Genomic DNA, 56,298 nt, shown 5'->3' on the forward strand with positions numbered 1-56,298 from the left:
GTTCCCCCAGGCACCGCGGCTGAGCCTGACGCGCGAAGGGGACATGACCCGCCTGAGCCTGGACGACGCCGCGCTGTGGGACCCGGACCACTTCCTCAGCGAGAGCCTGCTGGTGATCTGGCATCGCCTCGGCAGTTGGTTGATCGGCCAGCGCATCCGCCTCGAACAGGCCTGTTTCAGCTACCCGAAACCCGAGCACGGCAACGAATACGACCTGCTGTTCCCCTGCCCCCTGGTGTTTTCCCGCGACTGCAGCAGCCTGCTGTTCCACAGCCGCTACCTGAGCATGCCGCTGCTGCAGGACGAACGAACCCTCAAGCACTTCCTTGAACGCTCCCCCGCCGACCTGCTGGCCCGCCCGGACGACGGCGACAGCCTGAGCAGCCAGCTGCGCCGCCTGCTCAGCCGCGACAGCAACCATTGGCCGGACCTGGAAAGCATCGCCCAGCACCTGCACATCAGCCCGCAGACCCTGCGCCGGCACTTGCGCGAAGAAGGCACGAGCTTTCAGGAGTTGAAGGATCAGTTGCGGCGCGATATCGCCATCTACCATCTGCGTCGGGCCGACCTGTCGTTGCAACAGATCGCCGAGCAGACCGGCTTTTCCGAGCCATCGGCCTTTCACCGCGCGTTCAAGAAGTGGACCGGGCTGACCCCGGGCGCCTACCGCGCCCAGGAAACCTGAGCGCCCTGATCAAATTACCGGGAAGTGAATACGGAACGCCGCCCCGCCCAGGGTGGAATCGCCAAGGGTCAGTTGCGCGCCGTAGCTGTCGATGATGTCCTTGACCACCGCCAGGCCGATCCCCTGCCCCGGATGCTGGCGATCCAGCCGTTCGCCGCGCTGGAGAATCCGCGCCCGCTGGTCCGGCGGCACGCCCGGCCCGTCGTCCTCGACACACAACTGCGCGCCGTGGAGGTCTTGGCGGACACTGATGCGCACCTCGCTCAGGCACAGGCGGTAGGCGTTCTCCAGCAAGTTGCCCAGCAATTCGAGCAAGGCTCCATGCTCGATCGGCACATAGCAGCGCTCCGGCAAGTCGAACGAGACCCGCACCTGTTTGTCGCGATAGACCTTGTCCAGGGTGTCGCACAGGCTTTTCAGCACCGGACGCAAACGCACCTGGTGGCGCACCAGGCCGCTCTTGCGCAGGCTGGCGCGCTGCAGCTGGTAGCTGATCTGCTGGCTCATGCGTTCGATCTGGGTCTGCAACACCCAGGCCTGTTCGCGGTCCTGGGGGCGCAGGGCCATGTCTTCACTGACCCCTTGCAACACCGTCAGCGGGGTCTTCAGGCTGTGGGCCAGGTCATCCAGGGAATCGCGATAACGGCTGCGTTGCTCGCGCTCGCTGTGCAGCAGGCGGTTCAACGAGCCGGTCAGGCGCAACAGTTCGCGTGGATGTTCTTCGCTGAGGCTTTGCCGGGTGCCGCTCTCGATTTCGTCCAGCTCCTGGCTCAGCCGGCGCAATGCCTGCAGGCCCCAGGTCAGGCCGAGCCAGAGCAGCGCCAGGAGCACCAGCAACGCGGCGCCGAACCCGAGGTAGAGGTTTTCCCGCACCCCTTCCAGGGTCAGCTGGTACTCACGCACCGGCTGCAAGGCGACGATGCTGAACGCCGCGCTTTTACCGCCCAGCAGCTTGACCTCGACGTCGTAGACGAAAAACTCCTGGCCGTTGACCTCGCGGATACGCGCGAACTCGTTGCCGCGCCCGTCATACCGTGGCTTGTAGTTGATGTTCTCTTCCTGGGTCGCCTTGGAGCGCCAGACCAGCCGCCCCTCCCGGTCGTAGATGTAGCCCAGGAGACGGCTGTCGGTCAGGTTGAAGCGCTCGTCCGGCAGTTGCGCCGGCATTTGCAGGTGATTGTTCTCGACCCGGGCCGCCGAGATCAGCGTGGTCACGTCGGAAGCCAGGCGCTGCTCGATGGAGTCCTGCAGCGCCAGGCTGAACGCGCCTTGCATGGCCGGCAACAACGCCAGCATGAACAGCACCGCCAGCGTCGTGGCCGCCAGCATCAGGCGCAGGCGTAACGATCGGATCATCGGCAGCGCTCGTTGAACAGGTAACCCAGGCCACGCACGGTATCGATGGGTTTGAAGCCCGACGGCCCTTCCAGCTTGCGCCGCAGGCGGCCGACCAGCACTTCGATCACGTTCGGATCGCGCTCGTCATCGTCCGGGTACAGCTGCTCCATCAGCCGATCCTTGGCCACCACCTGCTGATGGTGGCGCATGAGGTACTCGAGAATCCGGTACTCGTAGGCGGTCAGCGCCAGCGGTTGCTCGTCGAGCGAGGCCTGCTTGCGATTCAGGTCGAGCAGCAGCGGGCCGGCGATGATGGTCGACTGGGTGAAACCGCTGGAGCGGCGCAGCAGCGCATTCAAGCGTGCGTCCAGTTCCTCGAACTGGAAGGGCTTGACCACATAGTCGTCGGCGCCGGCGGCCAGCCCTTCGACCTTGTCCTGCCAGTTGCCGCGTGCCGTCAGGATCAGGATCGGAAACGCCTTGCCCCGCGAGCGCAGCTGGCGGATCAAGTCCAGCCCGCCCATGCCCGGCAGGCCCAGGTCGATCACCGCCAGATCATGGTTGAACTGCTCGGTCTGATACAGCGCCTCCTCGGCATTGGCCACGGACTCGACCACATGGCCGCTGTCCGTGAGGCGGGTTTGCAAGTGATGGCGCAGCAGCGCCTCATCTTCAACGACGAGCAGTTTCATGCAGCTCTCCCAGGCAAAATTCGACATCTCCAAGGGCGCTCAGGCGCCCTGATCGTATATATGGCAACGCCGGATCTTGCCTTGGCAGATCCGGCGCGGTCAGAACCAGGACAATATTTTAGAAAGCGTAGTTGGCCGACAGATACGTCTGGGCACTGCTGGTCAGGCTCAGCGAACCCTGCTTGCTGCCACTGCGCTCGCTCATCTCGGTGCTGGCATTGCTGCGCAGGTAACGGTAACCCAGTTCGACCGAGGTGTTCTGTGAAACCTGCTGCAGGACACCGGCCTGCACGCCCACGGCATAGCCGATATCGCTGTCGCGGCTGAAGCCCGGGGAATCCTGGGTCAGCTTGGTCAGGCCCGCGGTACCGCCGCCGAACAGCTTGGTGCTGCTGGTCACCGGCAGGAACACATCGTAGCTGCCGAGCAGGTTTTCCTGGCGCAGTTTAATGCCATTGTGCGAGCCGGAGACATTGTCGTAGGTGGCGTAGTAGCGGTGCTGGTCATTCTGCTGACCCAGGCGCACGCCCCAGGTGTTGTCCTTGCCGATCACACCGTCGGCGTTCGGGTTGTTCAGGTTGCTGTTGAGCAGGCTCGACTTCTTGACCTTGTCGCTGGTCTGGCCATAGGTAAGGCTGGCGAAGTTGCTGTCGGCGGCCTGGACGACAGCGCTGGCGCCGAGAACAGTGAAGGCCAGGATCATCTTCTTGAAAGTAGTCATGGGGTGTTTCCTCATTCGCTATGTGTTTTTGGGTACGGGAGCCAGACTACCGACCCCGCCCTGAACTCCCCCTGAACACACTCTGAACCTCGGCTGAATCAAATCGACTAGGCTGTCTGGCAGTCTTTTAAAAGGAGAACGGACCATGCGCGCGCTTTTCGCTTGCTTGTTGTTGGCTTTCTGCGGCTTGAGCCAGGCAGCCATCAAGACCCAGGAAATCCCCTACCAGAGCCCCGACGGTACCCGGCTCATCGGCTACTACGCCTATGACGACAGCTTGCAAGGGCCACGTCCCGGCGTCGTGGTGGTGCATGAATGGTGGGGCCTGAACGACTACGCCAAACGCCGGGCCCGGGATCTTGCGGCCTTGGGCTACAGCGCCCTGTCCATCGATATGTACGGCGACGGCAAGAACACCGAACACCCGAAAGACGCCATGGCCTTCATGCAGGCCGCCTCGAAAGACAGTGCCGCCGCCAGCGCGCGCTTCAAGGCCGGGCTCGACCTGCTGAAGAAACAACCGCAGACCGACCCGGCCAAGCTGGCCGCGATCGGCTACTGCTTCGGCGGCAAGGTGGTGCTGGACGCAGCGCGCCAGGGCCTGCCCCTGCTCGGCGTGGTGAGTTTCCATGGCGCCCTGGTCACCAGCACCCCGGCCACTCCTGGCAGCGTCAAGGCGAAAATCCTGGTGGAGCACGGCGCCCTCGACAGCATGGTCACCGCCGATAACGTCAGCGCCTTCAAGGCAGAAATGGACAAGGCCGGCGCCGACTACCAGTTCGTCAACCTCGAAGGCGCCAAGCACAGCTTCAGCAATCCGGATGCCGACCGCATGAGCCATGGCGAACATGGCGGGCTGGACATCGGCTACAGCAAGGCCGCCGATGAACGCTCATGGGCGGATATGCAGGCATTCTTCAAGAAGCTGTTCGGCTGACCCCGCGTCGACCGCCCCGAGGTCTCAACTCCCGGGGCGGCGGCATCGAGGCCGGCGCCTGCCAGGCTACCCTCCAGCCTTACAACCCGGCAAAATGCCTGGCATGAATCTCATCCCCACCCTCCCCGCCTGCTGCACCCCACTCGACGACCAGTGGCCGCTGCCCGACGCCCTGCCGGACGTCGTCCTGCTCGGCACGCATTTCGATGCCTCGCGCCTGGCCAGCGATGACTTCCAACTCAGCGCCATCGAGCCGCCCGCGAGCATTCAACGTTCGGTGGCGAAACGGCAGGCCGAGTTTCTCGCCGGTCGCTTCTGCGCCCGCGCCGCCCTGCAACGCCTGGACGGCCTGGACTGCATTCCGCCCATAGGCGAGGACCGGGCGCCGGTCTGGCCGACGCACATCAGCGGCTCGATCACCCACAGCACCGGGCGTGCCGCGGCGATTGTCGCGCGCAAGGAGCATTGGCGGGGGCTGGGCATGGACCTGGAAAACCTGCTCAACAGCGAACGGGCGGAACGCCTGGCGGGGGAAATCCTCATCCCGGCCGAAATGCAGCGCATGGCCGCCGCCCCGCGGGAACAACTGGCGCTCTGGGTCACCCTGACCTTTTCGGTGAAGGAAAGCCTGTTCAAGGCGCTGTACCCGATCGTCCGGCAACGCTTCTATTTCGAACACGCCGAAGTGCTGGAGTGGACGGCCAGCGGCCAGGTCCGCCTGCGCCTGCTGACGGACCTGTCCAGCGAATGGCGCAATGGCAGTGAACTGGATGCGCAATTCGCCCTGCAGGACGGGCAACTGCTGAGCCTGGTCAGCATCCGGGCTTGATGCCCGGACGAACCTGAGCGCAAGCCTTCAACCTTTATCCTGATGCCGTGGCCAGCTCAGGCTGAAGCAGGCACCGCCGAGGGTCTTGCTCCTGCTGATCAACGCCCGGCCGTCGTGCCAGTGAATGATCCGCCGCACGATCGACAACCCCAGGCCGTGCCCACCCGAAGCGCGGGTACGGCTGTCATCCAGGCGCAGGAACGGGGTGAAGATCCGCTCCCAGGCGCTTTCCGGAACCCCCGGGCCATCGTCCTCGACATCGACCCGGCAACGCATCTGCCCCACCTGGTAACTGACCAGCACCTGCGACTCGGCGTGGCGCATGGCGTTGCTCACCAGGTTCTGCAACGCCCGATGCAGGTAGCGCGGCTCAGCCTCGACCCAGGCGCCATCGCAATCCGCCGCGGACAGGCACGAACCACGCTGTACCTTGACCTGCGCGCGCAACGGCGCCAGCTCGCTGATCACCTGGTTGATCAGCGCGTCCAGGTCGATGCGCTGGAAGTTCAGCGCCGGCGAACCCTGTTCCAGCCGCGCATAGGTGAGCATTTCGTCCACCAGCCGGTCGAGGTCCTGGATATCGTTGTCCATGCCCTCCATGTATTTGTCCCGGGCCTGCGGGGTGGTCGCCGAGCCGATCATCTCCAGGCCAAAACGCAGGCGCGCCACTGGCGTGCGCAACTCATGGGACACCGCGCGCACCAGCTCGCGCTGGATTGCCAGCAAGCGCTGCAAATGCTCGGCCATGCCATTGAAGGCCGCCGCCAACCGGCCCACGGAATCGGCGCCACCGGCCGGCACCCGGGCTTCCAGGCTGCCCTTGGCAATGCGCGTGGCCGCCGACTCAAGGCCACGCAAGCGCCGCTCCAGCTGGCGCACTAATAAATAGACGATCAGACCGATCAGGCTCAGACCCAGCACCGCGATCAACACCAGCCATTGCGGCGGGTAGGGATTCATCTGGTACAGCGGGCCGATTTCCAGCACCCAGGGCGTGCCCACCATCCCTGCGAACACACGGATCGAATCACCGCCCTTGCCCAGCGCCATCACCGTATCGCCCTCGGCAACCCGGCGACGCTGGTCCTCGTCCATGTCCGCGTCGTCCTGGGTGACCAGGTGCATGTCGAAGCCAAAGCCTTTGTTCTTTTTCAGTGCCGCCAGGCGTTCTGGCTGCTCGGCCACCGGAAAGCGCACCAACTCGTCGGCCAGCAGATAGATAGTCGCCCGCGCCAACTGTTCGCTGATCTGCTGCACCTCGCCGGTCAGCAGCAGTTGTTCCGACTCGCTGACCAGGCGATAGACCCGCGCCGCATAAGGCCCGGTCTGCTCCACCAGGGCCTGGCCGCGCAAAACGCGGTTGCGCTGCCCGAGGTCGAGACCGGTCTGGGTGAAGGTCTGCAGGGTCAGCGGGATGCCCAACAGGCGCTCCCACACTGCCAGGGCGCGGCGGCGCTCGATTTCGCTCATGGGTTGCAGGTTGTCGGCCATCAGCGAGAACGTGCCGTGGGCCAGGCGCTCGCGGTATTGCTCGCTACGCACCTGGTTGAGCAGGTGCAGCGCCAGTACGCCCAACAGCGCCACCAGAATCAGCGCGGCGCACATGCCGCCGTAGATGCGCAGGAATATGGAGTTCACGGCGACAGGTCGGCAGCGGCTTCGGGGACGAATAGATAACCCTTGCTGCGGATGGTCTTGATCAACCGCGGGTGTTCCGGGTCGTCGCCGATTTTCGGGCGGATCCGCGAAATGCGCACATCGATGGAGCGGTCCTGGCCGTCATAGCCGATGCCGCGCAGGGCGGTGAAGATTTCCTCGCGGGACAGAATGCGCCCGGCGTTGGCCACCAGCAGCCAGAGCAGGTCGAACTCGGCGCTGGTCAACTCGATCCCGGCATCGTGCAGCCAGGCCTCGCGCAAGGCGCTGTCCACCACCAGCGGACCGAATTGCAGGCGCCGGGATTTCTCCGGCGCGCTGCTTTCCACCGGTTCGCTACGCCGCAGCAGGGCCTGGATCCTGGCCAGCAACAGGCGCGGACGGACCGGCTTGCACACGTAATCGTCGGCACCGGTGTCCAGCCCCAGTATCTGGTCCATGTCGTCGGTGCGCGCGGTCAGCATCAGGATTGGCCCGTCGTAGCGATCGCGGACCTTGCGGCAAATGCTCAGGCCATCCTCGCCGGGCAGCATCAGGTCGAGGATCACCAGGTCGGGTTGTTCGGCAATGATCCGCGCCGCGGCCAGGGCGCCATTGCCTTCGATGGCGACACGCAATCCATTGCTCTGCAGATATTCACAGGTCAACTCGGCCAGTCGCTGATCGTCCTCGACGATCAATATCTGCCACGCTTCTTGCTCCACGGTGACCTCTGCTTGCCAGATACGGGCTCCGGAAGAATCCGCCCGTCTTTTTGTAATGTGAGATGGATAAAACAATGTCTGCAAGGCCCGATTGTAGCAACGGCAAAGGCCGTGAACACAAGGCGCTGAATGCGCTCGGTAAAGGCGTTTTTTTGTGATAGGGTTCGCGCCCGCAAAAATCCGCCCCGGGCAGTTTTGCAGGGCAAAAAACAGTGACAAACGGTAGGATCCAGCCCTGCTGCGGCCTGCGTGAGGTTTACCTGCTTCATACACAATTTACGCACAACCTTATCCACAGGCTGTACGTTGCAATCGCCCCCAAAAACGCATTATCTTGTAGCTCGGCCGCAAAAAAACCCTACATCTAGGGTTTCAGGCCAAAAACCAAACACAAATCAGACAAGAAACTCAAGCGCTTTTCTTGCACTCGTTTGGTGGAACCAATCGGATTTTCAGAAGCCAAACCGCGCGTGCGGATGGCTGCGGTTTTCCAGCCCACGGCGAGGAAAACGGTACGGGTGTTGCAGTACACGACTGTCACCCACCAGGAATACGGTTACGAGCCACTGGCTCGCGACCTATGACTTCGGCATGGAAGCGGCGCCAACAGCCCCCTTCCTGAACTGTCCCGAAGTCGTTATGCCCGGCGTGCGCCGGTTGTAGTGCTTCAGGACGGAACGGTGGGCACCCAAAGGGTGCCCAAACAAACATAGAGAACGTGGAGACACCCATGCAAACCGACACAACTCGCGAGAACCCGCAGGCCAAAGCGCCGCAGGCTGCCGATTCCAACCTGGATCTGTCTGCCACCGCGCCTGGCCAACTGCGAGTGATCAAGCGTAACGGCACTGTCGTTCCTTACACCGATGACAAAATCACCGTCGCCATCACCAAAGCGTTTCTCGCAGTTGAAGGCGGCACCGCTGCCGCTTCGTCGCGAATCCACGACACCGTCGCTCGCCTGACCGAGCAGGTCACCGCCACCTTCAAGCGTCGCATGCCTTCGGGCGGCACCATCCATATCGAAGAGATCCAGGACCAGGTCGAACTGGCCCTGATGCGCGCCGGCGAGCAGAAAGTTGCCCGCGACTACGTGATCTACCGTGACTCGCGCGCCAAAGAGCGCGCCACCCGCACCCCAGGCGAAGAGCCGGTGCAGGCTCACCCATCGATCCGCATCACCCGCGCCGACGGCAGCTTCGCGCCTCTGGACATGGGCCGCCTGAACACCATCGTCACCGAAGCCTGCGAAGGCCTGGAAGAAGTCGACGGCGACCTGATCCAGCGCGAAACCCTGAAGAACCTCTACGACGGCGTAGCACTCAAGGACGTCAACACCGCCCTGGTGATGACCGCGCGCACCCTGGTAGAGCGCGAGCCGAACTACTCGTTCGTGACCGCCCGACTGCTGATGGACACCCTGCGCGCCGAAGGCCTGAGCTTCCTGGAAGTGGCCGAGAGCGCCACTCACCACGAAATGGCCGACCTGTACGCCAAGGCACTGCCGGCCTACGTCGCCAAAGGTATCGAGTTCGAACTGCTGAACCCTGTGCTGGCCGACTTCGACCTGGAGAAACTCGGCAAGGCGATCAACCACGAGCGCGACCAGCAGTTCACCTACCTGGGCCTGCAGACCCTGTACGACCGTTACTTCATCCACAAGGACGGCGTGCGTTTCGAACTGCCGCAGATCTTCTTCATGCGCGTGGCCATGGGCCTGGCGATCGAAGAAAAACAACGCGAAGACCGTGCCATCGAGTTCTACAACCTGTTGTCGTCCTTCGACTACATGGCTTCGACTCCGACCCTGTTCAACGCCGGTACCCTGCGTCCACAGCTGTCGAGCTGCTACCTGACCACCGTGCCGGACGATCTGTCGGGCATCTACGGCGCCATCCACGACAACGCCATGCTGTCGAAATTCGCCGGCGGCCTGGGCAACGACTGGACTCCAGTGCGTGCGCTGGGCTCCTACATCAAGGGCACCAACGGCAAGTCCCAGGGCGTCGTGCCGTTCCTGAAAGTGGTGAACGACACCGCGGTAGCCGTGAACCAGGGTGGCAAGCGCAAAGGCGCTGTGTGTGCCTACCTGGAAACCTGGCACATGGACATCGAAGAGTTCATCGAGCTGCGCAAGAACACCGGTGACGATCGTCGTCGTACCCACGACATGAACACCGCCAACTGGATCCCTGACCTGTTCATGAAGCGCGTCTTCGACGACGGCAAGTGGACCCTGTTCTCGCCATCGGAAGTGCCGGACCTGCACGACCTGACCGGCAAGGCCTTCGAAGAGCGCTACGAGTACTACGAAGCCCTGTGCGAATACGGCAAGATCAAGCTGTTCAAGACCATCCAGGCCAAAGACCTGTGGCGCAAGATGCTGTCCATGCTGTTCGAAACCGGCCACCCTTGGCTGACCTTCAAGGACCCGTGCAACCTGCGCAGCCCGCAGCAGCACGTGGGCGTGGTCCACAGCTCGAACCTGTGCACCGAGATCACCTTGAACACCAACAAGGACGAGATCGCCGTTTGCAACCTGGGCTCGATCAACCTGCCGAACCACATCGTCGATGGCAAGCTGGACACCGCCAAGCTGCAACGCACCGTGAACACTGCTGTGCGCATGCTCGATAACGTGATCGACATCAACTACTACTCGGTACCGCAGGCGAAGAACTCCAACTTCAAGCACCGTCCGGTCGGCCTGGGGATCATGGGCTTCCAGGACGCGCTGTACCTGCAGCACATCCCTTACGGTTCCGATGCCGCTGTCGACTTCGCCGACAAGTCCATGGAAGCGGTGAGCTTCTACGCGATCCAGGCTTCCTGCGACCTGGCCGACGAGCGTGGCGCCTACGAGACGTTCCAGGGTTCGCTGTGGTCCAAAGGCATCCTGCCGCTGGATTCGCAACAGATCCTGATCGAGTCCCGTGGCCAGAAGTACATCGATGTCGACCTGAACGAAACCCTGGACTGGGCACCGGTGCGCGCCCGTGTACAGAAAGGTATTCGTAACTCCAACATCATGGCCATCGCGCCGACCGCGACCATCGCCAACATCACCGGCGTGTCGCAGTCGATCGAACCGACCTACCAGAACCTGTATGTGAAATCGAACCTGTCGGGCGAATTCACCGTGATCAACCCGTACCTGGTTCGCGACCTCAAGGCTCGTGGCTTGTGGGACTCGGTCATGATCAACGACCTGAAGTACTACGACGGTTCCGTGCAGCAGATCGAGCGCATCCCGCAAGAACTCAAGGAGCTCTACGCGACTGCCTTCGAAGTGGAAACCAAGTGGATTGTCGACGCCGCTAGCCGCCGCCAGAAGTGGATCGACCAGGCTCAGTCGCTGAACCTGTACATCGCCGGCGCTTCGGGCAAGAAGCTCGACGTGACCTACCGCATGGCCTGGTACCGCGGCCTGAAAACCACTTACTACCTCCGTGCCCTGGCCGCGACCAGCACCGAGAAGTCGACCATCAACACCGGCAAGCTGAACGCTGTTTCCAGCGGCGGCAACCACGGTGACGACTCGGTCCTGGCGGCTCCAGCCGGTCCAGCTCCAGTGCCGAAGGCTTGCGCCATCGACGAGCCGGATTGCGAAGCTTGCCAATAAGCTGAGCCGATAGGCGCCTCCCGGCGCTTATCCGAACCCCCGACAGGCCCTGCCTGCCGGGGGTTTTCTTTGGCCTGGGGAAAAGCCGCCCTCTCCATCCTCCGCAGCCGCTACCGGCTGCCCCTACCTGAGTGTCATGACTTATCGCGAGCAAGCTTCGCTCCTACAGAAGCAGATTGCGGTGGATGAATCTTGCGGGCACAAAAAAGCCCCTGCGGTGAGGGGCTTTTTTGAGCGCTGTCAGCCAGCCATTATCAGGTCATCTGAATAATGGTCTGCATGATGGTGCTCTGGGTGGAGATGGTCTTGGCGTTCGCCTGGTAGTTGCTCTGGGCCTTGATCAGGTCCACCAGCTCGTTGGTCAGGTTGACGTTCGACTCTTCCAGGGAGTTGGACACGATCGAACCCAGGGTGCCGGTTTGTGGAGCATCGTAGCCCGGTACGCCCGAGGCGTAGGTCTCTCTCCAGCTGGTGCCGCCGACTGGCTGCAAACCTTGTTCGTTGGTGAAGCTGGCCAGGGAGATCTGCCCGATGGCCTTGTTCTGGCTGTTGCTGAAGTTGGCGAACAGGGTACCGGTGCCGTCGATGGTCAGGTTGGTGATCTGGCCAGTGGCGTAGCCGTCCTGCACCGGCAGCGAACGCGCGGTATCGGCGTTGAACTGAGTGGTGCTGGTCATGGAGATGGTCACGCCGCCGGCATTGGCGCTGGCACCGTTGGCCGCCCACACACCATTGGTCACGGTACCTGGCACCCAGCCCGCCAGGGTCAGGTTGTTACCCGGATTAGGCGTGGTGGCAGGCGGCGTGATGACCGAAACCAGTTTGCCGGCGGAGTCGAAATTCATGGTCGATGCGACTGGAGCCGTAGCGCCGGTGGTGGTCGGAGCGGAGCCATCGAGGTTACGACCATCGACCAGGGTGTAGGTCTTCCAGGTGTTGGCACCGGTTTTCACCATGTACTGGTCCAGCTTGTGCTCGTTGCCCTGGCTGTCATAGATCGGTGTGCTGAACTGCTTGGTGTAGGTTTCCACCTTGGTCGGATCGAAGGCAAAACCTGTCACGCTCTGGTCGATGACCGGCGCGGTGGAGTTCAGGTTGATGGTCGAGGACACCGAGCCGGTGGCCTTCGGCGACAGGTTCGAGGTGTCGATGCGCAGGTCGGTCAGCACGCCGTTGACGATCTTGCCATTGGCATCGACCGCATAACCTTGCAGGCGGGCAGTGCCATCGGTGTTGGTGATGTAGCCGTCCTTGTCGGTCTTGAAGGTACCGGCGCGGGTGTAGGTCAGCGAGCCGTTGTCGCTCAGCACGAAGAACCCCGAACCCTGGATCCCCATGTCCAGTACGTTGCCGGTGTTGTTCACGTCGCCCTGGCCGAACTGCTGGGAAACGTTGGCCAGACGCACACCGTTGCCCACGGTCTTGCTGCCGGTGCCCAGCTTGGTGGCCGAGTAGACGTCAGCGAACTCGGCACGGGACGATTTGAAGCCGGTGGTTGCCACGTTGGCGATGTTGTTGCCGGTCACGTCCAGTTGCTTGTTGGCAGCATAGAGACCGCTAAGGCCGATATTAAAAGACATATTCCACTCCTTGTGCCGCGTTAGTCGGCTCTAGATACCAATGGTTTGAACTTTGGAGAGCGCCACGGGGCTGCTCAGTCCCGCGAGGTTCAACATCAGCTCACCGCCGGTCTGGCTGATGGTGACGCTGTTGACCGTCGCCGGCAGGTAGGTGACCAGGTCGGTCGCCTTGCCATCGATCTTTGTGCTGGCCTTGAAGGTGTAATTGCCCGGATCGGCCTTGGTGCCGTCGGTCTTGGTGCCGTCCCAGACAAAACTGGTACTGCCGGCCTTCTGGCTGCCCAGGTCGAGGGTCTTGACCGTCTTGCCATCCTTGTCGGTGATGGTCACGGTGACGCCACTGACTCCGGTAGGCACTGTCACCGAACCGGTCATGCTCTTGGTGGTGTCGACCTGGGTGGTACCGGTCTGGACGATCACCGAACGCCCCACCAGGGACGAAGCCTGCAGGGCCTGGGACGACTTATAGTTGCCAGTGATGGAGTTCACCGAGGTATTGAGGGTGGTGATCCCTTCCAGGGTGGAGAACTGCGCCAACTGGGCAACGAACTCGCTGTTGTCCTGTGGGTCCAGCGGGTTCTGGTTTTTCAGCTGGGTCACCAGTAGCTTCAGGAACGCATCCTTGCCCAGCTCATTTTTCCCCTTGACGCTATTGGTGGCCGCGGCCAGGCCGTCATTGCTGGTGGTCGGGGTTTTCTTCGAGGAGTTCGCAAGGATCTCCTTGAGCGTCAGGCTACTGGTGGTATCGGTAACACTCATCTGAGTCGCCCCTTATCACTGACCGAGGGTCAGGACCTTCTGCATCATGGTTTTGGCGGTGTTCATCATTTCCGCGTTGGTCTGGAACGAGCGGCTGGCGGAAATCATGTCGGCCATTTCTTCCACCACGTTGACGTTGGGGTAGTAGACATACCCCTTGGCGTCGGCGGCCGGATGGTTAGGCTCGTAACGCGCCTCTAGGTTGCTCTGGTCCTCGACCACACCCAGCACCTGAACGCCCTGACCGGCCGCGTCCTGGTTCTGGAACAGCGACTCGCTGCCGCCGCTTTGCGCGCCCTGGAACATGGTGGCGAACACCGGGTGGCGCGCACGGTAGGTCTGGTCGATGCTCGAGGAGACTGTCTCGGCGTTGGCGATGTTACTGGCGACGGTGTTCAAGCGAGTGGTCTGGGCACTCATGCCACTACCGGCAATATTGAAAACACTGGCGAGGGACATGGATTACTCTCCGCGCAGGGCTGACACCAGCCCTTTGAATTTGCTGTTGAGCAGCGTGAAGCTGGCCTGGAAGTTCACCGAGTTCTCGGCGTAGTTCGACTGTTCCAGTTGGGCATCCACGGTGTTCTGGTCGATCGACGGCTGCATCGGTGTGCGGTACAGCAGCGATTCGTCGCCGCTGCCCAGGCCTTCGGCTTCGATGTGCCGGCTGTTGGTCATGTTCAGGGCAAAGGTGCCGTTCTTGGCTTTCTCGTTCTGCTCGGCGAGCACGGCAGAGAAGTCCAGATCCCGAGCCTTGTAGTTCGGGGTGTCGGCGTTGGCGATGTTGTTGGCCAGCACCTCGGCACGCTTGGCGCGAAAGCCAAGAGCCTGCTCATGAATGCCGAGCGCTTTATCGAAGCTGATGCTCATGTCGGGAAACCTTCGACCAGATTTTTCGTAAACGGGATATAGCAAGCCGCGTGCCAAGTGCTCAAAGCCCGTAAATCAAGGCTTTGCCGGCAGCGGCAAAGCGGCAATGCCAGAAAAGCGGCAAGGCATTTCCGCGAAACGTCAGCAAAGCGGCAATGCAGCGGTTGCCGCCTCTCCTGCGCTGGCAAAATCGCAGGCACAAAAAAAGAGGCCCGAAGGCCTCTCTTTTCAACAACGACAATCTTACTTCGCCTGGTAGATGATCCCAGGGCTGCACTGGACCATCTGGTAATGGTCGGGCAATCCATTGAGCGCCTCGGAAGCCCCGAGAAACAGGTAACCACCCGGCTTCAGGGTGCTGTGAATGCGCATCAGGATGTCCTTCTTCACCTCGGCGGAGAAGTAGATCAGCACATTGCGGCAGAACACGACGTCGAATTTGCCCAGGCTGGCATAGCTGTCCAGCAGGTTGAACGAGCGGAACTCGACCCGGCTCTTGATCGGCGCCTTGACCACCCAGCGCCCCGGCCCCTTGGGGTCGAAATAGCGCTGCAGGCGGTCGGCCGACAAACCGCGACCGATCGCCAGGCTGTCGTACTCGCCGGTCTTGCAGTTGTTCAGCATGGTCCCGGACAGGTCGGTGGCAACGATCTGCACCCCCATCTTCAGTTGCCCCATGTTGGTCTTCTCGAACTCGTCGATCGACATGGACAACGAATAGGGTTCCTGCCCCGAGGAACAGGCCGCCGACCAGATGCGCAAGCGCTGGTTGGGGCTGGCCTTGATCGCCTCCGGCAAGACCTTGTTCTTCAACACCTCGAATGGATAGGTATCGCGAAACCACAGGGTTTCGTTGGTGGTCATGGCGTCGACCACCATCTCTCGCAAACCGCTGCGCGGCTGGGACTGAATGCGCTGAACCAGCTCCCCGAGGGACTTGATGCCTTGCTGTTCCATCAGTTTGTTGAGACGGCTCGACACCAGATATTGCTTGTTCTCACCCAGCAAGATCCCACAGGCTTTTTCCAGGAACACCCGGAACTGTTCGAAATCCAAATTACCCGTAGACAATGATGCCGCCTCTTAAATCGTGTGACCGCCAGGGATGGATATCCCTAGCTGTTATCTGCTGCTTTGATCCGGTCGACAACCCGGGATGCCAGGTCATCAGGACGAAACTTGGCAAGGAAGTCATCGGCACCGACCTTCTTCACCATCGCCTGATTGAATACACCTGACAACGAAGTATGCAGGATGATGTGCAGCTTTTGCATGCGTGGATCGTTGCGTATTTCGGCCGTGAGGGTGTAGCCGTCCATCTCCGGCATCTCGATGTCGGAGATCATCATCAGAAACTCTTCTTCAGGTTTCTTGCCCTCGTCGACCAGCTTGCGCAGGTAATCCAGCGCCTGTCGACCGTCGTTCAAGGCCACCACCTCGACCCCCACGGTCTGCAGGCAACGCGTGACCTGCTTGCGCGCCACCGACGAGTCATCGACCGTCAGCACCCGCAGTGAAACAGCCTTGTGCTGAGTCTCGACATCCACCACGCCTACCGAAATGGTCTCGGGCGTCGGCGCGACCTCGGCCAGCACCTTCTCGACGTCGATGATTTCCACCAACTGATTGTCGACCCGCGTCACCGCCGTCAGGTAGTGATCGCGCCCCGTCCCCTTGGGTGGCGGATGGATCTCCTCCCAGTTCATGTTGACGATGCGCTCGACCGACCGCACCAGAAACCCCTGGGTCTTGGTGTTGTACTCAGTGATGATGACAAAGGGGTTGCTCAGATCCTGCAACCCGCCTGAACCGGTGGCCATCGCCAGGTCCAGGATCGGAATGGTCGCCCCTCGAATATTCGCGACACCGCACACCACAGGACTGGATTTGGGCATCAACGTCAGTTTGGGGCATTGCAGCACCTCCCGAACCTTGAACACGTTGATCCCGTAGAGCTGCTGCCCGTCGAGACGGAACAACAACAGCTCAAGGCGATTCTGCCCTACCAGTTGCGTGCGCTGGTTCACCGAATCCATTACACCAGCCATGCCCAGACTCCCCAAAGCTTAAGATCCGACGCGCTCATCGCTAAACGGCACGGCGCTTGCTTTTTAACTGTTATGAACGCCAAAACGACATTTTCCCGACGCCTGACATCAAACTACCGCAGATTGCTGTACGGGCTGTCGGCTTTGTTTTTTTTGAACCCTGGCCATCCTGCCGTTGCTGACTCGGTAACCCTGCCTGATCTACTTATCGGCGTCACTCAGGGGTTTCTTGAATTCACCGTAGAAGACTATCTGGAAACCAGTCAAACGCCTGGGCGCTACGAGATCCAGGTCAATCAACTCGACCCGCGGCTGCGCATGCCGCACTGCGACAAGGAATTGACAGCGACCCTGGAAAGCCCGGCACAACCGCTGGGACGCGTGACCGTTCGCGTCCGTTGCGACGGCGCCTCGCCCTGGACCGTATTCGTGCCCGCCCAGGTCAAGCTGTTCCGCGAGGTGGTGACCACCACCCGGCCACTCAAGCGCGCCGGCATCATCAGCCCCGAAGACGTGATGCTGCGCGAGCGCGATATCGGCCAGATCAACCAGGGCTATCTGACTTCAGTGGACCAGGCCATTGGGCAGAAGCTTGTCAGACCAATGGTCGCCGACCAACTCGTCACCCTGGTTCACCTGGAACAGGCGGAAGTGGTGCGCAAGGGCGATCAGGTAGTGATCTCTGCCCGTAGCGGCACGCTGAATGTGAAAATGCCCGGCGAAGCCTTGTCCAATGGCGGCATGAGCGAGCAGATCCGGGTCAAGAACCTCAATTCACAACGGGTCATCAAAGCGCGGATCACCGCGCCGGGACAGGTGGAAGTCGCCATGTAGACGACTGGCGCTGTGCACTGTTGCCCCCTAAACTGTGGCCCATGCAGGGCAACAGCGGCGCGTGCGGGCTTATCGATATTTGAGCCTAAAGTTTTCCGGCGTATTGCCGAAAACAAGTCAAGCGTCCAAATACCCAGAGGTTTTTTTACCATGGTCATCGATTTCAGCCGTTTAAACAGCTCTCCCTCACTCACCGGCAGCACGCGCACCAGCGCCAGCAAGGAAACCGGCGACGCCGACAAATCCGCGCCGCTGAACGCTCCGGCCGAACAGGCCAACACCAGCGGGGAGTCGGTACACCTCAGTAATGAGGCTCAACAGTTGCAGAAGATCACTGACAAGCTGCGCGACCAGCCTGCCGTCGACAACGCCCGCGTGGCCGAGTTGAAGCAAGCGATTGCCGATGGCAGCTATAAAGTCGACAGCAACCGTGTAGCCAGCAAACTGCTTAATTTCGAAGCCCAGCGCTAGCCAATAAGGCCTGCGCCAGTTTTTTGGACGCTTAAAACCCAAGGCCATACATGCACGACACTAATTTGCTGCAACTGATCACTGACGACTTTGCTCCAGCTCAACAATTGCTGGAATTGCTGCGCACCGAATCCCTAGCCCTGCACGGTCGCGACATGCCGCTGCTGGAAGAGATTCTCGCGCAGAAGCAAGCCCTGATCATTTTGCTCGAGCAGCATGGCCGCAAACGCAGCGAACTCCTCGCCAGCCTGAACCTTCCTGCCAGCCGCGCCGGCCTGGAACAGTTGGCCAGCCACTCCTCGATCGGCGACCAGTTACTGGCCCAGAGTGACGTGCTGACCCAGATGCTTGCCGATTGCCAGGCGGCGAACGAACTCAACGGTCGCTCGATCCAGGTTCAACAGGCCACCACCGCCAATCAATTGAAAATCCTCACCGGTGGCGAGCCTCCAGCCCTCTATGATGCCCGTGGCTCAACCGCCAAGCTGGCCAAGCCTCGCCCGCTTAGCCAGGCTTGACCCCAGAGATGAGCGCGCCCTATCAAGTCGCGGAACATGCTGGCAAAATGCCGGCTCTTGCGTGTAGTCGTATTTTGTCTGGAGATTGATGAACCGTGTTCAATGCCGTAAACGCAGAAGATGCGCCGCAGCCACCCAAGGTGCTGACCACCCCCTTGGAAATCAACTCCACGCTGCGCTTGCTGCAAGACAGCCATGACCCGCTGATCATCACTTTCCACGAACGCAGCCAGCGCTTTCAAAGCTATCTGGTCGAGATCGATCGTGACAGCAACATGATTGCCCTGGACGAAATGATCCCCCGCGATGGCGAACGCTTCATGCTCGCCGGCGAACCGTTTCGCGTCGAAGGCTTTCACGAAGGCGTGCGCATCGCCTGGGAAAGCAATGGCATCCCGACTATCGACGAATCCAATGGTGGGCGATGCTACCGCGGCACCCTGCCAGACGAAGTGGTCTATCACCAGCGCCGCAATGCCTTTCGCGCAGCCCTGAAGCTGGCCCAACTGGTCAACATCGAACTGGGCGGCGAAAAACTCAAGGCGCCGATCGCCGGCAAGCTGCTGGATATCTCCGCCACCGGCTGCAAGCTGCGCTTCGAGGGCGACATCTCCGGCCGCCTGCAACTGGGCCAGGTCTACGAGCGTTTTATCGCCGCCCTGCCCTTCGGCAGCATGACTGCGCCAGTGGAACTGCGTTACCTGCACCACGAAGAGAAGATCGACACGACTTTCGCCGGCGTGCGCTTTCACAACATGAGCGGCCTGGTTCAACGCCAGGTCGAGCGCTTCGTCTATCAGTTGCAACGCGAAGCCCGGCGCTTCGACAAAGACGACCTCTGAGATTCGAGCGTCGATAAAAAACGGGCAGTCCCTTGCGGGGCTACCCGTTTTGCGTTTCTAGGGCCTGGCCCCACTGAACTGGTCCGGCCCTGGTTCATCCGGCTTCACTACCGGCTCCTCAGCCTCAACCTCATCCGTGGCCGGCGTCTCGACCGGAGGCTCGGCTTCCGGCGCGCTGGTCTGTTGCATCTGATCTTGCACCACTTGCTCATCGACCCGCGGATCGAGCGCGGCCACCAATGGCGAACTGGACATGCTGTCCGGCATCGCCACGTGATGCAGCGGCGCATCATCGACCTGATGCAGGTTGGTCACGGCTTTCGGCCGGATACGCCAGACCAGTACCAGGGCAAAGAAACTGAAGAACGCATAGAGCATCTGGCTACCGAACAATTTCATCAGCACCCCCGCCACCAAAGGCCCGACACTGGCCCCGACGCCATAGGTCACCAGCAGCATCGCGGTCAGCGAGACCCGCCGATCGCCTTCGACATGGTCGTTGGAGAACGCCACCGCCAGCGGGTACAGACAGAACTGCACCAGCGAACAGAGGAACCCCAGGGCGAACAGCACCTCCAGTGGCACCTGGGGCAAAATCGCCAACGGCAAGGCCACGACCGCCAGGAAGCAGGCAAAGCAGCGAATCAGCAGGGCCCGGTCATAACGGTCGGACAGCCATCCCAATGGCCACTGCACCACCAGCCCGGCAAAAATGCAGCTCCCCATGAACAGGCCGACCTGCTCGGTACTCAAGCCCTGCTGGGAGGCATACAGCGGTGCCAGACCATAGAACGAACCGACAATCAGCCCCGACCCGAGCACCGTACTCAGCGACTGCGGAACGCGCTTGATAAAGAAGCGCGGTTCCATGGGCGCCGGATGCAAAGGCGCAGGGTGAATACGCCGGGTCATGGCCACCGGCACCAGGCACAGGGCAAAACACAGGGCCACCAGCATCAGCAACTCAAGCCCGAGGGCCGGGTGCATGACCAGAATCAACTGCCCCAGGACCAGCCCCAGATACGAGGCGATCATATAGCCGCTGAACACCAGCCCGCGCTGCTTGGCATCGGCCTGCTCGTTGAGCCAGCTTTCGATGACCATGTACTGGCACATCATGCCCAGGCCGACGATCATCCGCAGCACCAGCCAGGCCGGCAACCAGTCCACCAGGCCATGCCCCAGCACCGCTGCGCCGACGATCCCGGCACAGGTGGCGTAGGCACGGATATGGCCGACCCGGGCAATCAGGCGGTGGCCGATTTTCCCGCCCAGCACCAGGCCGAAATAGTTGGCCGCCATCAAGGCCCCCACCCATAACCCGTCGACATGATCGGCGGCCAGGCGCAACGCCAGGTAGGTACTGAGTAAGCCCGAGCCGATCAACATCATCAGCGAGGCGAAATAAAGCGCTCGAAAGGATTTCCAGATTTGGCGCATCGGCGTTCCGAGCGGCTCCTTGAATTGAGTGTCGGGCCATCTGGACGATAGCCCGACTGCGATGGTTCGGTTAAGCCTGGGCCGCTAAGACGCGCCGCTCCCAGGGAGTTATTTCATCAAAGAAACTGGTCAACTCCATGGTCTTCGAAGCGACGTAACCTTCGACGAACTCATTGCCGAACAATTCCTTGGCCAACTGGCTACGCTTCAGACGCTCAAGAGCGGCATGCAAGGTACAAGGCAGAGATAAACTGTCCGGCACGGCAAACTCACCCTGAATCGCCGGCGTCGGTTCCAGCTCGTTTTCGATACCGTGCAAACCTGCCGCCAGGCTCGCGGCGATCGCCAGATACGGGTTGGCATCGGCGCCCGGCAAGCGATTCTCGACCCGCCGCGCCACCGGCGAACTGGCCGGAATGCGCAGACCTGCCGCCCGATTGTCATGGGACCAGCAGGCATTGTTCGGCGAAGCGTAAGGATGGCACAGGCGCTGGTAGGAATTGACGTTCGGTGCGAACAGCGCAGTGAAATCCGCCATCCCCGCCTGCAGCCCGCCAATAAAGTGGCGGAACATCGCGGTCGGTTCTCCGGCCTCATCACTGAACACGTTACGGCCGCTGGCCAACTCCACCAGGCTCTGGTGAATATGCATCGAACTGCCCGGCGTGTGCGCCAGCGGCTTGGCCATGCACACCACGGTCAGGCCATGCTTGAGCGCCACTTCCTTGAGCAGGTGCTTGAACAGGAATGTCTGGTCGGCCAGCAACAGCGGATCGCCGTGCAGCAGATTGATCTCGAACTGGCTGACGCCCATTTCATGCATGAAGGTATCGCGCGGCAAGCCCAATGCCGCCATGCAGGCATAGACCTCACTGAAGAACGGCCGCAAACCGTTGTTGGAACTGACGCTGAACGCCGAATGCCCATCCTCGCGACGACCGTCCAGGCCAAGGGGCGGCTGGAAGGGTTGGGTCGGATCGGTATTGGGTGCAAACACGAAGAATTCCAGCTCGGTCGCCACCACCGGCGCCAGGCCGCGAGCGGCGTACCGCGCGATGACCTCTTTGAGCTGGCCCCGGGTGGAAAGACGCGAGCTTTCACCACTCAACTCGTCCGCATCGCAAATCGCCAGCGCACGTGGCTGCGAACTCCAGGGCAGGCGATGAATCTGTTGCGGATCGGCAGTGAGCGCCAGGTCGCCGTCGTCACTGCCGTAAAAACGCGCGGGTGGATAGCCGCCCATGATGCATTGCAACAGTACCCCACGGGCCATCTGCAGACGCCGCCCTTCGAGGAAACCCTCGGCGGTCATCACCTTGCCCCGTGGCACGCCGTTCAGATCCGGAGTGACACATTCAATCTCGTCAATGCCCGTCAATCGCTGAGCGAGTGAACTGCGGCCATCGGTTGTCATGACTCAATCCTTGTTGTTGTACGAGCCGAGAACGGCGACCCGTACAAAATAGGCTCCGGCTGTTCGGAATATCAAGCAGGGACACTCGAAATACCCGGATAGACAACCATCATCCGGCATGCCTTCGCAAGGAGCGCTCTCAAGGAACTTGTCACAAAACACAAGCCAGCTTGCCGAGCTGATGATTTATCGGCCTGCCACGCCCGCCCTATGATTTTTTCGCCCCCCGCCAACTCGCTGGGCCGGGCTCGGCTGGTGGAGCATGCGCAAGGCCCCTGCTGACCAGCCCGGTCGCCGCGCCGTCCATCGACCCCCATTGACAGCGCTTACCCAGGGAGCAGCCACATGCCACTCCCATTCGCCACAGGAGCTCCCCCATGCCCAATGATTTTCCCCAACCCGTGGACGCAGCGCTGGTGCCACGCTTCGCCGGGATTCCGAGCTTCATGCGCCTGCCGGTCTTTGATGACCCGGCCCAGGTGCAGATCGCCCTGGTCGGAGTGCCCTGGGACGGCGGCACCACCAACCGCGCCGGCGCCAGGCATGGCCCGCGAGAAGTGCGCAACCTCTCCAGCCTGATGCGCAAGGTGCACCATGTCAGCCGTATCGCCCCCTATGACCTGGTGCGCATCGGCGATCTCGGCGACGCTCCCGTCAACCCCATCGACCTGCTGGACTCGCTGTCGCGCATAGAAGCCTTTTTCCGCGACTTGCACGAAGCCGGTGCCGTGCCGCTGGCCGTTGGCGGCGACCACCTGGTGACCTTGCCGATCTTTCGCGCCCTGGCCCGCCAGCGGCCAATCGGCATGGTGCATTTCGACGCTCACTCCGATACCAACGACCGCTATTTCGGCAACAATCCCTACACTCACGGCACACCGTTTCGTCGTGCCGTGGAGGAAGGCCTGCTGGACCCGCGACGCACCGTGCAGATCGGTATCCGTGGCTCGGTCTATTCGGCCGATGACGAGGCCTTCGCTGCCGAGACCGGCATCCGCGTGATCCATATGGAAGAGTTTGCCGAGATCGGCGTCGCCGCCACCCTGGCCGAGGTCCGACGCGTGGTCGGTGACGGCCCGACCTATGTCAGCTTCGATGTCGACGTGCTGGATCCGGCCTTCGCCCCCGGCACCGGGACCCCGGAAATCGGCGGCATGACCACCCTGGAGGCCCAGCAGTTGATCCGTGGCCTGCGCGGCCTGAACCTGATCGGAGCCGATGTGGTGGAAGTGTCGCCGCCCTTCGACGTCGGCGGCGCCACGGCGCTGGTGGGGGCGACCATGATGTTCGAGCTGATGTGCCTGCTGGCCGAGTCCATCGCCTCTCGCCGCTGACTCGCAGATCCGCACCGGTGTAGGCTTTGCCCATCCCCTTGCCGCGCCTGATGGAGGCCAATGTGCTGGGCAGCCTATCCGATATCGACCTGCGCATGCTGCGGGTCTTTTGCACCATAGTCGACGCCGGCGGTTTCACCGCGGCCCAGGCCAGGCTCAATACCAGCCTGTCGCGCCTGAGCGTGGTGGTACGCGATCTCGAGGAGCGCCTGGGCTGCTCGCTGTGCCGACGCGGTAGCAGTGGCTTCCAATTGACCGAGGAAGGCCTGGAACTGTTCGATGCTGCGCAGTTGCTGTTTCGCGACATCGAGCGCTTTCGGCAGCAGGCCAACCAACTTGGCGGGCCGGCACGCGACCATCTGCAGATCGGCAATGTCGACAGCATGCTCAGCCTGTCCTATGCGCCATTGCCCCTGGCCATCAACCTGTTCCGCCAGCGCCTGCCGGAAGTCCGCCTGGGCCTGCATATACTGCGTCCCGACGAGCTTGAACAGGCCGTGCTCGACGAGCGCCTGCACCTGGCCATCGGAGCCTTCCACCACCAGCTCTCCGGGCTGCGCTACCAGCCGCTGTTCGAGGAGGAACAAAATCTCTATTGCGCTGCTGGGCACCCGCTGTTTCAACGCAGCGACACCGACCTGACCCTGGAAGAAATATGCAACACACCCTATGTCGGCCGTGGCTACATGGCTGAGAACCAACGCCCCCATGGCCTGTATTTTTTGCAGAGCGCCACCGTCTACACCATGGAAGCGATTGCCACCCTGGTGTTTTCCGACAGCTATCTGGGTTACCTGCCCAGCCACTATGCCGCCAACTGGGTGGCCAGGGGCCAAATGCGCGCCCTGTTACCGCAGCGCCTGGCCTATCGTTCGACCTTTCACTGCATCACCCGCCAGGGCCAGGAGCCGAAAGCCGCCCTGACCTGCTTTCTACAGGCCCTGGAACAAGCGCAACAGCAGCTGGCTCAGGGCAGGTAGAGACTGAACACACCGCCGCCCAAAGGCCCGCCGTTGCGAATCTCGGTACGTCCGCAGACACCGTTGCGCTGATGCAGCGCGGCAATGCGCCCGGCGAAGTACAACCCCAGGCCGGTGCTGCCGCTGCTGTGATTGATGCCTTGCACGTAGTCGGCCTGGTTATCGATCATCGACTGCGGATAACCCTCGCCATCGTCATTGATGGTCAGCACCGTCTGCCCGCCTTCATCGTGCACGCTGACCAGCAACGCATGGCGCGCATAACGAATGGCGTTGTTGATGCAGTTGTCCAGCACCGAGGCGATCAATTCCCGATCGAAGAACCCCAGGGGGGTCAAGGGATCGACCTCATAGGTTGCGGCAATGCCACGACTGACAAATACATCCTGATGGCTGACCAGTTGCGCCTCGATGAAGTCATCCAGTTCGTGGTAACCCGGCTGCACCGGCAACTGGTTGACCCCCAGTTTGTAGAGCCCCAGCAGTTGCACCAGCATGCCGTTGAGATGGGCAAACTCGAACTCCATCACGCCCTGCTCCGGCGTGCCCTGGTGCGCCTGCGGCAGTGCCGCCAGCCACTGGGCATGGGCCTGCATGAGCAGGGTCAGGGAGTTCTTCATGTCGTGCACGGTAGAGGCGATCACCGTGGAAAAGTCGAGAGCCTGTTCGTGGGTATTCATTCGCCAAACGCCTTGCTTCGCAGCTTCTGATAACGCGGATAACGCGCGTCGGTATCGGGCATCAGGCCGACCATTTTCAGGCAGGTCCGGCACTCATCCAGCAGTGCCGTGTCCTGGGTGATGTCGGTGCCGTGCAATAGCGACTGCGCCATGTTCAGGGCAATACTGATGTTCTTCGGTTGCATGGCCAGGGCCCGACGGAACAGATCCCGGGCCTCGCCCAACGCGCCGGCCTTGTAGCTGCGCACGCCTTGACGGTTCATGTCCGCCGCGGCGTTAGCGGAGTTGAGGATCGCCGGGTCATCGGTGAGCTTGGCGATGCCTTCCATCACCTTCGGATCGTCACCGTAGATTTCCGCGCAGTTCTTCAGCATCGATGCGCCGGCATCGGCCTGTCCCAGCATCTGCAGTTGCTTGGCTACCAGCAACGCCGCTTCCGGGCTCATGAACTGCTCCATTCCGTCCAGACGCAGCATCGCCTGCTCGGTGAGTTTTTCCGCCGTTTCAGCATCGTTGAGCAACAAGCTGGTGGCCTTCATCAGGCGCGCGCGAATCTGCAGCCCCGGATCGCTGGGATTTTCCTTGGCCACCGCACTCAGGGTGCTGTTGATTTCCAGGCGCGTGCGGGTATCCAGGCCCCTCTCGCTGCCCTTGCTGATCAACGCATGGGCCAGGCCAAGGTTGCTTTCCGGATCCTTGAAACGCGATTGCGCACCTTGCGACACCGCCTGGCGATACGCCTTGGATGCGGTCTCGAAGTCTTCGTTGGTCATCGCCAGCTTGCCCAGCAGCGCTTGCCGGCGCACGGCCAGCGGCGACAGGCGCACCGCCTCCTCCAGCACACTCTGGGCGCGCTTGGAATCACCCTCGGCGAGCAGCACATCGGCCATGCCATCGTAGAGCGCCGGCATCATCGGAAAGGCCTTCAAGGCCTTTTCATAGACGGCCTTGGCCTGGGTCACATGGCCACGCTTGAACAGCAGACGTCCCAGGCCGACATAGGCCCACGGCAACGGGCGATCCGCCAGGATGCTCTCGTACAACCGCTCCAGCGCCTCGTTCTGATTCATGTCACGCAGGGCATCGGCCCGGTAGCGCAGGCACAACGGCGAATAACGCGGATCCTGCTTGCACAGGGCGATGCAGGCATTGAGCACCTCGAGCGGCTTGCCGCGATCGAGCGCTTGCAGGATCGGCTTGAGCAACGACTTGCGCTGCTGCAGCCGCTCCAGTCGCTGAGCCAGGCTGGAGCGATTGAAAGGCTTGGTCAGATAGGCGTCCGGCTCGTGCTCGAGGGCGCTGAGCACCATCGACTGGCTGGTCTCGGCGGTGACCATGAGAAACACGCTTTCATGGCTGATCAGCTTGTCGGTCATCAGGTCTTCGAGCACCTGCTGACCATTCTTCTTGCCGTCGCCCAGGTGGTAATCCTGCAGGATGAAGTCATAACGCTTTTGCGCGCACATGCGCAGCGCCTGCTCGCCTGTATCGGCAGTGTCTACGTCCTTGACGCCCAGCTCACGCAGCATGGACCGGACAGAACTGCGGAAATCCGAGAAATCATCGACGATCAAAAAGCTTTTTTGGTGGTACGCCAGCATCGAAGATTCCAGACCCGTAAAAAAGATGAAGCCCGCGGCAACAGCAGGACACGCTCAAGGTCGTCCCCCTTGTTGCCCGCGGACAATGATAATGGCCACAGGCCATCAATGCATTCTACATCAACCTACAATGGCGCCCGCCCGCTCTCGCCGGACACTCGGTCCATGGCCCCGCCATTTGACCTGCAACAACATCCATGGAGTTATCGGCCGATTCCGGCGTTCCCTTATAGATAGTTGCCAAAAGCATTCGATATCCTTGCTCGCGCCGCCCGCCAGCTCCGGTTGCGGCAACTCCATCGGGAATATCAGCCGCACGGCATCAACTTTAAGCCAGCCACGCCGATACCTTGCAGACAGACAGCAACAGTCAAAACGAGCGCAACATGCAAACCTGTATCCAAAACCTCATCGACCAGGGCGCCCATATCTTCGGCGAGATCCTGGACGCTGACCGCACGCAGGCGCTGTACCGCGAAATGATCGCCGCACGGGCCTTCGGGGCCGGGCTGTTCATGGACGAGGCTGAATACCTGGCCCAGGAAAACCACCTCAACGCCAACCCGAACAAGACCTTCAACTTCCTCAATGGCTTCGAGTCGCAGTTGCAGTTCATCGAGCAGGACCCGCGCCTCACTGCGGTCCTCGATGAAGTGCTCGGCGCCGACTATGAGGTGGTGATCAAGAAAGCGGTGTGCGGCGTACCGGACTCATGGCTGCCGGACTGGGTGCGGGAAAAGATCCGCGATGTGAATGTGGCGAACCTGGGGCCCTATATCAAAAAACCCTTTCGCGACATCACCTACTTTCGCGGGATCGACTTCCATCAGGACATCATCGATTGGCCCCAGGGCCGAGTGGAACTCGACCCCTCGACCTTTCTGACCCTGTACGTGTACCTGCACGACGTCACCGAAAACGACTCGCCCCTGCACCTGATGCCCGGCACTCACCGCTTTGGCGCCACGCTGTTCCCGCATCGACTGGAACATCAGGCGCACGACCAGTGGACCTACGCCGATGATCATGGGCAGCAGATGACCTGCCAGGATTACCGGCTGACCGGCGGGCCGGGTTACGTCGGGCTCTGGCATAACTGCACCTTGCATGGCACACGGCCGGTGGCCAACGAGTCGGAGCAGTTCCGTCTGTCGCTGCGTTATCTGCTGGGCAAGTCCCGAGGCAATACCGGCAAGACCGCGATCGACACCATCAACGGTGCGATCCAGGGTGAGTTGCAACCGGTAAGGACCCGACGCGACCTGAACGCCAAGGGTATCGCCCAGATCAAGGGCAACATCATCAATAACAATGGCTAGCGTCACCGCTTGCAGCGAACGGGCGAACCGCTCGGGTGACGATTTACCAGCGGCTGCACCAGTAAGACGAGGTCAATGTGTCAACAGGGTTTGGACAGAAAGCGCGGGTGCTGATATTCGGCACCGGTGCCGGCGGCATCAATTTCTACAAGTACAACCGCCGCCGCTACCGGGTGATCGGCTTCGTCGATAACAACCAGCAGAAGCAGGGCCAGCATCTGTTCGGCAAGTTGATCCACGCCCCTCAGCAACTGAGCGCGCTGGTTTTCGACAAGATCATCATCGCCAGCGATTACTACAGTGAGATCTACCCGCAGCTCACCGACAAGCTGGCGATCGATGAACAACGGATCGAAGTGTTCCATGGCGCACAGATCAGCTCGCAACTCTCATGGTTCCAGCGCATTGGCAAACGCCTGGAGCAACGGGGCTATGAACGCATGTGCAAGCAGCCGGGACTGATCAGCGACCTGCTGTATCGCCTGCTTTTTCGACGCCAGGATACCCGGCGCCTGGCCTTGCGCTGGCTGGATGAAAGCGCCGAGCACAAGGTCCATGTGTTTCGCCCGAGCCAACCAGGAAGCAGCCAGCCGCCACGGTTCGTCCATCAATCGACACTGGCGATCACCCTAGAATTACCCGAGGTCGCCCTCTATCACTTTCGCCAGGGGCAGGTCTGTTCGGTGTCCCGTTCGGTGATACTGCCAAATGGGCAATTGGTGCTGGAGCGAGTGCCCACGGCAAAGTCCTCGCAGGCCGACTATAGTGCTGCGCACCTGCTCTACCACGGCCAGCGCCTGGCCCTGGTCAGGACCGGCAAACCCATCGAGATGGAAAAAGGCCTGCTGATCAGCGGCTGTAACGAGCAGAACTATTACCACTGGACGGTAGAAGTCTTGTCTCAACTGCAATTCGCGGCCGAACTGCCGCCGCAATATGCGGACTATCCACTGCTGATCTCCAAGAGCAGCCAGAACATTCCCTCGATCAAGGCCCTGATCGAGGCGATTGGCGTTGACCGCCCGCTGGTACTCCTGGACAACATCACCAGCTATCAAGTGGCCGACCTGCTGCTGATCAGCGCGCCCAACAACATGATCCCGAACTTCAAAGGCGTGGCACAGAACAGTGCCAGCAGCGGCTTCGTACGCCCGGAATCGATCAACTTCCTGCGGGAAAAAGCCCTGCGCCTGGCCCATGGCATCCCCACAGGCGAACTCCCCAAGCGAGTATTCCTGGCCCGCAAAGGTTTTCTCCGGCACTACAACCAGGCCGAGATCCTCAAGCTGCTGGAACCCTATGGGTTTACCTGCGTGTACATGGAGGAACAGGACATCAGCCATCAGGTGGCGATCATGGCCAATGCCGAAGTCATAGTCGGCCCCACCGGCGCGGCCTGGACCAATCTGATTTTCGCCTCGAAAAACGCCCGCGCGCTGTGCTGGATGGCCGAGGAGTATGGGCAACTGTCGTGTTTTTCCAACCTGGCGGCGATCGTCGGCGTGGAAATGGACTACATCGCTTACCGGGTGGGCTCGACCGACTCCCGAGAACTGTATTACCGAAATTATCGGGTCGACGCCAAGCGCGTTGAAAACTGGCTGCAACAGCATTTGTCGAAACGGCTCGAAGGGGAGACGCGATGAAGATTCACATTCTGCCGCTGCAGACCCACGGTGATGATCGTGGGTCGCTGATCGCCCTGGAAGAAGGGAAAAACATCCCCTTCCCGGTGAAGCGGGTGTACTACATGTTCAATACCGGTGAAGGGGTTCGCCGCGGCTACCACGCCCATAAGACCCTCAAGCAGGTAGCCATCGCCGTACGCGGCTCGTGCCGTTTCCTGCTGGACGACGGTCGGGAAAAAATCGACATCACCCTGGACAATCCTTGCCAGGGCCTGCTGATCGAATCCTTTATCTGGCGTGAAATGTATGACTTCTCTCCAGACTGTGTGCTGATGGTCCTGGCCGATCAACTCTATGAAGAAGGCGACTATGTTCGAGACTATGCCCAGTTCATGGACATGGTCGGACAATGACTCAAATGATGAATATTCCGTTTCTGGATTTGAAAGGCATCAATCACGAATATGCCGATCAGCTCAAAGCCGCTTGCAGCCGTGTGATCGACTCCGGTTGGTACCTGATGGGGCGTGAGCTTGAGCAATTCGAGGCCGCGTTCGCCGATTACTGCGGCAGCCGGCATGCCATCGGCGTCGCTAACGGCCTGGATGCCCTGACCCTGATCCTGCGCGCCTGGAAAGAGCAAGGCCGGCTGCAGGCTGGTGATGAAGTGATAGTGCAGAGCAACACCTTTATCGCCACCATCTCGGCCATTCTGGAAAACGATCTGGCGCCGATCCTGGTGGATGTGGACCCGACTACCCACAATCTGGAAGTCGAGGCCGTCGAACGGGCCATCTCGGAAAAAACCCGAGTGATCCTGCCGGTGCATCTTTATGGGCAGCTGTCGCCCATGCCGCAGATCATGGCGCTGGCCCACAAGCATGGCCTGCTGGTGCTCGAAGATGCCGCCCAGGCCCATGGCGCCGAGCTGGCCGGGCGCAAGGCCGGCAACTGGGGCGATGCCGCGGCTTTCAGCTTCTATCCCGGGAAGAACCTCGGAGCCCTGGGCGACGGCGGCGCCATCACTACCAACGACGCCGAACTGGCAACCCTGGTCCGGGCGCTGGGCAACTACGGTTCGCGAGTCAAGTACCAGCACGATCATCAGGGGGTGAACAGCCGCCTCGATGAAATCCAGGCCGCGATGCTCGGAGTGAAGCTGGCGCACCTGGACAGCGATACTGCCCGTCGACGCAGCATCGCCCGCTACTACGGCGAACACATCCGGCACCCGGGAATCACCCTGCCCTCGGTGACGACTGCGAGCGCCCATGTCTGGCACCTGTATGTCATTACCTGCCCATGGCGCGATCAGCTGAAGGCGCATCTGGCCGAGCGTGGCATCCAATGCCTGGTTCACTACCCACTGGCGATCACCGAGCAGCGGGCCTACAGCGATCTGGCCAGGACCTCCCTGGCATCCCGGGCGCCGCTGCATGACTCGATCCTGTCATTGCCGATCTACCCGACATTGAGCCAGGAACAACAGCAATATATTGTCACCGCTATCAACCTGTTCACCGCCCACTGATGCGCCTGTTGCGAAGTGCCTAGAAAGCACCTCGTAACTGAGCGAACTGCTCGTCAGTCACATAGTCGGCGAGTGCCCGACCGCAATGGTCGGCAGCCTCCAGCCTCGCGCCCTTGCGCAGCAACAACTGAAAGGTTTTACGACAACGCCCGGTGAGGTAGGCATCCTTGGCATACATCAAGGGCGTCGTGCCTTTGTTGTTGGGCCGCTCCGGGTCGGCACCTTGCTGCAACAGCCAGTCAACCACCTCATAGGCACCCGCATAACTGGCGACGATCAGCGGCGTCCAGCCTTGTGGGTTGGCATCGTTGTAACCGGCAATATTGGCCTGCAGTGCCACCACCGCCTCCAGATCGCCTCGTTCACAAGCCTTGAGCATCTCCGGCAGCCGATCAAAATTCAGCCGGACGTCATAATCGATGGTGCAGAGCTCGACATAATCGTCAGTTGTGCTGATCAGGGTCCCGGCCTTGAATTGCGAACGCCCGGGCAGAATCGTCGCCGAGACCACCGGTTTTCCATCCCAGCGCAAGAATTGATATTCACGAAAGGCGAACGCCCTGATCTTGTTGCGTAACGCCCAGGCCGTCGACAGCGGATCGATCTTCAACGCCCCATAGCCGATGGCGTCCTTTGAAAAGTAGCTGGATCCCACTGCACCCTGTGGCTGCGCTCTGACGCGGAAATACCTGTTGCGCGACGATGTCCCCGGTGTCGATACCCCGGTCAATGAAATGCAGGGTCACACCCGCCTCGGCCCTGGACTCCAGCAACGGCCAGACCGAGGTAAACATACCCTTGTATTCGGGCAGCCTCGGGAAATGAATGCGATGGACGCGACTTCATAAGCCGCCTCCAGGCTGATCTCACGCACGCCATACTTTCTGCGCGGCCGCCCGCAACGAACGTTGCCAACCATCGACGCCCGTATCGTTACGGTTGCAGACCACGGCAATTTCGTCGGGCGAAAATTGTCGCAGAGCCCGCTCCAGGCCAAATACCGAAATATTTTTTTCCAGCAATGACAATCATGGGTGACTCCACAGCATCGAGAACTGCGTGTACCAAACGTAGCGTTACCAGGAAATAAAGACGAAAACCATGTTTGGCCTGAAAGCCCGGAAATAGATGGTGTCCCAGGGCAGGTTCGAACTGCCAACCTTCCCCTTAGGAGGGGGATGCTCTATCCAATTGAGCTACTGGGACAAATTGACCACCGCGTGTACTGCCGCGGCGCAAAGGACGGCGTGCATGTTAACGGTCAGCCCTGCTTTTGTCATGTTGTGAGTAGGGCTTTTTAACCGGTGACGGCCTCTGACCATCAGGCAACTTGCCAGAGCCGCCGTGCAAATTGCATCACTGCAAAAAGCCATCATTGCAGAATGCAATCCACTGTCTTACAAAAACCCTAATAAATCATTGTTTTGAAAGGGTTTATTAGAGGTTAGACTCTTGGCATGAGCGCTGCTTTCTCTCCATGAAAGAACAGTGGAGATCAAGCCCATGAACAGCGCCCTTCTTCTATCGAATGCCATTGCCATCGCCGTACTGGTGGTCTTCCACTTTCAGCCTGATGGCCGCGTGGATCAGAGTACCACCCCGTACAGGGCCCATTACGTGCAACACCAGGCCCCGCAATTGGCTGTGATGAGCAGCGCATCGGAGAATCCTGGCATGGCACAGGTCGCCGACGCCCCAGAAGCCGTTGTTCTACCTGCCAACCCAAGACCCGAAAGCTGGGTATTTTGAAAATCACCCATCAGGAGCCTGTTAATGTCCCGACTTGCCAAAGGCCTTCTCATCCTGGCAATACTCAGTGCCGCACTGGATTGCTTCACCACTGAAAATACTCTGGGTGATGCGCCCTTGGTTGCCTGTGGTGTTTTTTCCGGCCTGTTCCTGCTGGCGCTGGCGCTGGGACGTAAGATCAAGTTCGACCCTGTACTGCGCTGATCCCCTGCGATCTCAATAACTTCAGGAAACGCTCAAGCGTCACGGACAGCTCGCTCGAGTTGTCCAGAAAAAACACGGACTCTCCCAGCACGGGCCCGCCCTCAGCGGAAAAAAGAGCGCTTCTCTTGAGCCTCGCCTCGATCTGCGCCGCACTTTCGCGACCGCGGTTCATCAATCTTTGCCGCAGCACGTCGATGTCCACCGTCAATAGAATCGCCAAAAGCTCCGGATAACGCTGGCGAGCCTGATCCAGGTGAGCCCTTGAGCCATTGATCAGGACATGACGCCCACCGGCCAGCCATTCGTCGATCTGCACGGGAATTCCGTACGCCAGGCCATTGGCCCGCCAGCACAAGGCAAAGGCGCCCTGCCGCTCAAGACGCTCGAACTCGTCAGCACTTACCCCATGGGCCGCTTCCCCCACGGATTCCGCGGAGCGGGTGATCACCCGCCGCACCACATCACAGCCGAGCTGCGCCAGAGGACGGCGCGCAGCCTCGATCAGGCTGTCCTTTCCCGATCCGGAAGGCCCCATCAAATAAATCAATCTGCCTGGCATTCGAAGACTCCATGGCACTCGCAGCCTAGTAAATCGGCAATTTGCCACTATCCTGTACAAGGTAGGAAACAATGATCGGATCCGCATGCATGCCCGTCTGGCGACGCACAAGCGCACCACCATCGGACATCAGGACGCGGGCAGATAGGCGGACCAGGCAATCTTTTCAAACCAGTCCGCATTTCTGATAATTGGTGCTGGCATAACGCCTTTACCCAGTTCAATATTTGTCACAGAATTGACGCCAAGGATCTGGCTATCTTGAGGCATGATGCGGGCCTCTTAACAATTCAGGTTGAACATTTGGCAGCAACGCTTGTCCTAACTGACATCCCGCGGCCAATTCCGAGAACCGCTCCCCTGAACTAACCGGTTAAATATATGCGCCCATTGAAACAGGCAATTTATTCCAGCCGTACGGCTGACAAGTTCGTCGTACGTCTACCCGACGGGATGCGTGAACGCATTGCCGAGGTGGCTCGCAATCATCACCGCAGCATGAACTCCGAAATCATCGCGCGCCTGGAACAGAGTCTTATTCAGGAAGGCGCCTTGGGTGAAGAGTTGAGCATGCGCCTGGACAGCCCAGAACTCTCCTTGCATGAACGCGAACTGCTTCAACGCTTCCGTCAACTTTCCCACCGCCAGCAGAACGCTCTCGTTTCGCTGATCGCCCATGACGCCGAAATGGCCGCAGACGCTTCCTGATTCAACCTCGAAAGCTAGAGCCAGCCTTGTGCTGGCTTTTTTTTGCGCGAAATTTGCTGCTCGAACGCTACAAACACAGAAGCCTGGCTGGCAAGGGGATGGAGAAAACGATACAGCCCCATTAGAGGGGCTGTATGCGGGATCAAAGCAGGAAGATGGTGGCCAGCCCAAGGAAGATAAAGAAGCCGCCACTGTCGGTCATGGCCGTGATCATGACGCTGGCTCCCATGGCTGGGTCGCGCCCCAGGCGTGCCAGCGTCATCGGAATCAGAACCCCCATCAGCGCCGCCAGCAACAGGTTGAGCGTCATGGCCGCCGTCATCACTACACCCAACGACCAACTGCCGTAGAGCAGGTAAGCCACCACGCCGATGACTCCGCCCCAGACCAGGCCGTTGATCAAGGCCACCGCCAGTTCCTTGCGCATCAGACGCGAGGTATTGCCGGTGCTGACCTGATCCAGCGCCATGGCGCGAACGATCATGGTGATGGTCTGGTTACCCGAGTTGCCGCCAATACCCGCCACGATCGGCATCAGGGCCGCCAGGGCCACCAGCTTTTCGATGGAGCCTTCAAACAGACCGATCACTCGCGAAGCGACAAATGCGGTGATCAGGTTGATTGCCAGCCAGGCCCAACGGTTGCGCAGGGAACGCCAGACCGAGGCAAAAATATCTTCTTCTTCACGCAGACCGGCCATGTTGAGGACTTCGGTCTCGCTCTCCTCACGAATCAGGTCGACCATTTCGTCGATGGTCAGACGGCCGATCAATTTGCCGTTCTTGTCGACCACCGGCGCCGAGATCAAGTCGTAGCGCTCGAATGCCTGCGCAGCGTCGTAGGCATCTTCGTCCGGATGGAAACTTACCGGGTCGCTGGCCATGACTTCCGAAACCTGTTTCTCCGGATCATTCACCAGCAACCGCTTGATGGGCAGCACACCCTTGAGCACGCCGTCATAGTCGACGACGAACAGTTTGTCGGTATGGCCTGGCAACTCTTTGAGGCGACGCAGATAACGCAGAACCACTTCAAGGCTGACATCCTCACGGATGGTCACCATCTCGAAGTCCATCAACGCACCGACCTGCTCCTCGTCATACGACAAGGCGGAGCGAACGCGCTCGCGCTGCTGGCCGTCCAACGCTTCCATCAGCTCATGGACAACGTCTCGCGGCAGCTCGGGAGCCAGGTCAGCAAGTTCGTCGGCGTCCATCTCCTTGGCAGCAGCCAGGAGCTCATGATCGTCCATGTCGGCGATCAGGGTTTCACGTACGGAATCGGATACTTCGAGCAGGATGTCGCCGTCACGCTCGGCCTTGACCAACTGCCAGACAGTCAGACGCTCGTCGAGCGGCAAGGCTTCAAGGATATAGGCAACGTCGGCAGAGTGCAGATCGTCGAGCTTGCGTTGCAGCTCGACAAGGTTTTGCCGGTGGACCAGGTTCTCGACCCGATCCTGATGATGACCTTCCTGACGATGAGTCAGGTCTTCGACCACCCGCTGGCGCTGCAGCAGCTCAACGACTTGAGCGAGGCGATCCTGCAGGCTGTCTTGTGTTTTCTTTACTTCTACTTCGGTCATAGGCGAACTCCACTCCCAGCAGAGGAGCACGCCGGAAGGATCAATCAGTCAATTCATGATTGTAAAAACGGGATACTGAGTAACTACTGGGTAAGTCCATGGAGGTATTCCACAAGCCCCGGCGGGGCTGACGGGCGCAATCATACACCGCTTGACGGCTTTAAACGTTAAAAAATCATGGCAAGAACAAGCGCTTGCGGCGCAAAGCTGAAGAAGCGCTGAATCTATAAAGCTGCGACGCACCATCCGAAAAAGAAAACACACCCCAGACGAAAAAACTGCGCCCGGAACTCGCTCCCGCTATCGATTCACAATTGCCGGGAGTTTTCGAAAGGCCACATCAAAAGGACAGGCACACGCTGAATACGACGCCAGAATGATCGCGACGTTCAAACAGAGGAACCAATAAAGAAGGGAGAAAACCCAAACGGCAGAAAGCAAAAAGCCCGCAATAAATGCGGGCTTCTTGGTATATGGTGCACTCGACAGGATTCGAACCTGTGACCGCTCGGTTCGTAGCCGAGTACTCTATCCAGCTGAGCTACGAGTGCAATTTGTGTTTTTAGACCAGACCACAACTGGCTGAAGCCAAGTTATTCACATTACTGCGAACAACTCTTAAATGGTGCACTCGACAGGATTCGAACCTGTGACCGCTCGGTTCGTAGCCGAGTACTCTATCCAGCTGAGCTACGAGTGCATTTGTTGCCGCGCATTATAGGCCGTTAAATCTTTTTGTAAAGCACTTTTTCTAGTAATTTCAACAACTTACAGAAGAAGCCAGATTACAACGAACTAAGCAAATAATGGCGGAGAACGGGGGATTCGAACCCCCGACACCCTTTTGAGGTGTACTCCCTTAGCAGGGGAGCGCCTTCGGCCACTCGGCCAGCTCTCCGCAACACGGGGCGTATATTAACCAGCTTTCTCCCCGTTTGCAAACAAAAAAAACGATAAAAATTAATGGCTTGGTTCTTCGTCCTTCTCTTTCTTTATCCGCAGGTAAATTTCTTCCCGGTGCACCGCTACCTCTTTAGGGGCGTTGACACCGATACGCACTTGATTTCCTTTGACGCCAAGCACGGTCACGGTGATTTCGCCATCACCAATAATCAGGCTTTCTGCGCACCGACGAGTCAGAATCAGCATACCTTTCTCCTCACGCATTTCATTTCAGGGACAACAGTCTGCAAAAAAAAGGGTATCGACCTACAACCAGGACGGCCGTAGCCCTACACGCCTAAGTATTGACTAGCGCGAGCAAAAGAACAGTTTTCTGTCACGCCGATCAAAAAAACAAAGGGCGCGGTAAACCGCGCCCTCCGGGCAACGCATCACTCGCCCTGTCGGGCCGGAGCGTCCAGTTCGAAAGCCGTGTGCAGAGCGCGCACAGCCAGTTCCAGGTACTTCTCTTCGATCACCACGGAAACCTTGATTTCCGAGGTCGAGATCATCTGGATGTTGATGCTTTCCTTGGCCAGTGCTTCGAACATGCGGCTGGCAACACCCGCGTGGGAACGCATGCCGACGCCAACGATCGAGACCTTGGCGATCTTGGTATCGCCTACCACTTCCCGGGCACCGATCTCGCGGGCAGTGTTTTCCAGCACTTGCTGGGCTGCCAGGTAATCGTTGCGGTGCACGGTGAAGGTGAAGTCGGTGGTGTTATCGTGCGAAACGTTCTGCACGATCATGTCGACTTCAATATTCGCGGCACTGATCGGGCCGAGAATCTTGAAGGCCACGCCGGGAGTGTCTGGCACGCCACGGATGGTCAGCTTGGCTTCATCGCGGTTAAAAGCGATGCCGGAAATGATCGGCTGTTCCATGGATTCCTCTTCATCAATAGTAATGAGGGTACCCGGACCCTCCTTGAAGCTGTGCAGTACGCGCAGCGGAACGTTGTACTTGCCGGCGAACTCGACCGCGCGGATCTGCAGCACCTTGGAACCCAGGCTGGCCATTTCCAGCATTTCTTCGAAGGTGATCTTGTCCAGGCGCTGGGCCACGGACACCACGCGCGGATCGGTGGTGTAGACGCCGTCGACATCGGTGTAGATCTGGCATTCGTCAGCCTTCAGGGCTGCCGCCAGTGCCACGCCGGTGGTGTCGGAACCGCCACGACCGAGGGTAGTGATGTTGCCGTGCTCGTCGACGCCCTGGAAACCTGCGACCACAACCACGCGACCAGCCTTCAGGTCACCGCGAATTTTCTGATCGTCGATCTGCAAAATGCGCGCTTTATTGTGCGCGCTATCGGTCAGAATCCGCACCTGGTTGCCGGTATAGGAGACTGCCGGCACGCCGCGTTTGATCAGCGCCATGGCCAGCAGTGCGATCGTCACCTGCTCACCGGTGGAAACGATCACATCCAGCTCGCGAGGAACCGGCTGACCGTCGCCGCTGATTTGCTTGGCAAGGTCGATCAGACGGTTGGTTTCGCCGCTCATGGCCGACAGCACAACCACCAGGTCGTCACCGGCTTCGCGGAATTTTTTCACCTTGTCGGCGACCTGCTCGATTCTTTCGACGGAACCGACCGAGGTGCCTCCAAATTTCTGTACGATCAAAGCCATTTCTAAGCCGCCTCAGCCCGTAAAGGGGCGCCCATTAATCAATCAAACTGCGCAGCTCCAAAGCCCGCCACTAGACGACGGGCTCGGCTTGGAACCTTAAATCCCCTGCTCGACAAACGGAACGGTCAGGGCCAGCGCGGCATCCAGCGCAGCGGCATCGACACCACCGCCCTGCGCCATGTCCGGACGACCACCGCCCTTCCCGCCCACTGCCGCAGCGGCTTGCTTCATCAAATCACCGGCTTTGAGTTGGCCAGTCAGGTCCTTGGTTACGCCCGCAACCAGTACGACCTTTTCCTCATGGACACTGCCGAGCAGGATCACTGCGCGACCGAGTTTGTTTTTCAACTGATCGACCAGCGCCAGCAGCGCCTTGCCGTCCTGGCCGTCCAGGCGCGCCGCCAGCACTTTCGCGCCTTTGACATCCAGCGCCTGCGCCAACAGGTCGTCGCCAGCGGCACTGGCCGCCTTGGCCTGCAACTGCTCGAGTTGTTTCTCCAGCAGGCGGTTGCGCTCCAGCACGGCCGACAGCTTGTCGATCAGGTTGTCACGGCTGCCCTTGACCAGGGTCGCCGCTTCCTTGAGTTGCTCTTCCGCAGCGTTCAGGTACGCCAGTGCCGCGGCACCGGTGACTGCTTCGATACGCCGTACGCCAGAGGCCACGCCGCCTTCGCTGATGATTTTCAGCAGGCCGATATCGCCGGTACGGTTGGCGTGGATACCGCCACACAGTTCGACGGAGAAATCGCCGCCCATGCTCAGGACACGCACGCTGTCGCCGTACTTCTCGCCGAACAGCGCCATGGCGCCCTTCTGCTTGGCGGTGTCGATATCGGTTTCTTCGGTTTCCACCGCGGTGTTCTTGCGAATCTCGGCGTTGACGATGTCTTCCAGGGCCTTGATCTGCTCAGGCTTGATCGCTTCGAAATGGCTGAAGTCGAAACGCAGGCGCTGACTGTCGACCAGCGAACCCTTCTGCTGTACATGCTCGCCCAGTACCTGGCGCAGAGCGGCGTGCAGCAAGTGGGTGGCCGAGTGGTTCAGGGAAGTAGCGTGACGCACTTCGGCATCGACCTGGGTTTGCACCGGTGCACCAACGGTCAGGCTGCCGCTGGCCAAGACGCCGTGGTGCAGGAAAGCCCCGCCGGTCTTGGTGGTATCACGCACGTCGAAACGTGCGTTACCCGCTTGCAGGTAACCGCAGTCGCCGATCTGACCGCCCGACTCGGCGTAGAAAGGCGTCTGGTCGAGAACGACCACGCCCTCTTCGCCTTCGCTCAGCACGTCGACCGATTGCCCTTCCTTATAAAGAGCAACCACCTTGGCCGAACCACTGGTGGCGTGATAACCGGTGAATTCTGTGGCCACATCGACCTTGACCAGGCTGTTGTAGTCCATGCCAAAGGAGCTGGCGGAACGGGCACGTACGCGCTGGGCTTCCATCTCGCGCTCGAAACCTTCCTCGTCGAGGGTCAGTTCGCGCTCACGGGCGATGTCACCAGTCAGGTCCATCGGGAAACCGTAGGTGTCATACAGCTTGAACACCACGTCGCCCGGTACCACCGTGCCTTTGAGTTCGGCCAGGTCCTGCTCGAGGATCTTCAGGCCCTGCTCCAGGGTCTTGGCGAACTGCTCTTCTTCGGCTTTCAGCACGCGCTCGATGTGTGCCTGCTGGGATTTCAGTTCCGGGAAGGCTTCGCCCATTTCGGCAACCAGGGCAGCCACGATCTGATAGAAGAAGCTGCCCTTGGCGCCCAGCTTGTTGCCGTGACGGCAAGCGCGGCGAATGATGCGACGCAGGACATAACCGCGGCCTTCGTTGGAAGGCAACACGCCGTCGGCAATCAGGAAGCCGCAGGAACGGATGTGGTCGGCCACGACTTTCAAAGACGCCTGGGCGTCGTTGGTGCAACCGATGGCCTTGGCCGCCGCGTTCAGCAGGCTCTGGAACAGGTCGATTTCATAGTTCGAGTGAACGTGCTGCAGGACCGCACTGATCCGCTCCAGGCCCATGCCGGTGTCCACCGACGGCGCTGGCAACGGATGCAACACGCCATCGGCGGTGCGGTTGAACTGCATGAATACGTTGTTCCAGATCTCGATGTAACGGTCGCCATCCTCTTCCGGCGAGCCCGGTGGGCCGCCCCAGATGTCGGCGCCGTGATCGTAGAAAATCTCGGTGCAAGGACCGCACGGGCCGGTATCGCCCATGGTCCAGAAGTTGTCGGAGGCGTATGGCGCGCCCTTGTTGTCGCCGATACGGACCATGCGCTCGGCTGGAACCCCGACTTCCTTGGTCCAGATGTCATAGGCCTCGTCATCGCTGGCGTAGACGGTGACCCAGAGCTTTTCTTTCGGCAGGTTCAGCCACTTGTCGGAGGTCAGGAATGTCCAGGCGAAGGTGATGGCGTCACGCTTGAAGTAATCGCCGAAACTGAAGTTGCCCAGCATTTCGAAGAAAGTGTGGTGACGGGCGGTGTAACCGACGTTTTCCAGGTCGTTGTGCTTGCCGCCGGCGCGTACGCATTTCTGGCTGCTTACGGCGCGGGTATAGGCGCGCTTTTCCTGGCCCAGGAAGCAGTCCTTGAACTGGTTCATCCCCGCGTTGGTGAACAGCAGGGTTGGGTCGTTGCCCGGAATCAAAGAGCTGGAGGCTACACGGGTGTGGCCTTGCTCTTCGAAGAAGCGAAGGAAGGCTTCACGGATTTCTGCGCTTTTCATTAGGTTCTTCCACGGAGACTGCGGCCAAAGGCCTGTGCGAAACGTCATCAGACGAAACGACGGCAAAGGGCCGCATTATATCGGCCCTGAGCTTGGGGTACAGCGTGTTTATACGATAGAGACGGTCAATTGGACGGCTAACACTGTCAGTTGCGGGAAAAATCGATAAAAGTCCCGACGACCTGCTCGATTTGTGCACGACTGACGTCCATATGGGTGACCATCCGCAGCCGCGACGCGGCGCTCAACCTGATCCCGCGTTCGCCGGCGAAGGCCTTGAGCGCTTCTGCCCTGTCGCCCATCGCGACATAGACCATGTTGGTCTGCACCGGCTCGACGTCATAGCCCGCTTCACGCAGCCCCTCGGCCAGCAGTTGGGCATTGGCGTGGTCATCGGCCAGGCGCGCTACGTGATGATCGAGGGCGTACAGGCCCGCCGCGGCCAGGATTCCGGCCTGGCGCATGCCACCGCCGACCATCTTGCGCAGGCGCCTGGCCTTGCCGATCAGCTGCGCCGAACCGCACAGCACCGAGCCCACCGGCGCGCCCAGGCCCTTGGACAGGCACACCGAAACCGAATCGAAGTGCTGGGTAATCTCCCGCGCATCGACACCCAGCTTGACCGCCGCGTTGTACAGCCGCGCGCCGTCCAGGTGCAGGGCCAGGCCATGCTCACGGGTGAAGGCCCGGGCCTGCGCCAGATAGCTCAATGGCAGCACCTTGCCCTGCATGGTGTTTTCCAGCGCCAGCAGGCGGGTACGGGCAAAGTGGAAATCGTCCGGCTTGATCGCCGCGGCGACCTGGGCCAGGTCCAGCGAACCATCGGCCTGGACTTCCAGCGGCTGGGGCTGGATCGAGCCCAGCACCGCCGCGCCGCCGCCCTCGTACTTATAGGTATGCGCCTGCTGGCCGACGATGTATTCGTCGCCACGCCCACAATGGGCCATCAAGCCCAGCAGGTTGCTCATGGTGCCGGTCGGCACGAACAGCGCCTCGGCGAACCCCAGGCGCTGCGCCAGTTCAGCTTCCAGGCGGTTGACCGTCGGATCTTCGCCGTAGACATCATCGCCCGTGGCCGCCGTGGCCATAGCTTCCAGCATGCCTGCCGTGGGTTGGGTAACGGTGTCACTACGAAGATCGATAACGCTCATGAATCAGGCCTCGGCAAGGGGACGCGAACGTCGCTGCGGATAGGGGAATTCTTTCGAACTGAATTACTACGGGCACAACCGCGATTTATCAAGGCCCGCCCGGGAAAAGCCCAGCGATGGGCATGAAAAACCGATGTTTATCATCCAAACGCCGCAATGCACCGCTGAAAAATATGTGTTACAAACTCACCGCCGCCGCAAGTCCGGTGGCAACGTTCTCAGGGCGGGGTGTAATTCCCCACCGGCGGTAATTGCGCGCAATGCGCATAGCCCGCGAGCGCTTGGCGACAGGCACCGCTTCGGCGGCCAATGACGGCAAGGTCAGCAGACCCGGTGTGATCCCGGGGCCGACGGTCATAGTCCGGATGAAGAGAGAACGGGATTGGCGCCAAAGGGCCGTCCACAGACCTGCGCATGGCTGCTCGTGCGCCTGGCCTGTACGTACCCTTAAATCCCTTTCGATTCATAACGCCCTGTTTTTCACACAAACAGGAGTCAGAACCAATGCAACCCACCGCAATCGATAGCAAAAGCAAACAGCATCACGGCGAACGCGTGGCGTTTATCCAGGCCTGCTGGCACAAGGAAATCGTCGACCAGAGCCGCAAAGGGTTCGTCAGCGAAATGCTTGCCCAGGGTTATCAGGAAAGTGATATCGACTTCTTCGAAGTCGGCGGCGCCTTTGAAATTCCACTGCACGCCAAGCTGCTGGCCAAGTCCGGTCGTTATGCCGGCATCGTTGCCGCGGGCCTGGTGGTGGACGGCGGTATCTACCGTCATGAGTTCGTCGCCCAGTCGGTGATCAGTGGCCTGATGCAGGTCCAGCTGGAAACCGAAGTGCCGGTGTTCTCGGTGGTCTTGACCCCGCACCACTTCCACGCCGGCGAAGAACATCAGAAGTTCTTCTTCGAGCATTTCGTACACAAGGGCCAGGAAGCCGCGAAGACCTGCGCCGACACCCTGCACAAGACTCGCGCCCTGCGTCGTCCTGAGCAGCGGGTAGCGGTGTAAGCGTCAGACGCTGAAAGCAAAATCGCGAGCCAGTTCGTTCCTACAGGGATCGAGCTGACTCGCGATGTTTTTTTGTGGCCGCTGTCGCAGGCTGCGATAAGGCCCGCAGGGCCTTCTAATTAACCTGAAAAGCGGCGCCCGCTACGCGGTCGATCGCAGCCTTCGGCAGCGGCTACAGGTCAGGCCAGGCCGTCAGCCGTGGTCGGCACGATCAGGATCCCGGCACGCAGGCCGTTCTTCACCTTGGGGTTGGGGAAAATGATCCGCGCGCCCTCCTCCTCGACTATCCAGCGGGTCTGGGCGATGTCGTCGGCCAGCAGGTAACCCACTTCCAGTTCAGAGAAGTTTTCGATATCCGCCGGCAGATGCAGGTGGAAGGTATCGCTGTGCTTGATGATTTCCCGAGCGACGCTGAACAGCTGCAAACCATCCAGCTTCTCCTCCGCCATGGGCGGTTCGCGGCCTTCGATGATCTGCTTGAGGCGGGTTTCCAGACGCTCGACATTCACCCCCTGGTTCTGCCCGAACGGCCGGGCCTTGCCCAACTCCAGAGTGAAAGACTCGGCGTCCAGCTTGTCGTAGGTATAGGAGCTGAACACGATGGACGGTTTGTTCTGCAGCAGCACCGCCTGCATGCCCGCGGCCCGCAGGCGCGCCAGTTCCCGGCGCGAGTGCTGGCGACCTTCTTTCCACGGATACAGGGCGAACTGTTCGATCTTCGAACCGCGGATCGCCGTGTGCAGGTCGTAGTGCAGGCGGGTACGCTCCGGCAGGCTGAAAAAGCTCGCCGCCAGGCGCTCCAGCTCGCAGGCGCGCAGAGCTTCGTTGCCACTGCTTTGTTCGTGACGGCCATTGAACAGCCGGTTGATGTCCTGCTCGATGAAACGCTCGCCGCGGCGCATGGCCTCGGGATTGCCGAACAGGAACAGAATGCGTGCGCACGGCTTGAGGTCGCCGCGGGCGATGTCGTGCAACAGACGGTCGAGCAATTCGATCGGTGCCGTCTCGTTACCGTGGATGCCGGCCGACAACAGCACATCCATGCCATTGTCGCGCGCCTGGGGTGGCCGGACTTCCAGCGCACCTTCGCTCAGCCAGCGCATCCGCACGCCGTCGACAGTCAGTTGAGTCTTCTCCGCCGGTTCACGACCGGCGAGGGTCAGTTCAAGCAGTTTGCCGAGGGCGAGCATAGAACGTTATTCCTTAATGGTCGTGCTGGCAGTCAGGGCCGTGCACGTGATCATCGTCACCCGCGTCGGCCGGTTCCATTTCCAGTTGCAGACTTACCAGATTAGTCGCCAATGGGCGCAGCAGCAGGTTGGCGTATTCCTCGTCGCCTTCCTCGACGTCCACGCCGATCAGCAGCTGGCCGCGGCCGTCCTGCTGGATCCACAGTTCCTTGCCTTGCCACATCACGGCGACGCGGGTGCAGGAAGTTTCCAGTTGAGTGCCGTCGGTGTCTTCAAGGATCAGCTGCAGGGTATCGCTCATTTATTACGCTCTCATCTGGAGATAAAGCGGCGCGCCTGGATCAGCAGAAGCAGGCGCGGGCTTTTAATTGATCTGGAATGGATAAACCGCGCCCAGTTTAAGGATTTGCGTCAGTTCATCCAGTGCCGTCCGGCACTCAAGCAGCAATTGCGGGTCCGCCAGATCGTTTTCGCTGAGGCGGTCGCGGTAGTGCTTGTCAACCCATTGGGTCAGCGTGTCGTACAACGACGCGGTCATGATAACCCCCGGGTTGACCGCCGCCAGCTCGGTTTGATTGAGCGCGACCCGTAGCCGCAGGCACGCCGGCCCACCGCCGTTCTGCATGCTCTGCTTGAGGTCGAAGACTTTCACTTCGCGGATCAGGCCGCCGGAGCTGGTCAGGCTTTGCAGGTACTGCCAGACACGCTCGTTGCCGCGGCACTCTTCCGGCACGATCAGCAGCATCGAGCCATCGGCGCGGGACAGCAGCTGGCTGTTGAACAGGTAGGAACGCACCGCGTCTTCCACCGTGACCTGCGAGCGCGGCACGCAGATCGACTGGAAGTTGCCGCCACACTTGCCCAGCTTGGCCTGCAGCTCGGCGAGCATCTTGTCGGTCTCGAGGAATGCGTCCTCATGGTAGAACAGCACTTCGCCGTTACCCACCGCGATCACGTCGTTATGGAACACGCCCTGGTCGATCACCGACGGGTTCTGCTGGGCATACACCACTCCGTCGTCGCTCAGGCCGTGCAGGCGGGCGACGGCCTGCGAAGCTTCCAGGGTCTGGCGCGCCGGGTACTTCTGCGGTGCCGGGTAGCGGGTATCGAAGGCGCTGCGCCCGAAGACGAAAAACTCGACACCGGCCTGGCCGTAGTCACGGCAGAAACGGGTGTGGTTGGCCGCGCCCTCATCGCCGAACTGCGCCACCGCCGGCAACGCCGCGTGATGGGCGAAGTGTTTCTGGTCGGCGAACATCGCCCCCAGCACGCGACTGGTGGTCGGGTGCTCGATGCTGCGATGGTATTTGCAGTTCAGGTTGGCGGCGGTGAAATGCACGCGACCGTCGCGGGTGTCGGCGCTCGGGCTGACCGTGGCGGCGTTGGCCACCCACATGCTCGACGCCGAGCAACTGGCGACCAGCAGCGGCATCGCATCCTTGGCGGCGCGCTCGATGACCTGTGCATCGCTGCCGGCAAAACCCAGCCGCCGCAGGGCGGCCACGTCCGGGCGTTCCTGTGGCGCCAGCACGCCTTGCTGGAACCCCATTTCCATCAGCGCTTTCATTTTCGCCAGGCCCTGCAGCGCGGCTTCCCTGGGGTTGGAAGACTGCTGGCTGTTGCTCTGGGACGCGACGTTGCCGTAGGACAGGCCGCCGTAGTTATGGGTAGGCCCCACTAGACCGTCGAAATTGACTTCATAGGATTTCATCAGCGAGGCTCCACGAGAATCTGTTGTTATAGGCATCGGTATCAGTACATGTCTTGAGGCCGTCGGCGCCCGCTTCGCGGGACGATCGCAGCCTGCGGCGCGGCTACAGGGTGACCATAACCACCGACGCCCCGCCGCTCTCTGTAGCCGCTTCGCAGGCTGCGATAAGGTCCGCGGGACCTTCCTGCAATCTGCGGCGCAACCCATCACCCCAGGCGTACACCCGGCGTCAGCGCGCTCGGCAAGGTCAGGCTCGCGGTTTCCAGCGACGCCACCGGGTAGGCGCAGTAATCCGCCGCGTAATAGGCGCTGGCGCGATGGTTGCCCGAGGCACCCACACCGCCGAACGGCGCGCTGCTCGCGGCACCGGTCAGCTGCTTGTTCCAGTTGACGATACCGGCCCGGCTTTCCAGCCAGAACTGCTGGTAACGCGCCTCGGAATCCGACAGCAGGCCCGCTGCCAGGCCGTATTGGGTGTCGTTGGCCTCGGCGATCGCCGCTGCGAAATCGGCGTAGCGAATCACTTGCAGCAAGGGGCCGAACAGTTCTTCGTCCGGGCGCTCGGCCACGGCGGTCACGTCGAGAATGCCCGGGGTCAGCAGCGCGGCCTGGGCCTGCGGCTGGGTCATTTCCAGCAGCGCCACGGCGCCATTGGCCAGCAGGTTTTCCTGGGCCTGCATCAGCGCGCGGGCCGCGCCAAGGGAAATCACCGAGCCCATGAACGGTGCCGGCTGCTGGTCGAAGGCACCGACCTCGATGGTCGAGCTGACCGCCACCAGGCGCTCCAGCAACTGGTCGCCCCAGGCGCCTTGCGGCACCAGCAGGCGGCGCGCGCAGGTGCAACGCTGGCCAGCGGAAATGAAGGCCGACTGGATGATGGTGTAGACCGCCGCGTCCAGGTCCGCGACCTGGTCCACCACCAGCGGATTGTTACCACCCATCTCCAGCGCGAGGATCTTGTCCGGGCGGCCGGCGAACTGCTGGTGCAGGTGATTGCCGGTGCGACTGGAACCGGTGAAGAACAGACCGTCGATCCCCGGGTTGGCAGCCAGGGCGATACCGGTTTCCCGCGCGCCTTGCAGCAGGTTCAGAACGCCCGCCGGCAGGCCGGCTTCGATCCAGCACTTGACGGTCAGCTCGGCGACTTTCGGGGTCAGCTCGCTGGGCTTGAACAGCACGCTGTTACCCGCCAGCAGCGCAGGAACGATATGCCCGTTAGGCAGATGGCCTGGGAAGTTGTAAGGACCGAACACCGCCACCACACCGTGAGGCTTGTGGCGCAATACCGCGGTGGCGTCGCCCAGCGGGCCGCTCTTCTCGCCGGTACGTTCACGGTAGCTCTGCACCGAAATCGCGATCTTGTTGACCATGCTGGTCACTTCGGTAGCGGCTTCCCACAGCGGCTTGCCGGTTTCCTCGCCGATGCAGCGCGCCAGTTCGTCGGCATGGCTTTTCAGGCTGACGGCAAAGGCTTCCAGCACCGCGATCCGCTCGTCCAGCGAACGCTTGGCCCAGGCCGGGAATGCCTGGCGCGCGGCCTGCACCGCACTTTCAACCTGGGCGACGGTGGCGCCGTTGCCCGACCACAGCACCTGCTGGGTCACCGGATTCAAGGATTCAAAGGCTTCGCCCTGGCCTGGCAGCCATTGGCCTGCGATGTACAGCGTGCTCATTATTTCGACTCCCGGGAAGCAGACAGCGCAACGGCACGGACCTGATCGCCCGCATTGAGTTGCAGGCGTTTGGCGGTCAGCGCATCAACCACCAGGGTGCCCGACGCAAAGCGCGCGGGTGCCGCGGTGATCCGGCAGTCCTCGCGCTTGCGGTTGTGAATCAGGAAAGGCGTGGCGTCGTCGCCCGGCGTGCCGATGGCCAACACCAGCGCCTGGCTATCGCGCACCGCGCGGATCTTGGCGGTTTCGCACTCCACCGCCGGGCCGGCGTCGAAGATGTCGACGTAACCCTGGTAGCTGAAGCCCTCGCTCTTGAGCATAGCCAGCGCTGGCTCGGTATCGGTGTGCACCTTGCCGATCACGTTGCGCGCGCCCTCGGAGAGGAAGCAGGTGTACAGCGGGAACTTCGGCATCAGTTCGGCGATGAACGCCTTGTTACCGACGCCGGTCAGGTAGTCGGCCTGGCTGAATTCCATCTTGAAGAAGTGCCGGCCCAGGCTTTCCCAGAATGGCGAGCGCCCGGCTTCATCGGACATGCCGCGCATCTCGGCGATGATCTTGTTGCCGAACAGCTGCGGGAATTCGGCGATGAACAGCATGCGTGCCTTGGCCAGCATGCGGCCGTTGAGGCCAGTGCGGTAATCGGCATGCAGGAACAGCGAGCACAGCTCGGAATTGCCGGTCAGGTCGTTGGCCAGGAACAGCGTCGGAATCTCGCGGTAGATGTTCAGCTCCTGGGAAGCGCTGACGGTCAGGCCGACCCGGAAGTTGTACCAGGGCTCGCGCAGGCCAACGGCGCCGGCGATCGCGGAAATCCCCACCACGCGGCCGTTGTCGTCCTCGAGCACGAACAGGTAATCCGCATCGCCCCGCTCGGCTTCGCCACGGAAGGTCTTTTCCGCCCAGCCCACGCGGTGTTTCAGGCGCTCTTCGTTGGCCGGCAAGGTGGTAAGGCCGGTGCCGGTGCTGCGGGCCAGGTCGATCAGAGCGGGTAAGTCGCTGCTGCGTACGGGACGAACGATCATGCTATCTCCTCAGACGGGCGCCGCTGACGGCCCCCGCGAAACTCGCTGCTTTCCAGGATTCTTCCGGCATTTGCCGCAGCCGTTAAACCGCCACCAGGCGCACGCTGGCACCCTCGCCGACGCCCAGGGCTTCGGCCGCCTGCAGATCCAGGGTCACCGGCTTGCCCGGCGCGTAATCCAGCTCCAGCATCACCGCGCGGTAATCCTGCAACTGCGCATTGGCGACCAGGTACTGGCGTCCGCCGCCCTTGGCGACCTCGCCGATCTTCACCGGCACCACGCGGCTCTGGGCGATCGAGCGGATCCCCGAGACCCGGGCGTGCAGGGTCGGGCCACCGTCGAAGATGTCAATGTAATGGTCGGTCTCGAAGCCTTCGCGCATCAGGATGTCGAAGGTGATCTGCGCCCGCGGATGCACCTGGCCCATGGCTTCCTGCGCGGCATCCGGCAGCAGCGGCAAATAGATCGGGTAATGCGGCATCAGCTCGGCGAGGAAGGTGCGGCTTTTCAGCCCGCACAGACGCTCGGCGGCGGCGTAGTTGAGATCGAAGAAGTTGCGGCCGATGGCGTCCCAGAACGGCGAGTCGCCATTCTCATCGCTGTAGCCAACGATCTCGGTCACCACCGAATCGGCGAAACGCTCCGGGTGGCTGGCGACGAACAGCAGGCGACCACGGGAATTGAGTTCCGACCACGGCGAGCCCACCAGCTCCGGGACCACATAGAAGCTGGTCAGCAGGCTGTTCCCGGTCAGGTCGTGGCACTGGGAAAGCACGTGGATCTTGTTGTGGATCTTCAGCTCGCGGGAGGCGTGCACGAAGGTCTCGTTACGGAAGCTGTAGAACGGCTCGGAATAACCGGCCGAGGCGACGATGGCCGAGCAACCGACCAGCTTGCCGGTTTCGGTGTCTTCGAGGACGAAGAAGTAGCTTTCCTCGCCATTGAAGCTCACCTCGGCGGCGAACGAAGCCTCGCTTGCGGCGATCTTGTCGCTCAGGCGTTCCACGTCATCCGGCAAGGAAGTGACACCAATCGGGCTGTCCGCAGCCAGACGCTGTACCTCGCCCAGATCAGCCATTTGCGCGGGGCGCATCACCAGCATGGTGTCACTCCTTACTCGAAACAGGCCGGCCAGAAGGCCGACTCAGGGAAAAAAATGCCGGGACAGCCCGGCACCGAAAATTGGGCTCGACGCTGGCCCTGCAGACAAGCGCCGAGAAGTACCGCGGCCCGAATCAGGCCTGGGTCAGCTTGGCGACCGCGCGCTCGAAGCGCTGCAGGCCTTCTTCGATGTCCGCTTCCTCGACCACCAGGCTCGGGGCGAAACGCACCACGTCCGGGCCGGCCTGGAGGATCATCAGGTTTTCTTTTTCAGCGGCGTTGAACACGTCCTTGGCCTTGCCTTTCCAGGCATCGCTGAGCACGCAACCGAGCAGCAGGCCCAGGCCACGCACTTCGGTGAACAGGCCGTACTTCTCGCCGATCTGCAGCAGGCGGGTCTTGAAGCGATCGTGCTTGGCCTTCACGCCGTTCAGCACTTCGGGCGTGTTGATCACGTCGATCACCGCGCCGGCCACCGCGCATGCCAGCGGGTTGCCGCCGTAGGTGGTGCCGTGGGTACCAACCACCAGGTGCTTGGCCAGCGCCTCGGTGGTCAGCATCGCGGCGATCGGGAAACCGCCGCCCAGGCTCTTGGCGCTGGTCAGGATGTCCGGGGTCACGCCGTAGTGCATATAGGCGAACAGCTCGCCGCTGCGGCCCATGCCGGTCTGCACTTCGTCGAACACCAGCAGCGCGTTGTGCGCGTCGCACAGCTCGCGGGCGCCTTGCAGGTAAGCCTGCTCGGCCGGCAATACACCACCTTCGCCCTGGATCGGCTCCAGTACCACCGCGCAGGTCTTGTCCGAAATCGCCGCTTTCAATGCCGCCAGATCGTTGTAGGGAACGTGGGTGATACCGGTGATTTTAGGACCGAAGCCATCGGAGTACTTCGACTGGCCGCCGACGTTCACGGTGAACAGGGTGCGACCGTGGAAGCTGTTGAGGGCCGCGATGATTTCGTATTTTTCCGCGCCGAAACGGTCGAAAGCGACACGACGGGCCAGCTTGAAGGCGGCCTCGTTGGCCTCGGCCCCGGAGTTGCAGAAGAACGCACGCTCGGCAAAGGTGGCGTCGACCAGTTTGTGGGCCAGGCGCAGGGCCGGCTCGTTGGTGAAGACGTTGGATACGTGCCACAGCTTGTTGGCCTGCTCGGTCAGCGCCGCGACCAGCGCCGGATGGGCGTGGCCCAGTACGTTGACCGCGATCCCGCCGGCAAAGTCGATCAGCTCTCGGCCCGACTGATCCCAGACTCGGGAGCCCGCGCCACGCACAGGAATGAAAGCCGCAGGAGCATAGTTGGGAACCATGACCTGATCGAAATCGGCGCGTTGCACCGGAGCTTGCTCAACGGACATCGGAGTCTCCTGAAGAGGAACGCCTGCCTGAAACTGGCGAGCGATGGGGGGATTGTAAGGACAGTTTTCTGCCCAGCCTTGTCGCCAAGCGACAACTTCTTATAGCGCCAACCCCGGTTTTACGCGGGTTTACGGCAATGCGACAAATAGCGTCGCAAAGGCGCAGTTTAAACTGCTGGAGGCTTTAACGGCAGGATTGTCCAACGATTTGCGCCACACATTAAGGCGCCATCGCGAGCAAGCTCGCTCCTACAGGGAACGCATTCTTCTGTAGAAGCAGCCGGTCGACGCTCGATTGCTCGCGATAAAAACTGACAGACAAAACGAAGAGGTGGATCAACCGCGCTCGGAAGGCACCGAAGACAGTTCGAACGGGCTGCTGCTGCGCCGCTGGTTGCGGTCCTCCCGCGGCGTGGCGCCGAAGAAGTTGCGGTAGGCGCTGGAGAAATGCGGCCCCGAGGAGAAACCGCAGGACAGGCCGATCTGGATGATCGATTTGCTGGTCTGCATCAGCATCTGCCGCGCCTTGTTCAGGCGCAATTCCAGGTAGTACTGGCTCGGCACACGATTGAGGTATTGCTTGAAAATCCGCTCCAGTTGCCGACGCGAGACGCACACATGCTGGGCGATTTCGTCGGTGGTCAGCGGCTCCTCGATATTGGCCTCCATCAGCAGCACCGCCTGGGTCAGCTTCGGGTGGCTGGAACCCAGGCGGTTCTGCAACGGAATGCGTTGGCGCTCGCCGCCTTCACGAATCCGCTCGACCACCAGCTCTTCCGAGACCGCGCCGGCCAATTCCGCGCCGTGGTCACGGGCCAGCACCGCCAGCAACAGATCCAGCACCGACATCCCGCCGCAGGCCGTCAGGCGATCGCGATCCCAATCGAACAGATGGCTGGTGGCGATGACCTTGGGGAAGCGCTCGGCGAAATCGTCCTGCCAGCGCCAGTGCACCGCCGCCCGATAACCGTCGAGAAGCCCCAGCTGCGCCAGGGGATACACACCGGCAGACAAACCACCGATCACACAGCCGGCACGCACCAGTTGCTTGAGCGCGCTGCTCAGGGCCGGCGCCAGGGTGGCAGGCGGCTCATCGGCCAGCAGGAACAGTTTCTGGCAGCCTTCGAGCTTGCCCGACCAAGGTTCGCCCGGCAGTTGCCAGGCACCGTCGGCCGGCGCCTCGGCCTGCAGGAAGGCCAGTTCGTAGACCACTTCCGGATGCACGCGCTGAGCGACACGCAAGGCCTCCTCGGCCAGCGCCAGCGTCAAGGCTTTAGTGCTGGGCCAAATCAGGAAACCAATTCGATGGGCAGTCATGGCGGGCAATCCGAAACGAAAACAGTGTTAGAGGCCAAAGGCGGCTGCAACCAAATTAGACCATCTGGCGCGCGGTGCGCAGCATGACCTAATTTGGTGCATTACGGGAGCGATTTACTTCAGGCTGCCCGAGAGGAATTGTTGCAAACGTTCCGATTGCGGATTGACCAGCACTTCGCGCGGGTTGCCGCTCTCTTCCACCAGGCCCTTGTGCAGGAATATCAGCTGGTTCGAGACTTCACGGGCAAAGCCCATTTCGTGGGTCACCACCACCATGGTCCGGCCTTCCTGGGCCAGGGCCTGCATCACTTTCAGCACGTCGCCCACCAGCTCGGGGTCGAGCGCCGAAGTCGGTTCGTCGAACAGCATGACCTCAGGCTCCATCGCCAGCGCCCGGGCGATCGCCACGCGCTGCTGCTCACCGCCGGACATGTGGCCCGGGTAGGCATCCTTGCGATGCGCCACACCGACCTTGGCCAGGTAGTGCTCGGCCTTTGCACGGGCTTCGGCCTTGGGTACGCCGAGCACATGCACCGGCGCTTCCATGATGTTTTCGATGGCGGTCATGTGCGACCACAGGTTGAAGTGCTGGAACACCATCGACAGGCGCGAACGCATGCGCTGCAACTGTTTTGGATCGGCCGCCTTCAGGGCGCCGTCCTTGTTCGCCACCAGCTTCAACTCTTCGTTGTTCAGCAGGATCTTGCCGGCGTGCGGCTGCTCCAGCAGGTTGATGCAGCGCAGGAAGGTGGATTTGCCGGAGCCACTGGAGCCGATGATGCTGATCACATCGCCAGCCGCCGCTTTCAGGGACACGCCCTTGAGCACTTCGTGACTGCCATAGCGTTTATGCAGGTCTTGGACTTCAAGTTTGTACATGCTGTCGGTTCTCACAAAAGCAGTCAGTCGTTGAGCAAGCGCCCGTGCCGCAGCGCTTCGCGCCCCGCCACCTTGGCCAGCCAGAAACCGGGTTGGGCGTAACGCAGCCGCTCAACGGCGAACAACACGCCGCTGGTGCCAGCACACAGGGTGCTGACCCGATCGGATAAGGGATCAATCACTTCAAAAATCGGCTCGCCCTTCTCCACCCAGCTACCGGCCGGACGCAGAAAACTCACCACGCCGGGATGCGGCGCAAACAACAATTCGGTGCCTTCGAAAGGCATGGCCTCGCACGCTTCATGCTGCGGCGCCGGCCATTCGCCCGCGATCAGCCCCTGCTCGGCGAGGAATGCCAGGATGCCTTCGGCGTGCGCCTCGGCTTGCGGGCGACCAGTGTCGGCCTGACCGCCCAGTTCGAGGGTGGTCGCCAGGCAGGCCAGCGGAATCTGCGCCTGCGGGAACTGGCGCGACAGGCGCAGCCAGGGCAGCGAACAGGCCTCGTCGAACGAGCTGCCGCCGGAGTCTTCCGCCAGCAGGCCGACCCGCACGTTCAGATGAGCCGCCAACGAACGCCACTGCGGCCAATGCTGCGGCAAGGCGTACATATGCAGCGCCGCCTCCGCATCGCAGTGCAGATCCAGCACCACATCCGCGGTGCAGGCATGACTCAGGAGAATGCGCTGCATGCCTTGCAGCTGGCTCGATGGCGCCGGCAGTTCAGCCAGCACATCACTCATGGCCTGGCGAATCACCTGGATATTGGCGTGCGGATCATCTCCCAGACACCCTTCCAGGCGGGCCGCGACCGGCACACTCAGCTCGACGAAATCCCGATTGAAATTCTTGCCACTGCCGGCCTCGAACCGCCCCTGGTGACTGCCCTGCAACAGCTGGCCCAGGCCCATCGGGTTGGCCACCGGCACCAGTTCGATCACGCCGTTCAGCGCGCCCTGGGCTTCCAGTTCGGCCAGGCGCTTTTTCAGCTCCCAGGCGGTGCGCATCCCGGGCAGTTCGTCCGCATGCAGGCTGGCCTGGATATAGGCCTTGCGCTCGCCGTGACCGAAACGGAATACCGAGATCTGCCGTTCGCTGCCCAGGTGGCTCCACGGTAATGGGTGGTCAATGCGTTCCATATCAGTGCTTCCGCGGCGCCAGGTAACGCAGCCAGCGGCCTTCGGCCAGCTTGAACAGGCGCACCAGGATAAAGGTCAGGCACAGGTAGAACACGCCGGCGGTGATGTAGGCCTCGAACGGCAGGTAGTACTGCGCGTTGACCGTACGGGCCGCACCGGTGATATCGATCAGGGTCACGATGGAGGCCAGGCTGGTGGTCTGCAGCATCATGATCACTTCATTGCTGTACTGCGGCAGTGCCCGGCGCAAGGCCGACGGCAGCAGGATTCGGGCATACATTTTGTAGCGCGACATGCCCATGGCCTTGGCCGCTTCGATCTCGCCGTTCGGCGTGGCCTTGAGGCTGCCGGCGATGATTTCGGCGGTGTAGGCGCTGGTGTTGATGGCAAATGCCAGGCAGGCACAGAAGGTCGCGCTGGACAGCCACGGCCAGAGGAAGCTTTTGCGCACCACATCGAACTGCGCCAGGCCGTAGTAGATCAGGAACAGTTGCACCAGCATCGGCGTGCCGCGGATCACATAGGTGTAGAGCCAGGCGCTGAGGTTGACGATCGGCTGCTTGGACACCCGCATCAGCCCCAGGGGCAGCGCCGCCAGCAGGCCGAAGAACAGCGACAGGGCCAAGAGTTTCAGGGTGGTCAGCAAGCCGCTGAAATACAGCGGCAAGGCCTCATAGATGACGTTGTAGTCGAAGATCATAGATCAGCCGCCCTTACGCCTACCGAGTAGCGCTTCTCAAGGTGACGCAATGCCAGCAACGAGACACTGGTGATCACCAGGTACATCGCCGCCACCGCGAGGAAGAAGGTGAAAGGCTCGCGGGTGGCGTCAGCCGCCTGCTTGGCCTTGAACATCATGTCTTGCAGGCCTACCACCGAAATCAGCGCGGTGGCCTTGGTCAGTACCAGCCAGTTGTTGGTAAAACCCGGAATCGCCAGACGGATCATCTGCGGCACCAGCACCCGGAAGAACACCTGGAAGCTGTTCATGCCATAGGCCATGCCCGCTTCCGCCTGCCCCTTGGGGATTGCCATGAAGGCGCCGCGGAAGGTTTCCGACAGATAGGCACCGAAGATGAAGCCCAGGGTGCCGATACCGGCAGCCAGCGGGTTCAGGTCGATGTAGTCGTCGTAACCCAGCATTGGCGCGACACGGTTGAGCAGGTCCTGGCCGCCGTAGAAGATCAGCAGGATCAGCACAAGGTCGGGAATCCCGCGGATCACCGTGGAATACAGGTCGCCCAGCCACGCCAGCCAGCGCACCGGCGAGAGACGCAGCGCGACCCCGATCAGACCCAGAACGATGGCCAGGGCCATGGACGACAAGGCAAGCTGAAGCGTCAGCCAAGCGCCATCGAGGATGACAGCCCCGTAGCCTTTCAACATGATTCAGGTCCTCGAAAATTGGGATGAAAAAATGGCGCAAACTTCAGAGATTCTGCTGCTTGCGCCATCTCGGACTTGCTGATTCGACGATTTACTGGCCGTAAATGTCGAAGTCGAAGTACTTGTCCTGGATTTGCTTGTACTTGCCGTTCTCGCGAATGGCGGCGATCGCACCGGTGATCTTGTCTTTCAGCGCATCGCCTTTGCGTACGGCGATACCCACGCCGT

General features: G+C 61.0%; 56 protein-coding genes, 4 tRNA genes and 1 riboswitch (2 of these 61 cut by a window edge). Of the genes, 18 read left to right on the forward strand and 42 right to left on the reverse strand.

Annotated features, from left to right (window positions below; translation table 11 throughout):
• A protein-coding gene (locus BM019_RS01605) for an AraC family transcriptional regulator (RefSeq protein ID WP_085531918.1) crosses the window boundary here: on the forward strand, positions 1–685 show its 3' portion. The gene continues 314 nt to the left of window position 1, outside the view; 685 of the gene's 999 nt are visible here — the last part of the coding sequence; its start codon lies off the left edge, out of view; the stop codon is at positions 683–685.
• Positions 686–694: 9 nt separating this feature from the next.
• Here the strand turns inward: BM019_RS01605 and BM019_RS01610 are convergent, their stop codons facing one another.
• The 3 genes from BM019_RS01610 to BM019_RS01620 all read right to left on the reverse strand — a co-directional run bounded on the left by BM019_RS01610 (position 695) and on the right by BM019_RS01620 (position 3,436).
• Complete coding sequence (locus tag BM019_RS01610; protein WP_009045131.1) at positions 695–2,041, reverse strand: ATP-binding protein; 1,347 nt, start codon at positions 2,039–2,041, stop codon at positions 695–697.
• Entirely contained in the window at positions 2,038–2,715 is a 678-nt protein-coding gene (locus tag BM019_RS01615; RefSeq protein WP_007931776.1) for a response regulator, read from the reverse strand. The genes BM019_RS01610 and BM019_RS01615 overlap by 4 nt, the downstream gene beginning before the upstream one ends.
• A 118-nt stretch (positions 2,716–2,833) precedes the next feature.
• Positions 2,834–3,436, reverse strand: coding sequence for a hypothetical protein (locus BM019_RS01620; RefSeq protein WP_007931772.1), 603 nt, complete (start codon positions 3,434–3,436; stop codon positions 2,834–2,836).
• A 145-nt stretch (positions 3,437–3,581) separates the two neighbouring features.
• Here BM019_RS01620 and BM019_RS01625 point away from each other — a divergent pair, with 145 nt between their 5' ends.
• Together BM019_RS01625 and BM019_RS01630 are read left to right on the forward strand one after the other, a co-directional pair.
• Positions 3,582–4,373, forward strand: a complete 792-nt coding sequence (locus BM019_RS01625; protein ID WP_092417457.1) for a dienelactone hydrolase family protein — start codon at positions 3,582–3,584, stop codon at positions 4,371–4,373.
• 103 nt (positions 4,374–4,476) lie between these two features.
• A complete protein-coding gene (locus tag BM019_RS01630; protein ID WP_092417458.1) occupies positions 4,477–5,202 on the forward strand; it encodes a 4'-phosphopantetheinyl transferase family protein in 726 nt (241 codons plus the stop codon).
• 27 nt (positions 5,203–5,229) lie between these two features.
• On the opposite strand, the gene BM019_RS01635 is transcribed toward BM019_RS01630, so the two are convergent.
• Complete coding sequence (locus tag BM019_RS01635) at positions 5,230–6,840, reverse strand: ATP-binding protein (RefSeq protein WP_092417459.1); 1,611 nt, start codon at positions 6,838–6,840, stop codon at positions 5,230–5,232.
• A complete protein-coding gene (locus tag BM019_RS01640; RefSeq protein WP_062824964.1) occupies positions 6,837–7,562 on the reverse strand; it encodes a winged helix-turn-helix domain-containing protein in 726 nt (241 codons plus the stop codon). Before BM019_RS01640 ends, BM019_RS01635 begins: the two co-directional genes overlap by 4 nt.
• Positions 7,563–8,292: 730 nt before the next feature.
• Between BM019_RS01640 and BM019_RS01645 the strand changes: the two genes are divergently transcribed.
• The gene (locus BM019_RS01645; RefSeq protein ID WP_062824963.1) at positions 8,293–11,184 is read left to right on the forward strand and encodes a ribonucleoside-diphosphate reductase subunit alpha; all 2,892 of its coding nucleotides are present in this window, start codon (positions 8,293–8,295) and stop codon (positions 11,182–11,184) included.
• A 254-nt stretch (positions 11,185–11,438) separates the two neighbouring features.
• Here BM019_RS01645 and flgE read toward each other — a convergent pair whose 3' ends face one another.
• The 6 genes from flgE to BM019_RS01675 all read right to left on the reverse strand — a co-directional run bounded on the left by flgE (position 11,439) and on the right by BM019_RS01675 (position 16,441).
• Entirely contained in the window at positions 11,439–12,764 is a 1,326-nt protein-coding gene (gene flgE / locus BM019_RS01650; RefSeq protein WP_009045136.1) for a flagellar hook protein FlgE, read from the reverse strand.
• A 30-nt stretch (positions 12,765–12,794) separates the two neighbouring features.
• Positions 12,795–13,523 carry a flagellar hook assembly protein FlgD gene (flgD, locus tag BM019_RS01655; protein ID WP_085531927.1) on the reverse strand — a complete coding sequence of 243 codons (729 nt, stop codon included), beginning with the start codon at positions 13,521–13,523 and terminating at the stop codon, positions 12,795–12,797.
• A gap of 15 nt (positions 13,524–13,538) precedes the next feature.
• Positions 13,539–13,982: a flagellar basal body rod protein FlgC gene (flgC, locus tag BM019_RS01660; protein WP_007921629.1), complete on the reverse strand. Its 444-nt coding sequence runs from the start codon at positions 13,980–13,982 to the stop codon at positions 13,539–13,541.
• Positions 13,983–13,985: 3 nt separating this feature from the next.
• Positions 13,986–14,393, reverse strand: coding sequence for a flagellar basal body rod protein FlgB (gene flgB, locus BM019_RS01665; protein WP_007921628.1), 408 nt, complete (start codon positions 14,391–14,393; stop codon positions 13,986–13,988).
• 243 nt (positions 14,394–14,636) lie between these two features.
• Positions 14,637–15,464 (reverse strand): protein-glutamate O-methyltransferase CheR, encoded by an 828-nt coding sequence (gene cheR, locus BM019_RS01670; RefSeq protein WP_007921627.1) that lies wholly within the window; start codon positions 15,462–15,464, stop codon positions 14,637–14,639.
• A gap of 44 nt (positions 15,465–15,508) precedes the next feature.
• On the reverse strand, positions 15,509–16,441 hold the full coding sequence (locus BM019_RS01675; RefSeq protein WP_007921626.1) for a chemotaxis protein CheV: 933 nt from the start codon (positions 16,439–16,441) through the stop codon (positions 15,509–15,511).
• 72 nt (positions 16,442–16,513) lie between these two features.
• On the opposite strand from BM019_RS01675, the gene flgA reads away from it, so the two are divergent.
• The 4 genes from flgA to BM019_RS01695 all read left to right on the forward strand — a co-directional run bounded on the left by flgA (position 16,514) and on the right by BM019_RS01695 (position 19,106).
• Complete coding sequence (gene flgA / locus BM019_RS01680; RefSeq protein WP_062824959.1) at positions 16,514–17,275, forward strand: flagellar basal body P-ring formation chaperone FlgA; 762 nt, start codon at positions 16,514–16,516, stop codon at positions 17,273–17,275.
• A gap of 150 nt (positions 17,276–17,425) precedes the next feature.
• Positions 17,426–17,746, forward strand: a complete 321-nt coding sequence (gene flgM / locus BM019_RS01685; protein ID WP_092417460.1) for a flagellar biosynthesis anti-sigma factor FlgM — start codon at positions 17,426–17,428, stop codon at positions 17,744–17,746.
• 50 nt (positions 17,747–17,796) lie between these two features.
• Entirely contained in the window at positions 17,797–18,264 is a 468-nt protein-coding gene (locus BM019_RS01690; protein ID WP_007921623.1) for a flagella synthesis protein FlgN, read from the forward strand.
• 95 nt (positions 18,265–18,359) lie between these two features.
• Complete coding sequence (locus tag BM019_RS01695; RefSeq protein WP_009045140.1) at positions 18,360–19,106, forward strand: flagellar brake protein; 747 nt, start codon at positions 18,360–18,362, stop codon at positions 19,104–19,106.
• Between the two features lie 57 nt (positions 19,107–19,163).
• On the opposite strand, the gene BM019_RS01700 is transcribed toward BM019_RS01695, so the two are convergent.
• Together BM019_RS01700 and BM019_RS01705 are read right to left on the reverse strand one after the other, a co-directional pair.
• Positions 19,164–20,546, reverse strand: coding sequence for an MFS transporter (locus BM019_RS01700; protein WP_007921621.1), 1,383 nt, complete (start codon positions 20,544–20,546; stop codon positions 19,164–19,166).
• Positions 20,547–20,616: 70 nt separating this feature from the next.
• A complete protein-coding gene (locus tag BM019_RS01705; RefSeq protein WP_175510580.1) occupies positions 20,617–21,858 on the reverse strand; it encodes a glutamine synthetase family protein in 1,242 nt (413 codons plus the stop codon).
• Between the two features lie 479 nt (positions 21,859–22,337).
• On the opposite strand from BM019_RS01705, the gene speB reads away from it, so the two are divergent.
• Complete coding sequence (gene speB / locus BM019_RS01710) at positions 22,338–23,294, forward strand: agmatinase (RefSeq protein ID WP_007921619.1); 957 nt, start codon at positions 22,338–22,340, stop codon at positions 23,292–23,294.
• Positions 23,295–23,344: 50 nt separating this feature from the next.
• Positions 23,345–24,274: a LysR family transcriptional regulator gene (locus BM019_RS01715; RefSeq protein WP_219735409.1), complete on the forward strand. Its 930-nt coding sequence runs from the start codon at positions 23,345–23,347 to the stop codon at positions 24,272–24,274.
• Here BM019_RS01715 and BM019_RS01720 read toward each other — a convergent pair.
• Complete coding sequence (locus tag BM019_RS01720) at positions 24,262–24,954, reverse strand: sensor histidine kinase (RefSeq protein WP_009045144.1); 693 nt, start codon at positions 24,952–24,954, stop codon at positions 24,262–24,264. The two genes, BM019_RS01715 and BM019_RS01720, sit on opposite strands and share 13 nt — an antisense overlap.
• On the reverse strand, positions 24,951–26,555 hold the full coding sequence (locus tag BM019_RS01725; RefSeq protein ID WP_092417462.1) for a tetratricopeptide repeat-containing response regulator: 1,605 nt from the start codon (positions 26,553–26,555) through the stop codon (positions 24,951–24,953). Before BM019_RS01725 ends, BM019_RS01720 begins: the two co-directional genes overlap by 4 nt.
• A 386-nt stretch (positions 26,556–26,941) precedes the next feature.
• On the opposite strand from BM019_RS01725, the gene BM019_RS01730 reads away from it, so the two are divergent.
• From BM019_RS01730 to BM019_RS01745, 4 genes are all read left to right on the forward strand, one after another.
• Positions 26,942–27,874 carry a phytanoyl-CoA dioxygenase family protein gene (locus BM019_RS01730; RefSeq protein ID WP_092417463.1) on the forward strand — a complete coding sequence of 311 codons (933 nt, stop codon included), beginning with the start codon at positions 26,942–26,944 and terminating at the stop codon, positions 27,872–27,874.
• 77 nt (positions 27,875–27,951) lie between these two features.
• The gene (locus BM019_RS01735; protein ID WP_092417464.1) at positions 27,952–29,520 is read left to right on the forward strand and encodes a glycosyltransferase family 61 protein; all 1,569 of its coding nucleotides are present in this window, start codon (positions 27,952–27,954) and stop codon (positions 29,518–29,520) included.
• Positions 29,517–29,915, forward strand: a complete 399-nt coding sequence (locus BM019_RS01740; protein WP_009045148.1) for a sugar 3,4-ketoisomerase — start codon at positions 29,517–29,519, stop codon at positions 29,913–29,915. The genes BM019_RS01735 and BM019_RS01740 overlap by 4 nt, the downstream gene beginning before the upstream one ends.
• On the forward strand, positions 29,912–31,033 hold the full coding sequence (locus BM019_RS01745) for a DegT/DnrJ/EryC1/StrS family aminotransferase (RefSeq protein ID WP_092417465.1): 1,122 nt from the start codon (positions 29,912–29,914) through the stop codon (positions 31,031–31,033). The genes BM019_RS01740 and BM019_RS01745 overlap by 4 nt, the downstream gene beginning before the upstream one ends.
• Before the next feature lie 19 nt (positions 31,034–31,052).
• Here the strand turns inward: BM019_RS01745 and BM019_RS30935 are convergent, their stop codons facing one another.
• From BM019_RS30935 to BM019_RS01755, 4 genes are all read right to left on the reverse strand, one after another.
• Positions 31,053–31,688 (reverse strand): ankyrin repeat domain-containing protein, encoded by a 636-nt coding sequence (locus BM019_RS30935; RefSeq protein ID WP_239691036.1) that lies wholly within the window; start codon positions 31,686–31,688, stop codon positions 31,053–31,055.
• On the reverse strand, positions 31,576–31,827 hold the full coding sequence (locus BM019_RS30940; RefSeq protein ID WP_239691037.1) for a formyl transferase: 252 nt from the start codon (positions 31,825–31,827) through the stop codon (positions 31,576–31,578). Before BM019_RS30940 ends, BM019_RS30935 begins: the two co-directional genes overlap by 113 nt.
• A 72-nt stretch (positions 31,828–31,899) precedes the next feature.
• On the reverse strand, positions 31,900–32,061 hold the full coding sequence (locus BM019_RS30945; protein WP_009045151.1) for a hypothetical protein: 162 nt from the start codon (positions 32,059–32,061) through the stop codon (positions 31,900–31,902).
• A 101-nt stretch (positions 32,062–32,162) separates the two neighbouring features.
• A tRNA-Arg gene (locus BM019_RS01755) sits at positions 32,163–32,239 on the reverse strand.
• A 297-nt stretch (positions 32,240–32,536) separates the two neighbouring features.
• Between BM019_RS01755 and BM019_RS01760 the strand changes: the two genes are divergently transcribed.
• Both BM019_RS01760 and BM019_RS01765 read left to right on the forward strand, forming a co-directional pair.
• Positions 32,537–32,782 (forward strand): hypothetical protein, encoded by a 246-nt coding sequence (locus BM019_RS01760; protein ID WP_092417746.1) that lies wholly within the window; start codon positions 32,537–32,539, stop codon positions 32,780–32,782.
• 24 nt (positions 32,783–32,806) lie between these two features.
• On the forward strand, positions 32,807–32,986 hold the full coding sequence (locus BM019_RS01765; RefSeq protein WP_085531943.1) for a PA3371 family protein: 180 nt from the start codon (positions 32,807–32,809) through the stop codon (positions 32,984–32,986).
• Here BM019_RS01765 and phnN read toward each other — a convergent pair.
• On the reverse strand, positions 32,961–33,545 hold the full coding sequence (gene phnN / locus BM019_RS01770; protein WP_092417466.1) for a phosphonate metabolism protein/1,5-bisphosphokinase (PRPP-forming) PhnN: 585 nt from the start codon (positions 33,543–33,545) through the stop codon (positions 32,961–32,963). The genes BM019_RS01765 and phnN overlap by 26 nt on opposite strands.
• A gap of 129 nt (positions 33,546–33,674) precedes the next feature.
• On the reverse strand, positions 33,675–33,815 hold the full coding sequence (locus BM019_RS30715) for a hypothetical protein (RefSeq protein ID WP_173679801.1): 141 nt from the start codon (positions 33,813–33,815) through the stop codon (positions 33,675–33,677).
• A 111-nt stretch (positions 33,816–33,926) separates the two neighbouring features.
• Here BM019_RS30715 and BM019_RS01775 point away from each other — a divergent pair, with 111 nt between their 5' ends.
• The gene (locus BM019_RS01775) at positions 33,927–34,253 is read left to right on the forward strand and encodes an Arc family DNA-binding protein (RefSeq protein ID WP_003178899.1); all 327 of its coding nucleotides are present in this window, start codon (positions 33,927–33,929) and stop codon (positions 34,251–34,253) included.
• Positions 34,254–34,395: 142 nt separating this feature from the next.
• Here the strand turns inward: BM019_RS01775 and mgtE are convergent, their stop codons facing one another.
• The 8 genes from mgtE to ltaE form a co-directional block, all read right to left on the reverse strand.
• Positions 34,396–35,838, reverse strand: a complete 1,443-nt coding sequence (gene mgtE / locus BM019_RS01780; RefSeq protein WP_007921578.1) for a magnesium transporter — start codon at positions 35,836–35,838, stop codon at positions 34,396–34,398.
• A gap of 474 nt (positions 35,839–36,312) precedes the next feature.
• Positions 36,313–36,389 (reverse strand) — tRNA-Arg (locus BM019_RS01785).
• Between the two features lie 72 nt (positions 36,390–36,461).
• Positions 36,462–36,538, reverse strand: a tRNA-Arg gene (locus BM019_RS01790).
• Between the two features lie 107 nt (positions 36,539–36,645).
• Positions 36,646–36,736: transfer RNA gene (locus BM019_RS01795), tRNA-Ser, on the reverse strand.
• Between the two features lie 62 nt (positions 36,737–36,798).
• Entirely contained in the window at positions 36,799–36,987 is a 189-nt protein-coding gene (gene csrA / locus BM019_RS01800; RefSeq protein ID WP_002554426.1) for a carbon storage regulator CsrA, read from the reverse strand.
• Between the two features lie 185 nt (positions 36,988–37,172).
• Complete coding sequence (locus tag BM019_RS01805; protein WP_007921569.1) at positions 37,173–38,414, reverse strand: aspartate kinase; 1,242 nt, start codon at positions 38,412–38,414, stop codon at positions 37,173–37,175.
• 96 nt (positions 38,415–38,510) lie between these two features.
• Positions 38,511–41,135, reverse strand: a complete 2,625-nt coding sequence (gene alaS, locus BM019_RS01810; protein WP_009045155.1) for an alanine--tRNA ligase — start codon at positions 41,133–41,135, stop codon at positions 38,511–38,513.
• Between the two features lie 146 nt (positions 41,136–41,281).
• Positions 41,282–42,286 (reverse strand): low-specificity L-threonine aldolase, encoded by a 1,005-nt coding sequence (gene ltaE / locus BM019_RS01815; protein ID WP_092417467.1) that lies wholly within the window; start codon positions 42,284–42,286, stop codon positions 41,282–41,284.
• Positions 42,287–42,496: 210 nt separating this feature from the next.
• Positions 42,497–42,668: riboswitch (FMN riboswitch) on the forward strand.
• A gap of 122 nt (positions 42,669–42,790) precedes the next feature.
• On the opposite strand from ltaE, the gene BM019_RS01820 reads away from it, so the two are divergent.
• Positions 42,791–43,297 (forward strand): 6,7-dimethyl-8-ribityllumazine synthase, encoded by a 507-nt coding sequence (locus tag BM019_RS01820; protein WP_007921563.1) that lies wholly within the window; start codon positions 42,791–42,793, stop codon positions 43,295–43,297.
• A gap of 179 nt (positions 43,298–43,476) precedes the next feature.
• Here the strand turns inward: BM019_RS01820 and astE are convergent, their stop codons facing one another.
• From astE to BM019_RS01885, 13 genes are all read right to left on the reverse strand, one after another.
• A complete protein-coding gene (gene astE / locus BM019_RS01825; protein ID WP_007921561.1) occupies positions 43,477–44,487 on the reverse strand; it encodes a succinylglutamate desuccinylase in 1,011 nt (336 codons plus the stop codon).
• Positions 44,488–44,500: 13 nt separating this feature from the next.
• Entirely contained in the window at positions 44,501–44,788 is a 288-nt protein-coding gene (locus tag BM019_RS01830; RefSeq protein ID WP_007921560.1) for a hypothetical protein, read from the reverse strand.
• Positions 44,789–44,851: 63 nt separating this feature from the next.
• Positions 44,852–46,198 (reverse strand): N-succinylarginine dihydrolase, encoded by a 1,347-nt coding sequence (astB, locus tag BM019_RS01835; protein WP_092417468.1) that lies wholly within the window; start codon positions 46,196–46,198, stop codon positions 44,852–44,854.
• Between the two features lie 206 nt (positions 46,199–46,404).
• Entirely contained in the window at positions 46,405–47,874 is a 1,470-nt protein-coding gene (gene astD / locus BM019_RS01840) for a succinylglutamate-semialdehyde dehydrogenase (protein WP_175510582.1), read from the reverse strand.
• Entirely contained in the window at positions 47,871–48,896 is a 1,026-nt protein-coding gene (astA, locus tag BM019_RS01845) for an arginine N-succinyltransferase (RefSeq protein ID WP_007921553.1), read from the reverse strand. The genes astD and astA overlap by 4 nt, the downstream gene beginning before the upstream one ends.
• Before the next feature lie 82 nt (positions 48,897–48,978).
• Entirely contained in the window at positions 48,979–49,998 is a 1,020-nt protein-coding gene (gene aruF / locus BM019_RS01850) for an arginine/ornithine succinyltransferase subunit alpha (protein ID WP_092417470.1), read from the reverse strand.
• A gap of 133 nt (positions 49,999–50,131) precedes the next feature.
• Complete coding sequence (locus BM019_RS01855) at positions 50,132–51,352, reverse strand: aspartate aminotransferase family protein (RefSeq protein ID WP_007921549.1); 1,221 nt, start codon at positions 51,350–51,352, stop codon at positions 50,132–50,134.
• Between the two features lie 336 nt (positions 51,353–51,688).
• Complete coding sequence (argR, locus tag BM019_RS01860; RefSeq protein WP_009045160.1) at positions 51,689–52,669, reverse strand: transcriptional regulator ArgR; 981 nt, start codon at positions 52,667–52,669, stop codon at positions 51,689–51,691.
• 114 nt (positions 52,670–52,783) lie between these two features.
• Positions 52,784–53,548 (reverse strand): ABC transporter ATP-binding protein, encoded by a 765-nt coding sequence (locus BM019_RS01865; protein WP_009045161.1) that lies wholly within the window; start codon positions 53,546–53,548, stop codon positions 52,784–52,786.
• Between the two features lie 23 nt (positions 53,549–53,571).
• Complete coding sequence (locus BM019_RS01870) at positions 53,572–54,684, reverse strand: succinylglutamate desuccinylase/aspartoacylase family protein (protein WP_092417471.1); 1,113 nt, start codon at positions 54,682–54,684, stop codon at positions 53,572–53,574.
• A 1-nt stretch (position 54,685) separates the two neighbouring features.
• Positions 54,686–55,384, reverse strand: coding sequence for an ABC transporter permease (locus BM019_RS01875; RefSeq protein ID WP_009045163.1), 699 nt, complete (start codon positions 55,382–55,384; stop codon positions 54,686–54,688).
• Positions 55,381–56,070: an ABC transporter permease gene (locus tag BM019_RS01880; RefSeq protein WP_007921541.1), complete on the reverse strand. Its 690-nt coding sequence runs from the start codon at positions 56,068–56,070 to the stop codon at positions 55,381–55,383. The genes BM019_RS01875 and BM019_RS01880 overlap by 4 nt, the downstream gene beginning before the upstream one ends.
• A gap of 91 nt (positions 56,071–56,161) precedes the next feature.
• Positions 56,162–56,298, reverse strand: the 3' end of a protein-coding gene (locus BM019_RS01885) for an ABC transporter substrate-binding protein (protein WP_007921537.1). 640 nt of this gene lie beyond the right edge of the window; 137 of the gene's 777 nt are visible here — the last part of the coding sequence; its start codon lies beyond the right edge, outside the window — the gene reads right to left on this strand; the stop codon is at positions 56,162–56,164.

Origin of the sequence: Pseudomonas sp. NFPP07 (assembly GCF_900115645.1) — a bacterium.
In the GTDB taxonomy this organism is placed as follows: domain Bacteria; phylum Pseudomonadota; class Gammaproteobacteria; order Pseudomonadales; family Pseudomonadaceae; genus Aquipseudomonas; species Aquipseudomonas chlororaphis.

Bases quoted from the DNA above. Each gene is read 5' to 3' on its own strand.
- BM019_RS01775 (WP_003178899.1), top strand. From the start codon at position 33,927: ATGCGCCCATTGAAACAGGCAATTTATTCCAGCCGTACGGCTGACAAG.
- BM019_RS01615 (WP_007931776.1), bottom strand. From the start codon at position 2,715: ATGAAACTGCTCGTCGTTGAAGATGAGGCGCTGCTGCGCCATCACTTG.
- BM019_RS01870 (WP_092417471.1), bottom strand. From the start codon at position 54,684: ATGGAACGCATTGACCACCCATTACCGTGGAGCCACCTGGGCAGCGAA.
- BM019_RS01720 (WP_009045144.1), bottom strand. From the start codon at position 24,954: ATGAATACCCACGAACAGGCTCTCGACTTTTCCACGGTGATCGCCTCT.
- flgE (WP_009045136.1), bottom strand. From the start codon at position 12,764: ATGTCTTTTAATATCGGCCTTAGCGGTCTCTATGCTGCCAACAAGCAA.
- astB (WP_092417468.1), bottom strand. From the start codon at position 46,198: ATGAAATCCTATGAAGTCAATTTCGACGGTCTAGTGGGGCCTACCCAT.
- BM019_RS01880 (WP_007921541.1), bottom strand. From the start codon at position 56,070: ATGTTGAAAGGCTACGGGGCTGTCATCCTCGATGGCGCTTGGCTGACG.
- BM019_RS01740 (WP_009045148.1), top strand. From the start codon at position 29,517: ATGAAGATTCACATTCTGCCGCTGCAGACCCACGGTGATGATCGTGGG.
- BM019_RS01830 (WP_007921560.1), bottom strand. From the start codon at position 44,788: ATGAGCGATACCCTGCAGCTGATCCTTGAAGACACCGACGGCACTCAA.
- flgC (WP_007921629.1), bottom strand. From the start codon at position 13,982: ATGTCCCTCGCCAGTGTTTTCAATATTGCCGGTAGTGGCATGAGTGCC.
- BM019_RS01705 (WP_175510580.1), bottom strand. From the start codon at position 21,858: ATGACCGCCGAGGGTTTCCTCGAAGGGCGGCGTCTGCAGATGGCCCGT.
- BM019_RS01620 (WP_007931772.1), bottom strand. From the start codon at position 3,436: ATGACTACTTTCAAGAAGATGATCCTGGCCTTCACTGTTCTCGGCGCC.
- flgD (WP_085531927.1), bottom strand. From the start codon at position 13,523: ATGAGTGTTACCGATACCACCAGTAGCCTGACGCTCAAGGAGATCCTT.
- BM019_RS01820 (WP_007921563.1), top strand. From the start codon at position 42,791: ATGCAACCCACCGCAATCGATAGCAAAAGCAAACAGCATCACGGCGAA.
- flgM (WP_092417460.1), top strand. From the start codon at position 17,426: ATGGTCATCGATTTCAGCCGTTTAAACAGCTCTCCCTCACTCACCGGC.
- flgB (WP_007921628.1), bottom strand. From the start codon at position 14,393: ATGAGCATCAGCTTCGATAAAGCGCTCGGCATTCATGAGCAGGCTCTT.
- BM019_RS01675 (WP_007921626.1), bottom strand. From the start codon at position 16,441: ATGGCTGGTGTAATGGATTCGGTGAACCAGCGCACGCAACTGGTAGGG.
- flgA (WP_062824959.1), top strand. From the start codon at position 16,514: ATGAACGCCAAAACGACATTTTCCCGACGCCTGACATCAAACTACCGC.
- BM019_RS01745 (WP_092417465.1), top strand. From the start codon at position 29,912: ATGACTCAAATGATGAATATTCCGTTTCTGGATTTGAAAGGCATCAAT.
- BM019_RS01690 (WP_007921623.1), top strand. From the start codon at position 17,797: ATGCACGACACTAATTTGCTGCAACTGATCACTGACGACTTTGCTCCA.
- astE (WP_007921561.1), bottom strand. From the start codon at position 44,487: ATGCTCGCCCTCGGCAAACTGCTTGAACTGACCCTCGCCGGTCGTGAA.
- BM019_RS01610 (WP_009045131.1), bottom strand. From the start codon at position 2,041: ATGATCCGATCGTTACGCCTGCGCCTGATGCTGGCGGCCACGACGCTG.
- BM019_RS01760 (WP_092417746.1), top strand. From the start codon at position 32,537: ATGAACAGCGCCCTTCTTCTATCGAATGCCATTGCCATCGCCGTACTG.
- BM019_RS01875 (WP_009045163.1), bottom strand. From the start codon at position 55,384: ATGATCTTCGACTACAACGTCATCTATGAGGCCTTGCCGCTGTATTTC.
- BM019_RS01865 (WP_009045161.1), bottom strand. From the start codon at position 53,548: ATGTACAAACTTGAAGTCCAAGACCTGCATAAACGCTATGGCAGTCAC.
- aruF (WP_092417470.1), bottom strand. From the start codon at position 49,998: ATGCTGGTGATGCGCCCCGCGCAAATGGCTGATCTGGGCGAGGTACAG.
- BM019_RS01630 (WP_092417458.1), top strand. From the start codon at position 4,477: ATGAATCTCATCCCCACCCTCCCCGCCTGCTGCACCCCACTCGACGAC.
- astA (WP_007921553.1), bottom strand. From the start codon at position 48,896: ATGATCGTTCGTCCCGTACGCAGCAGCGACTTACCCGCTCTGATCGAC.
- ltaE (WP_092417467.1), bottom strand. From the start codon at position 42,286: ATGAGCGTTATCGATCTTCGTAGTGACACCGTTACCCAACCCACGGCA.
- mgtE (WP_007921578.1), bottom strand. From the start codon at position 35,838: ATGACCGAAGTAGAAGTAAAGAAAACACAAGACAGCCTGCAGGATCGC.
- phnN (WP_092417466.1), bottom strand. From the start codon at position 33,545: ATGCCAGGCAGATTGATTTATTTGATGGGGCCTTCCGGATCGGGAAAG.
- BM019_RS30715 (WP_173679801.1), bottom strand. From the start codon at position 33,815: ATGCCTCAAGATAGCCAGATCCTTGGCGTCAATTCTGTGACAAATATT.
- csrA (WP_002554426.1), bottom strand. From the start codon at position 36,987: ATGCTGATTCTGACTCGTCGGTGCGCAGAAAGCCTGATTATTGGTGAT.
- speB (WP_007921619.1), top strand. From the start codon at position 22,338: ATGCCCAATGATTTTCCCCAACCCGTGGACGCAGCGCTGGTGCCACGC.
- BM019_RS01730 (WP_092417463.1), top strand. From the start codon at position 26,942: ATGCAAACCTGTATCCAAAACCTCATCGACCAGGGCGCCCATATCTTC.
- BM019_RS01765 (WP_085531943.1), top strand. From the start codon at position 32,807: ATGTCCCGACTTGCCAAAGGCCTTCTCATCCTGGCAATACTCAGTGCC.
- BM019_RS01700 (WP_007921621.1), bottom strand. From the start codon at position 20,546: ATGCGCCAAATCTGGAAATCCTTTCGAGCGCTTTATTTCGCCTCGCTG.
- BM019_RS01725 (WP_092417462.1), bottom strand. From the start codon at position 26,555: ATGCTGGCGTACCACCAAAAAAGCTTTTTGATCGTCGATGATTTCTCG.
- BM019_RS01855 (WP_007921549.1), bottom strand. From the start codon at position 51,352: ATGTCCGTTGAGCAAGCTCCGGTGCAACGCGCCGATTTCGATCAGGTC.
- BM019_RS01805 (WP_007921569.1), bottom strand. From the start codon at position 38,414: ATGGCTTTGATCGTACAGAAATTTGGAGGCACCTCGGTCGGTTCCGTC.
- BM019_RS30940 (WP_239691037.1), bottom strand. From the start codon at position 31,827: ATGTTTACCTCGGTCTGGCCGTTGCTGGAGTCCAGGGCCGAGGCGGGT.
- BM019_RS01715 (WP_219735409.1), top strand. From the start codon at position 23,345: ATGGAGGCCAATGTGCTGGGCAGCCTATCCGATATCGACCTGCGCATG.
- alaS (WP_009045155.1), bottom strand. From the start codon at position 41,135: ATGAAAAGCGCAGAAATCCGTGAAGCCTTCCTTCGCTTCTTCGAAGAG.
- BM019_RS01625 (WP_092417457.1), top strand. From the start codon at position 3,582: ATGCGCGCGCTTTTCGCTTGCTTGTTGTTGGCTTTCTGCGGCTTGAGC.
- argR (WP_009045160.1), bottom strand. From the start codon at position 52,669: ATGACTGCCCATCGAATTGGTTTCCTGATTTGGCCCAGCACTAAAGCC.
- BM019_RS01645 (WP_062824963.1), top strand. From the start codon at position 8,293: ATGCAAACCGACACAACTCGCGAGAACCCGCAGGCCAAAGCGCCGCAG.